Raw genomic sequence first — 57,671 nt, 5'->3', positions numbered from 1 at the left:
TAGCCAAATTCATTTTCGGGAAAAAGAAACTTCTCTTGTCTTTCAGGGTTTTTAAAGAACCAGTTAATCGCGAATGTGTATTTACCTGTATCGACACCAACTAGATTGGCTTCTTCCTCTCCAAAAAGATATTCGAATTTATATTCAGGAAGCTTTTTCTCGATTTCCTTCATATAATCCATGTCGTATCCAATTGGCTCATTGTTGTCATCTGTGTACAGGAATGGGGGATTGACTTCATCGCTTAAGGCAATCTTTACAACTATTTTTTCATCGTCTTTTTCTGATCCTGTGCTTTGGGAGCAGCCTGCGAGGCCGAGTATAAGCACGAATGCTAGAATTGCTATTTTCATTAAACCTTTCATCACAATGACCTCCTAAATTAAATACTCTGGTTCACGAACCAATCGTTTTAGAAACTGCTTCATCCGTTCGTGTTTTGGATGAATGAGTACATCCTGGGGATCCCCTTGTTCTACAATGACGCCTTCGTCCATAAAGACAACTCGATTTGCTACATCTCTGGCGAAATCGATTTCATGTGTCACAATCACCATGGTGATGCCTTCACTGGCTATTTGCTTAATAATGGACAACACTTCTCCAACCATTTCTGGGTCGAGAGCTGAAGTGGGCTCATCAAATAAAATAACCGATGGATTTAATGCAAGTGCCCTTGCTATGCCAACTCGCTGCTGCTGACCGCCGGAAAGCTGTGAAGGATAATCATTTACTTTTTCAGCTAGCCCTACCTTCTGAAGGAGGGATAGACTGATATCCTTTGCTTCGGATTTAGGCAGTTTTTTAGCCACTATTAGCCCTTCCATTACATTTTCCAGAACCGTTTTATTCTTGAACAGGTTATAGTGCTGAAAAACCATGGCAGTTTTTCTTCTTAATGTAAGGATATCCTGCTTGGAGGGATGCTTTCCTTGAACGGTAAACCCGTCAACGCTTATTAGTCCATCATCCGGGCGCTCCAAGTAGTTGATGCATCTGAGAAGTGTAGTTTTTCCTGATCCGCTTGGGCCAATAATGGCCACCACATCCCCTTTATTCACTTCAAGGTCAATCCCTTTTAATACATGATTTGATTTAAACTGCTTTTGGATGTTCTTTAACTCGATCATATTCCTCCTCCTTGTTAGAAAAGTGCAAGCGCCTTGGTCTCCCCCGACAAGCACAAGACGAGCCTCCCGGAAAGGTGTTCTTTGCCTTTCTGGGAGGATTGGCTTGTGACTCGAGGTCGACAAAAACGCAACGTCCTGTTGCATTGTCGACACTAGTACGTCCTGTACGTCGGGGGTAGGCGCTGAAGCTAGACATTGGGAAACAATGTAGTTAATACTATTTAGAATGTTCGAATATAATAATCCAAACAATACCATCATTAATCGCATCTGTAAAGTGGGATATAAAATATTTAAAAAATTTTTATTAATAGGCTAATCCAAAGGAATTATTAATAATAAGTTGATAAATCATAATAAAAATTCTTGACGATGTAATTGAATTTCGTTATTATCAAAGCCAACAAGAATAATCGGAATTATAAGAATAATGTATGCGTGAAATTCATTCTGGTTAAGGAAGTGTGAAGAAAATGTTAGATTTATTTATAAAAAATGACACTCAAAGAAATTGGCTGAAAAAGCTGCATGAAAAAGAAGCCGAATTTAAAAGGAAATCCGCTGAAACTGACGAACAATCAAAGTTTCCTAAAGAGAATATTCATAGATTAGTTGAAATGGGATATACAAAACAAACGTTACCAGCGGCTTATGGCGGTGGTGGTTTAAGTGCGTATGATATGGTTCTGCTCCAAGAAACCTTAGCCAGTTTCGATGGAGCAACAGCCCTATCGATTGGCTGGCATATGGGAGTCGTTGGCGAGGTTTATGAAAAGCAGCTTTGGGATGATGAGAGTCTAGAGCTATTCGCAAAAGAGGTTCAAAAAGGGGCATTAATTAATCGTTGTGTGAGTGAAGCACAAACAGGAAGCCCGACGAGAGGCGGCCGACCTGGCACGATTGCAGTAAAAAAAGATGACCATTGGGTGATTTCAGGCAGAAAAAACTTTACAACAATGTCTCCAGTCTTAACGCATTTCCTTGTTTCCGCTTGGTTGGAGGAGAAGCAAGCAATCGGGTTCTTTCTTCTGCATAAAGATTTAGAGGGGCTGAGCATTGAAGAAACTTGGGATGTGATATCGATGAGGGGGACAGAAAGCCATGATCTTGTCCTCAAGAATGTTGTCGCCCCAAACTCAAAGTTAGTTGAAATCAATCATGGCCCAAGAGGCGATCAATTAAATGCCTGGACGATTCATATTCCTGCCTGCTACATCGGGATTGCTCAAGCGGCGCGGGATTACGCCATTCAATTTGCTAATGAATACTCGCCAAACAGCCTGAATGGACCAATTAGTCAGCTGCCAAATGTTCAAAATTTAATTGGCCAAATCGAGCTAGAGCTTATGCAAGCTAGACATTTTTTATATAGTGCAGCTGCAGCATATGATGACGAAGAGCGTAGAAGCTATATAACGAATGAACTTGGCGCCGTGAAGCATACAGTGACAAATTCCGCCATTTCTATTGTTGATAAGGCGATGAGGGTCGTAGGAGCAAAAAGCCTGCAGCGTCAAAATCCGCTGCAAAGATATTATCGGGATGTAAGAGCAGGTTTGCATAATCCTCCAATGGACGATGTCACAATTAGGAAGCTTGCCTTAACGGCATTGAACAAATAGCCTATAAGAAAAAACGATAAAAGCAGTGTGATTTACTAATGAAATGCACTGCTTTTTAGTATGTCTATATAATAAATTGTTTTTTGAAAAAATCCCCCAAAAGAAGAGTAAGTAAATTCTGAAGAAATGAAACGAATCCTTTTGCTTTACAGTGTTAAAGGGTGTTATGATTTACCTAATTTATGAAAAGAAAGGGAGAAAAAGATGTCTTTAGAAAGTGTGAAAAATCATTTTAAAAAATGGAATCGAGAAGCCGATATTATGGAGTTTGACGTATCGAGTGCAACGGTTGAGATGGCAGCAGAAGCAATTGGTGTTATTCCAGCACGTATTGCTAAAACCTTATCGTTTCGCGGGGAAGGGGATCAAGCTATTCTAGTCGTTGCTGCAGGGGATGCCAAAATTGATAACAAGAAATTCCGTGAAACTTATGGCTTTAAAGCCCGAATGCTTTCTGCTGAAGAAGTAGTGGAGCAAACAGGGCATGTAATTGGCGGGGTTTGTCCCTTCGGCTTAGCGAATGAATTAGCAGTTTATTTAGATGTGTCCTTGAAGCGTTTTGAAACCGTTTTTCCTGCATGCGGGAGCACGAATTCGGCTATTGAGTTAACGTGTGATGAAATATTTGAATATGCCTCGGCAAAACAATGGGTTGATGTTTGTAAGGGCTGGGTCCCTGAGGACGCTCAAGTAATAGAAGCAGTCGGGGCTATTAACAAGCAAAATTGAACAAACAAGATTGTATTTTTTCCGAAGTGATAAAGAAATGATGGGGCTGTCCAGAATGGCGTTTCTACTGCCTTGCTGGGCAGCCTCATGCAATCTGTTTTCACAATTTTCTTTCTCAGCGGGTAATAAATAGAAGTTTACATTTATTCATTTTGCGCGCCATTTCCTTATCCGCCTTTACCAGATTTATCCAACCCCTCATGTTTTATAATGTGGAGCAGCAGCTTTTCACAGGCTCTTACTAGTAAGTTATAAGTTTCAATGTGTTTGCCTGTCACTGAAGGGTCAGGGACATTTTTATCTTTCATATCAGGAAGATAGTCGAGTAAAAATTGGACTTTCCTAGCTTGTCCAAAACGATTTAATAACACACTTAAATTTTCTTGATCCATCACAACAATATAATCAAAGGAATTTAAATCATTTTTAGTTACTTGGCGCGAACGGATCCACCCATAGGGAATATGCATTTTATCTAGGAACTGGCGTGTAGATGGGTAGGGCCGTTTTCCGACATGGAATTTATTAGTGGCTGCTGAATCTACCTTAAATTGATCACTTAATCCTTTCGATTTTAGTAATTGGCAAAATATAGCCTCTGCCATTGGGGACCGATTGATATTCGCTGCACAAATAAATAACACTTTAATCATTTCATACTCCTTTCTACTAAAACATTCATGAGTGTCTGCTCACAACCCAGTACGAAATAGACACATAATATCGTATGTCTGGATCTGAAATATGTTTATTAAAAAATAGACTAGTATCGCTTTTTTTGAATAAATTGGTTCTTATCCCTAAATCAATATTTTTCAAAAAACATACTATAAAAACAGAAGCCAGAAAGGAGTATGTATTGGTGCATAATTTTACCCTCGAAGAAATCTCAGAAGCATTTTGGTTTAAAATTGCAAGTTGGCAAACCAAGCAACCCATTAGAAGTTTTACGAATAATCATAGAAATCCTACTCCCTTCAGTCTAGTATTCTTATATACTCACGATCTAGATGAGGACGAGCTGATTCAAAGGTTGGTTAAGGGAAATGCCACTGGCATCGTCATTAGCAGAAAGCACAAATTCCACATCAATAAATTTGCTCAAGCGGGAATTGGTGTTCTTGAAGTAAATAATAGAAAAAAGGCATTTCGAAATATGGCTAGAATATACCGCAGGCAATTTTCTATTCCTATTACACAGGTAATTGGAAGCTCAGGTAAAACAACAACGAAGGAATTAATCGGCAGCGTTCTTAAACAGGAATATTCCACTTTAATAGGTGCAGGCAATTTTAATTCTCCTGACGGGGTCGCATTTTACCTATCGAAATTAGAACAAAAACATAGTGCGGCTGTTCTAGAAGTTGGGATGAGGGGGTCTGGTATCATGAGACTATCCAGCGGTATGATTCAACCCCAAATCGGAGTCGTTACATGCATTCACCGGGCACATTTAACTAAACTTGGTACGATTAAAAATATAATCAAAGCTAAAGCAGAAATGGTGGAGCAATTGTCTCCAAATGGTGCTCTAGTAATAAATGGAGATGACCCTAACTGCGCGGAATATATAAAAATAACAAGGTACCCTGGAAAAATTATTACTTTTGGTTTTTCTGAAGGGAATACGATTCGAGCAACAAATGTATATTACGAAAATTTCCAAAGTTTTTTTACTGTGAAGGGAAAGGGCTTTAAATTTGACTGTATGATGAATACATTTGGCAGTTATAATATTATGAATGCATTAGCGGCGATTGCCGTAGGGTTAGTGCATCAAGTGCCAATTAAGAAGATTCAACAAGGGATTGCTCAATTTTCTCCTATAAAGGGCCGGCTTCAGGTTCTTTCTTGCCAAAATGATATTACCGTCATCCACGATAATTTCAATGCTAATCCAGATTCCACTAACCTTTTATTAAGCCAAGTCCCTTATTTGCCTAAGCGACCTATTATTCTCGTTTTAGGAGATATGGAGAACCCTCATACGAATGAAGCATACGCCAAAGAGGTTCATTATCAAATAGGGGAAAAGATTGGCGACTTAAAGATTGAAAAATTGGTTGCAATCGGAAAATGGGCGAAGGAATATTGTCTTGGAGCTTACGCAAAGGGCATCTCCGCAGATAAAATATCTTACTATACACATGTTGATAAAGTGAAAGAGGACATACCTCAAATGGTCCCGCCGAATTCAATCGTTATCTTCAAAGCCTCAGTTGCTTATTGTGATTTAGAACCTCTAATACAATTGTTTAGACAAATATAGTAGTGCGAAAAGGCAGACCAATTGGTTTGCCTTTTTTGATTTGAAAAATGCGCCTTTTTGCGGAATTCTAATGTTACTTTGGTTGTAACCAAACTGTAAAAATCAAAGAAGATCCCTTTAAGGGCAGGGTCTGATCAGTTGTAATATTTGTTTTGGAAAGATTTAGCGTAAAGACCAATTTCGTATCCATGATAAAATCAGGACAAGCCAAAAAAACATCAGGAGGTCATTTATGAATAAGCGTTTAGTTACAGCAACACTTGCATTTGCACTTGGATTTAGTACATTAGGAGCAGTTCCTGGTTCAACAGAGGTCAAACTAAACCAGAAGGAACCTGAATCTAGTTTTCTAGGAGCAGTTCCTGCGCCAATCAAGGCATTAGAGGTTTCAGCAGCAACAGTTAATGTTTATAATAACCAAAAAGCTGTGGATGCCAAGGCTGATGAGATTATTCGTTTTGGTAAAAGTTTAATAGGGAAAGCGACATATGGATCAAACTATAGTTATACATATCCATACCAATTTAAATGTGCATCGTTTATTGATTTTATATTTCAATCTAAAGGTGTTCATCTTGGTAGTCGCGACGAAGATTATATGATTAAGCAAGGAACGTTTGTGCCTAAAGATCAACTGCAAAAAGGTGATTTAGTTTTCTTTAAAAGTTCACCTAAAGCAACAGTTCCAAGCCATGTAGGGATCTATATTGGTGATAATAAAATCCTTCATATGGCAAATTCAAAACTGAAAATTACGATTTCTGATTTAAACAGTACGTCCTTTTATAGAGACAATTATATGACTGCACGAAGAGTGCTGCCATCTTTAATGCCGTCTAATCCAGCTACGAAAGCGGACTACCTTGTAGAAGATGCCTATAATTTAATGAATAAGGCAAAAATGGGCAGTGTAAATGATGAAAGAAACATGAAGTTTACTGGTGGGGGCTATGTTAACTATATTTACAAGCTAAATGGCGTTAACTTAGGAAAAACTACAGTAAGGGATCTATCCAAATTAGGTAAAACAGTATCACGTTCAAACTTAAAAAAAGGTGATCTAATTTTCCTTAATAGCACAGTAGGCTCAAGCACACCATCTAGAGTAGCCATTTATGCGGGTGAACACCGTATTATTGTCCCTAGTTCAGATGGAATAAGTTCGAGGGTTCTGTTATCCGATTATTATAACAGCCATTATATGTATGCTAAACGCGTATTTTAATAGAAATAACTGAAATAATAGATTAGGCAAGAAGCATTCGTCAGTGAACGCACGGCGAATGCTTCTTTTTTATTTCCTTTTGAAAATCCAAAATCCACCTAAATGTCGATTTGGCTTTCTTTGTGCTTTTTCCGAATAGCTTTAATTCGTCTCCCCATTTTCCCATCTTCAATCTTGGAAAAAAGGCCGACAGCTGGGCTTGTATTTATTTCAAATATAATCGGATTCCCACTTTGACTGATACCGAAATCAACTCCAAATTCTATATCTGGAACTTCTGATGAGACCACTTCAGCTGCTAAAATGGAGAGTTTCTTTAGAATATAAATTATTTTATTCTTCTCTGTTTCATCCAACTTCAAATGTACTGATAATAATTCATCTACCGTCAAAACTTGGGCTCCGCGCATTCGATTAATGACCCCGTTTTTCATTGTATTTACCATTGCAATCATTCCGTACATTCCTCCAACAAGCCATTTTCCATTTAGAGTCTGAACATGAACGCGAATGGCTAGAGGATGCCCATCCTGAGTGAAGCTCTGAATACCCTCCTGAACAATATATCCACCAAATCTATCCAGTGGATGTAGTACAGGGTGGAAATCTTCAATATTGGCGACGCACCTTTTGATTTTTTTCCCGCTTATAGGGTAGCCGTTAAAACAATAAAGCCCTTCGTTACTTTTATTTACTTTATAAATTCCTTTCCCTCGACCACCTCTATCGTTTTTTAAATAGACAAATTCATAACGTTCAAGTAAATCAGATAGATTTTCGACAGAATAAAGCTTTGTTTCCGGAATGTACTTTGAAATTAAGGGATGTTGACCTAACAGTGTATATTGCTTCCATTTCCTTAGTCGCTCCGTCAATAAATACACCTCCTTTGTAACAACCTATGTCAATATATCAACCTTGCTTGTACTGATAACTAATGAAGTTGTTATTAAGTACCATAAAAAGATCCAACCCATACAATCGCTACTTTTTAACTAGCTTGATTTAGGATAGGTAACCATACAATAATAAAAAAACCTCATAAATATATATTGAGTTAATTTATATTGATGGGGATAATCTTTCCAATGCGAAAGAAGAAATTATTCTTATTACGCTTAAAGGGAGGGATTAGATGAAGTTTACCATCATAAATGATCGCACATCTAGAAATTCAATCTCACTTCACCCAACTGTTTTAAAAAAGCTATCAATCTCTAAACTTCAGGTGATTAATGTAACAATAGGGATTATAGAAAAAACTGGCGTAACCTTAAGAAAGCATCAGCAGGATAGAGCGGTTATTTATGTGTCAGCTGACCTATTATCTGGTTTTTCGCTTCCGGATTTTATTGACTATGAAGTAATCGTCAAGGAAGAGACATTATTAATCGGCCCTATTATTGGGCTTTTTATAAAAGGAAAAGTAAATGAAATGGCAAGAAGAAATATAGATTACTTTAAAAAATATTTGATTGATTACCAGCATATAAACGGTCTTATTTTATTGGTAACTTCTGATGGGATTGACGAACAGAAGAAGATTGTTAATGGCTTTGCCTATAATCCAATTGAAAATGAATTTACGAAAGGGACTTTCCCATTTCCTTCAGTTTTATTTTGCAGGAAGACATTAAAGGAAGCTGATAGGATGTTCATACAGAATTTAGTAGGAACTAAATATTTTAATTCCCACGTTGTTAATAAGTGGGATATATGGCAATGGCTTTCTATAAGTGATAAATTAAGCCGAAGCCTGCCGGAGACCGGTTTAGCGGCGAATCTTCAGGAATTAAGGAAGCTAATAGATAAGAGCGGATGTATCTACTTAAAGCCTGATTCAGGAAATCAGGGAAAGGGAATTTACCAGTTGGAGAAAAAAAGGAATGAATATAAAATAAATTACCGGTTAAATGGATCAAACATGACCAAGGTTTTAGATAACTGGTGTGCAGTGGAAAAATATTTGGCAGCAGAATTGGATTTAAACAAATATATCTTTCAAAAAAGGATTCCCTTACTAAAATCTAATGATCGGATAATAGACTTCCGGGTGATTGTTGTTAAAGACCAATACGGATCCTGGGTTGTCCCTGGTATGATAACGAGGTATGGGGTTAAAGAAAGTATCGTCAGCAACATATCAAGCGGAGGTTCAGCGGAGAAAACGTGGGATACTTTAGTTGGAATTTATAACAATGATTACAATGAGGCTTTTAAAAAGTATAAAGAAATGGAGCAAATCTCTATTTTGTGCTGTAGTATTTTGGAGAAGAAAGAGGTTCATTTAGGATATATAGGTGTTGATCTTGGTATGGATGAAGATAAAAACCTCTGGATTATTGAAATAAATAATCGGTATCCAGATATGAGCATCGCTCTTGATGCAAATGATACTCAGCTTTATTACCATACGCAAGCAGCCCCGTTACACTATTCGAAGTGGGTAGCAGGTTTCAGGGACCATTTGGAATGAGACGGGATGGGCTTTTCATTTTCAAACTGAATTTATCGCAGATTAACGGGCAATAAGAACATGGTGTCAGAAACCGAGGATGGAAATTTCCACTTGCGGTGTCTGACGCCTTTTGCTTTTTAATCTATTTTTTTATCAAAAAAATTGAAAAAAGGCAATTAATATTTGTCGTAACACTTGTAACGAAATTGTAAAGTTTCGCCATAACCCAATAATGTCTAGGTTTCGTGAGGGTCATGATGGGTAATGTTAAGTTTTACCACAGGGACCAATTCCCCTATATGATAAAATTGGTATTTGAGAATAATACTGCATCAGGAGGATAAAAAATGAACAAGCGTCTAGTTACAACTACATTAGCATTCACGATTGGATTAAGTACTTTTGCGACAGCCCCGATCATGATGGATCCAGTCACAGTCTCTGCCGCAACAACCACACAGCAAAGCCAAAAAGTGGTTGAGAAAAAGGCAGATGACATCATTAATCTCGCTAAGAGTTTAATAGGTAAAGCAACATATGCCTCAGAACACAACTATGAAAAACTCCAGTTTAGATGTGCTTCGTTCATCGCGTTTATTTTTGAAAATAATGGGATAGATTTAGGTAATCGTGACGAAGCTTATATGGTTCACCAAGGGACATACGTTCCGAAAAATGAATTGCAAAAAGGTGACTTAGTTTTCTTCAAAAATAACCCATCATCAGAAAAGCCAAATCATATAGGGTTGTATATTGGAGATAATAAAATTATACATATGGCAAACACAGAACTAGATGTTGTTATTTCTGATCTAGATAGCACCTCCTATTATCGAGATAATTATATGACAGCGAGAAGAGTAATCCCTGCTTTACTTCCTTCAAACCCAGCAACAATAGGAGATAACATAGCTGAACTCTCCTACGATTTAACGAATAAAGTAACAATGGGCAAGGTTGATAACGAGAGTGCTATGCAATTTACGAGTACTGGATTCGTAAAATACGTTTATGGAAAAAATGGCGTTAACTTAAAAGGAAGCTATGTCAAAGATTTGATGAACTTAGGTGAAAAGGTAGCACGGAAAGATTTACAAAAAGGTGATTTGATTTTCTTTAGCACTTCTGTAGGTTCGAACACACCGACAAGAGTAGCGATTTACACAGGAGAGCATCGCATGCTTGTCCTTAGTTCGGAAGGAATTAGTTCGAGAGTCCTTTTATCTGATTATTATGATCAGCGTTATATTACGGCAAAGCGCGTTTTTAAAGAAGAAAACAAAGTAGTTCAGACACCCGTAATATCTAAAAAAGAAGATAAGCTTGTAGACTATACATTAAGCATAATGAATAAAGTGAAACAACAGTTAAATGTTTACGATGAAAAATCTTTAACCTTCACAAATGCAGGGTTCACCTATTACATTTTTAAACAACATGGTGTTGATCTGAAAACAAAAGTAGCCAGTCAGCAATCAGAGTATGGTGTTCAAGTTCAAAAAGATAAATTGCAAAAGGGTGACCTAATTTTCCTAACGCAAACCGGGGGAAGCAAAATTAAGTATGCCGCCATTTATATTGGAAATAATGAATATGTGTATTTATCCAACTCAGGTTCAGTTGTGAAAGAAAGCTTAGAATCTAATTGGTCTAAAAGTAACTTTGTAACAGCTAAGCGTGTACTCTAATTGTTCATACCATTAAGGAAAAATCAAAAGAAGCATTCGTTCGCGAAATGGCTGCGAATGCTTCTTTTATATTGAAAGGTCTTAACTTCGATTTACATTAAAAATATATGTCTAACTGCCAGATTTTCCTTCTAGGTGCATTCTCCTGATCTCTTTAATGCGCTTTCCCATTTCCCCATCTCCAATTTTGGAATAATTCCCGACTCCAGGGCTTGTATTTATTTCAAATATAATAGGATCCTTGTAATTGCTAATACCAAAATCAATGCCATACTCAATTTGTGGAAATGCCGATGCAGCTATTTCGGCTGCAATAACAGAAGCTTCCTTAATACAATTAATCATTTCTTCCCTCTCTGTTTTATGCAGCATTAGGTGTTTTGATAATAATGAATCGATTGTCATAATTTGAGCTCCGCGGTTTGTATTGATGACTCCATTCTCATTGGTTTCTTCTGTCCCAATCTTTCCATACAACCCGCCAACAAGCCATTTTCTTTTAAGAATTTGAACATGTACCCGAATGGATAACGGGAACCCATCTTGGGTTAAGCTATGGACACCTTTTTGAACAATATATCCCCCGAATCTCTCAATCGGATGGAGTACAGGGAGGAAATCTTCAATCTTTTTAACTTTCATTTGTATTTTTTTGCCGCTAAGGGTATAGCCATTAAAGCTGTATAGTTCATCTTTCCTTTTATTAACTTTAAATATCCCTTTCCCTTGCCCGCCTCTATCATTCTTTAAATAGACATATTCATAAAGTTCCAGGAACTCAGTGAGGTTTTCAATTGTAAATTGCTTTGTTTCGGGAATGTATTTATTGAGTAATGGATGTTTACTTAATAGCGAATATTGCCTCCACTTTCCAAGACGATCTTTCAATACATACACCTCATTTATCTGTTATGGTTACACACTTATTGTATGGATATTACAGTCATCCCGATTGGGTAAGTGTATAGAAAAGATTATCTTTTAATTTTAGTCAGTAGGCTTTGTTTGACTCTTGATGATCTTCCTTATATACATATACATATCTTTATCCTCAAGTCCCATAAACATGGATAGATCCGGTTTAAAGTTTCCTTCAATAATCCAAATATCTCCTTTGTGGCTAATCCCAATGTCAAACCCAATTATATGAATATCAGGACGGCTTTCTTCAAACAGCTTGCTTGCAGAAATACAGATTTTGTCTATTTCATATTCTAATTGTTCACTATTTGTCATTGATAAGTTTGAACTTTGGAGTGCTTGATTAAGGTTTAATAGCTTCTGAGCAGCATTGGTAATAAAGAAGCCGTTACCAGCAACCTTTACAATTTTTGCGGTTACTTTCCAGGATGAATCCTCTTTCTGGGCAATGACCCTAATATCGATTGGACAACCATCTATCTCTGCTAACGGTATTCTTTCCTGAACAATGTAAGATTTCTTTAAGAGGTATTTCTCTTTAATATAATCATAGGCTTCATCCATGTTCGTCTTTGTTACTTTTCTGTTATTAAAGTGGATTTCATAATTAAAAGGATCTAACATAGTGATTTTTACAATTCCTTTTCCCTGTTGGCCAACACAAGGCTTAATGATAATACCTACATATTTATAAAGGTACTCCTTAAAGGTGACTTTTGTAAGTAAATCCGTTTTCGGCACGGATGGAGTGATTGAATGATTGGTTGAGAGTGTCTGGAACTGGCTCCATTTACTTTTTTGAAAATGCAGCATTATATCCTGAACCAAAATTTGTCCTTTTAGATCATACATAATATCAATGACAATGGTATGGCAATCAGGAAAGGATTCTCCTAATTTTTTGGCTGCAAGTATGGAAATCTTCCTCATTTTATTGAAAAAGAACATATAGAAGTACTTTTTGAAGAGAGTGCTATTTTTCTCCGTTGTAGACATATAGAGCCACTCTGCTGTAGGTGATTTTCGGTGAACGGTAACATAATAGTGAAAGGGGCTTTGGAAAAAACCAGAGTTTTGCTTTGATGGCTGTATAATATGATGTTTATGTTTTAATTCATTCCTAATGATATATTCATATAGTTCTTCTTTATTCACCCATGTAGCCTTATTCATCCCCGAGAGAACCTTAAAATTATTGTTTTCAAGGGAAACAAAGATTTCACCATAGCCAAATGAAGGTTTAATCACAATCCTTTTATACTTTTCCAAAAAAGCAAATAATGATGCTTCGGTAAATAGTTCAGTATCTAAAAGGTACTTAGAGAAGCTTTCATCTGCATTTAATATTCTATATTGACTTATTCGACTTTTGCTTAGCTTCAATGTTCCCATCTCCCTAAATAAGTTTACTCATTATTATATTCAGCGTAAGACTCTATTCTTGGATGTTTAGGTAATTTTAAGCAAGAAAAAACTCCCGGCATGATTGCCGGGAGTTTCAAGGCTATTATAATTCTTGACAGCCTTGAGCAACAATGGACCCTTGATCAATTGGAGCGGCGCCCGTTTGATTAAAGAAACCTGTAATGACAAAACTTTGAACATTGTCTTTTGCTGCTTGTCCAACTACATCTCTAAAGACTGCTTCAAAAGCAAATGTTCCTGTTTGACCACTGACTGTCCCAGTACCTGATACTGTGATGCTGCAGTTTTGGCCTTCAGGTTTACACACAACAGAAGTAATGTTGGTTGCAGTAAACGTGAAGTTGTTTGTTCCAGGAGGTGTAGGGTTTTCTTCGAATCTTAAAGATAGAGTAGAAGTTGCTAATTTAGTGACACAAACATCTGCCTTGTAAAACAAATCCCCTCTTACTGTTCCATTTTGTCCCTCGAACTTAACATTATTATTATTTGAAACAGCCTCATCTGTTGCGCTTTCAGGGTTGCGAACTAAAACTCCACAAGGACAAATTACACCCATTTATTTTCCCCCCTTTCTATTTGGAATAATGTAGTTTATTAATGTTTTAAGAGAAGTGGCACAGTATTTGTCCAAGTTTTAATGTCCATTTTACATGAACTGTTCCTTAGTATTTTGAGCGTTATCTCATATATCGGATATTCAATTGGATTCTAAGCTAAAGAAGCTTTTGCATAATATATTGCTTGTATAGTATAGATAACCATACAAATTTGAGTAAGTTTCATAAACATATATATCGAGATAGTTTGATTTAAAATTTTATAGGGAGTGGGCCTTTTGAAGACGATCCTTTTTATAGGCACTAATAAATCAGGTTCCAGCAGAGATGCCATAGCTGCAGCCAAGAGCCTAGGTTACTTTACCGTTGTTTTTACTAAAAACGAAAAGCAAATGCAGCAGAGGGAAGAGTACACGGATGTTCATAAAATGATCTTTATCGATACGGATAACCTTTCTGAAATGAAGGAGGAGATAAAGCGATTAAGATCAGAAGGGATGGAATTTAAATTAATTGTCAGTTTTATAGATTCATATGTTTATACTGCTTCCCTTCTTTGTGATGAATTTTGCAAGAACTATTTTTCGTCAACAGCTATTCAAAAGATGAATAGCAAGGAAGAAACAAGATCCCTTTTAACGAACCAGTCGTACACACCTAAATTTATCATCATTAAACCGGGGGAGGAGATCCCCTCCAAATTGATCCTATCATGGCTTAGCTTTCCAATCATGGTCAAATCGCCAAACTCTACTGGTTCAAAAGATGCACTGTTAGCCGAAAATGAGGAGAAATTAAAAAAGTATACACTCATGCTGAGAGAAAGAGAGCCGAATGAGTCCATTATTATAGAGGAATATATTGATGGGGATCAGTATTTGGTAGAGGCAGTCGTATACAAAAGTAAGGTGATGATAGCCGGCATTATTGGGCAGGAAGTTACGAAGGGGAAGAGATTTATTATTACGGGTTATGGGGTAATGGCGAAAATACCTGACGAAATTGAAAAGGGAATAGCCGGGGTTCTTCAGTCTATTGTTAATCATTTTGGAATCAAAAATGGGGCCTTACATCTGGAATTAAGACGTGGTAAGAATGGGTGGAAGCTCATTGAAATCAATCCGAGAATTTCCGGAGGCGCAATGAATAAAATGTTGCAAGCTGCTTTTGGCTATAGTTTAGTGAAAGAAACACTGTTATTACAATTAGGGGGCAGCCCTTCATTAGTTCCGAAACATAAGAAATTCGTGTACACCCAATATCTTATTGTTTCAGAAAAGGGAATTTTAGAAAGAGTGTCTGGGAAGGGCAGAGCTAGAAAATCCCCTGGAGTCGTGGATGTATATGTAAAACCGAGGAAAGGAACGCTGCTTCTTCCTCCTCTATCGATGGGGCATAGATATGCCTATGTTATTGCAGCTGGGGAGAGCATGGAGGAAGCAAAGAGCTATGCCAAAAATGCTGTAAACGAAATCAAGTTCCACTTAAAAAAAGAATAATTTAAAAAATGACCCCGGTATACTTAATCCGGGGTCATTTTTACTACTTTGATGTCTTTTTTAAGAATTTAATTGTTTCATACATGTTTGCTCGGCTAGCACCTTTAACTAAAATGGTGTCATTCTTTGTCATAATCTTCTTTAGAAATTCATGTAACTGATTTCTGTCGTCAAAGTGGAATACATTTTTGGCAGGAAAGCCCTTTATTTTAGCTTGATCGCCCATTGTTTCTGTTTGATCGCCATAAGTGATAAAAAGGTCAATTTTTTTATCGCAAACATATTCTCCTATTTTTCGATATTCTGCCTCTCTTAAATTTCCGAGTGCTCTTATTTCTCCAATTACTGCTATTTTGCGGTATTTGCCGACATTTGCAAGTACATCAATGGCAGCTCTTACTCCTTCAGGATGGGAATGAACAGTATCATCAATTAGAGTAATATTGTTTTTCTGATTGTAAACTGTTAATCTTCTTGGCGGCTTTCTAAATAATAATCCTGCACGGATTTCAATTGGAGTTAAACCTAAGTGGTCCGCAACTGCAATAGCATTTAGGGCATTATATACATGATGTTCACCGAAAATAGGGATAAAAAACTTCTCTTCACGTCCGTGCAACATCGTTTTGAAAGACATTCCACTTTCTGAATATTCCACATCGAAGGCTTTATAGTCAGCGTCTGACGTAATACCGATTTTCATGATTTTACCTCTAAATTTATCCGTTTCTAAAAGGAGAGAATTACGGTCATCTTTATTCAGAATGAGCAAGCCGTCTTGATCCATCCCGTGTATTAATTCAGATTTGGCCTTAGCTATTCCCCTAATATCGTTATTGAAATAGCCTACATGTGCTAGTCCGACATTTGTCACAATACTAATATTCGGTTTAATAATGCTGCAGTGTTTAGTGATCGTTCCAGGGGAGGCCATCCCATATTCAAGGACAGCGGCTTCGTGGGATTTATTGATTTCCGAAGCATGAATTTCAGTATGTTGGGCGGTGTTCCAATAGTCCTTTGACTCAAAGGTATTCCATTTTTTTGATAGGATTGAAGCTAGAAATGCTTTAGTTGTAGTTTTACCGGCGCTTCCCGTTACGGCTATAATGGGGATTTCGCCTTTTGCTGTATTTTTTCTTTTAACTTTTTGGATCTTTGCTTTTATTGCCTCTTGTTTTTTTGCCAGATACATCGCATATCTAATGGAATTTATGACAACATCCAATTCTAGGTAAAACGTAGGAGGACAGCCTGGCAGCCAGTTCACTTCATAGATCCATATTTTTTTATTCTCGTCTAATCCAATATCTATTCCCATTTCATCAATAACTTCACCATATAGCTGCATTTGGAGATCATCAAGATGCTGAGCTAAAGTCAATGAAAAGTGTTCAAGAGTCCCCTTAATATTCATTGCTTCTTCTTTAAATTCTTGTTTTAAAAATGGTTCTAAATAATTGGTGAATCCCCCATTATTTATATTAGGGATAATGGATCCTTTAGGGGCTATTCTTGGGTAAATAGCGGTGATGACCCATTCTCCTTCTCCATTTTTTTGAACATGAAGTCTGAAGTCGTAAACTTGTCCAGACTTGGTAATAGATGTTATATAGGGTTGCATAATATAGGTTCCCGTTGAAAGCTTTTCTTCTATTAGATCCTTTAATTGGTTCATTGAATAGGAACTTGAATTTGAATCTTGCATTACAAGAAATTCGTCTTTCTTTTTCACTGAAATAAAGTAGATCCCTTTTCCTTTTCTCCCATCATAAGGTTTAAAAACAATCTTTTCAAATGCGTGTAAAAATCGGAAAAATTCTCCAGAATCATTTGAAATCTTTTCGGAAGGAATTAAATAGTGGGAAAATTCCTTTCCTCTTGTAAGCCTTTCGTAAACACTCCACTTGTTCCCAATGGAATTTGTCGTAAAAGGAATGATTTTCTTTAATTTTTGAATAACCTTTTCAGACTTTGCCAATTTATTAGGATCACCAGCATTATAAATGACGTCCGGGAAGGGCATGTTTCGGTCAACCCATGAGCCATTTTCAAATACTTTCCCTTTTATTGACTTTTTGGAGAAATTTACTTTACTAGGAGAAAAGTAAAAAAAATCTGCGCCTTCTGCTTTAGCGACCGCAGCAAAAGCGTAAGTCTTTCTTACCTTTGATGGATCTTTTCGATGGTGCAACATTCCTATAAGTGTCATAGCATAAACTCCTTTTACTTATCTAACAACCTATTCATATTACATTCAAATAGCCAATCTTTTGAAACGGACAAACGTTTATTTTTAGATCAAATTTTAATAGTCGAACATTTAGGGATAAGTGAAGGATTAAACAGGGAGTAATTAAGGGGATATGGTTCTTTTAGGCAATACTAGTTTGATTGATCCTGCAATTAAACACAAAAAGACCGGGCTTATGCCCGGTTATCCTGATATTTACCATTTTGGCTCAATGACAATTTTTCTTTTCAATAATTCAGTATCTAGAACTTGTATAGCACAAATACAGGACAAGTCAACATGGATACAAGCCGATGTCTTCGTTAATTTCATTACATTACATATGGAGTTGCTATGATTCCCTTTAATATCAAAAGGTCGCAGAACTGAAATGGTCGCACAGCATTTTTCCTTATCGATAGACTCGATGCGAAAAAAGTTGGACTCAAAACATTCTTGCTTCCCATTTTTCTCATTTAAATCGATCAATTTATGTGAAAATAATCCATCCTTTTTTAATAATAGAAAAGGGATTGTATCGACTCCGGCAATTTTGGATAACAGCGGTCCAAAGTATTTGGTTGAGGAATTAGTTAAAATATCTTGTAAGGTTTTTAATTCAATGAGTGCTTCACATATACAATGACCATGTTCCAACCCCATGTCGTTCATTTTAGCTTTCCTCCCCCCGTCTGTCCTTTTGATACTATCTTATTAAGACGATATAAAGATTGTGCGGTTTGAAGGCGAATATAGACCTGTCCAAAGTACCCAATTATTTACTGAAATTCCCGAATTACGCTCAAAAAGGTTCTACATAAAATTTTATTTCCTGTGCAGCAGAAAGGGCCGTGGCTTTCGCGCCTTCAGGAGAATTAGCCGCTGCAATCACACAGGCGTAGCGATTACCCATTGAGTAAGGGGCTGTTACGATTTTTCCTACAATAGGTTTCACATACACATATTTGACCCCATCATGTTCCCAAGCAAGATCTTCACCTGTCACATGGAGCAATTTTCCACTTGTTTCAAACGTTAGGTACTTTGCATAGACGTGAAAGTCCCGAGACCTTATAAGTGATACTTCCTCCCCAACATTCAGTTTCAATATTTCTTTTACAAGGTTAATCCCTGTTCCTTCCTCAATGATGCGATTCATGGCTCCGCCTGACATTCTTGGATTGATCTCTACCAGCTTCCAGGCTCCATGAACATTTTTCATTTCTAAATGACAGGATCCGTTTTGTAGTCCGAGCTGTTGGATGATGTCTTGAACTGACTTCGTAAGACTCAGATATTCATCATCCTTTAATTGAGCTGGAAATTGATAGCCAACGACGATAAATATATCTGGGTACGTCGTTTCTTGCTCAATGACGCAGACGATTTCAATATGACCGTTCAGTACTAACACTTCAACTAAGTATTGCGGTCCTATTAAATATTCCTCAATTAATATAGGAAGATCGGGGGTTTGATTGTGTAAAGACTGAAGATTCACTTTAAATTCCTCAGCAGTTTCAGCTAAAAATACATCTTTTGAACCATTGGAGACTGGGGATTTTATAATCAACGGAATGGATAATTCATTCTTCTTTGTGAAGTCCTTAATAGAAGTATGGGAATCATATACGGCATAAAAAGGGGAGGTTGGAAGGTGTTTTAACTGATCCCTCACTTTTATTTTATTTTCCATTATCGCTAGAGCGTCAGCGGATAATCGAAATAATCCAAGCTCACTCGCTAACTTAGCTGTATAGGAAACAAAGGGATCGATAAAACTTACGCAGGCACATAGTTGTTTCCCGGACGTTTTAAGGGCTTCAAGTTCCTTTAAAACCTGTATTTCATCAAATAAATCATGAAAATAGACGATTTGATCAACATCCGGAAATTTATGATGTTGGAGGTGCTGCCGTTTATCAGTAAATAATATGACGCTGTATCCCATTTCCTTCGCTGCCCTCAAGGCTTCATGACTCGTTCCAAACTGATTACTTCCAATGAAGACAATTGTTTTCATGTTTCAATCAACCTGCCTTTAAAAGGTCTATTATCTTATGCCGAGAAATAAAAATAAGTTCTAAACCTAAACGGGTAGGGGGAACTAGACCATTAGTTATTGGGCTTAGAGGAAAGTGGTATAGATAACTCGGGACTCTTCACACTTTTATACTAGAACTGTATTTGATAATATAGAAAAGTAGATTTTGGCAAGGAGGTATGAATGTTTTATGTCTTTGGAATTTTCCTCATATGAAAACCTAAAGGCCATTGGTATATCCATCGGGATATTTCTGCTTTTTTTACTCTTTAGGAAAATTTTTGTTAAATATATTTTCGCCTTATTAGTGAAGCTAGGCAGAATAGCGCCAGGGGAATTTTTATCCCAGCTTCTTAAAGCCTATGAAAAACCTGCACAGTGGTTATTTATTATTATTGGAATTTACTTTTCAGTGAAGTTTTTTCCTTATTTTAATAATAAAGATCCATTTTTTCTAAAATTGATCAGAGCATCGATTATTATGCTCATTACGTGGGGCCTGCTAAATCTTTCTTCGGCTTCTTCTTTGCTTTTTAAAAAGATTAATGACTCCAAATACAATATTGAATTTGATGAAATTGTTATTCCGTTTTTGTCAAAAGTACTGAAATTTGTCATTGTAGCGATAAGTATAAGTGTGATCGCACAAGTATTTAGCTATGATGTAAATGGCTTCGTGGCTGGCTTAGGATTAGGGGGACTTGCTTTTGCTCTAGCCGCAAAGGACGCGCTCAGTAATTTATTTGGCGGAATTATTATTATTACAGAAAAGCCCTTTTCTATCGGTAATTGGATTAAGACATCCAGTGTAGAAGGAATTGTAGAGGACATTAGTTTTCGCAGTACAAAGGTGCGGACTTTCGACCAAGCACTCGTAACCGTTCCGAATGAAAAACTAGCGAATGAGGCGATTACAAATTGGAGCAAAGCGGGAAAACGGCAAATTTCCGTTCACTTAAATCTGCCCCAAGAAGCTTCACAAGATAAAGTGAAGTCGACGATTGAGGAAATAAAAGAGTATTTAAAAAATCGACCAGATGTCCATCAAAAAACGATTATGGTCACATTTGATCAATATAAAGATAAGTCAATCCTCATCTATTTCTATACAAAGACAACCGATTGGGGAGAGTATCTAAAAGTCAAGGAAGAGCTAAACTATAAACTTATAGATATTCTTGAAGACAAGGAGACAGAGGAACTGGTTCCTTGTCCAGAATAAAAAAAGTGGAAGGGCCCCCGGAGAATGATTGACTTGGGAGCCCTTCCTCATAAGTTAGTAATATTTAAAAATTTGATTGAGGTCTATCTCTAGTCCTCTTAAGGTCGGAACTTGAATCGCTTCCTCTCTCGTAAACACACCATAAACGACATACTTCTGGTCATCTAATACATACACTTCAATGGATTCATTCATCGCATCGACAATCCAATATTCCTTTACTCCGGCCCGTTCATATAACTGATATTTTTTCCACCGATCTAATTTCACAGATGTAGGGGAGAGAATCTCGACGATTAAATCTGGTGTTCCTCTGCACCCTTTTTCATCGAGTTTCTTGGAGTCAATAACAACTGTTAAGTCTGGCTGTACAAAGTTATACACTTCGTCATCCGCTTTTTTCTCTGATTGCAAACGAACCTCAAATGGAGCGAAATATGCTTCGCCTTCCTTTTCCCGGAGAAAAAGCGAAAATTCAATTGAAAGTTCCCGCAGAACTTGCTGGTGCTTGCGAAAATGAGCTGGAGGGATCCTGATCATATCACCATCAATTATTTCAATACGCTCCCCTTCACCCCATGAAAGGTAATCAGCATATGAAGACTTTCGCTCTCCCGAATTGAAGACCACATAAATCACTCCTTTCTTGAATATATTACGCTTCCTAATCGACTCTATTATTAATTCATTTATATGTTAATCTTGTCATGAACATACTAGTTGTCTTAATAACATTTGTAGTCTCTGGTTTCACTGTTAGTACTTGTTAGGATAAAGGAAAGGGGGCTCCAAAAAGTCAGTTATCCTAACTTTTTGGACAGCCCCTTTCCATGTTCTTATTTCCGATTTGCCGCTAAAAACACTTCTTGTGCTGCTTTTACACCAGCACCTGGTTCAAAGGAGTAAGCGAAGTCTTGTAATCCAGCTTCCATTAAGGAAACGGCTTGAAGAACATCACTTGGGAAGCAATAGCCCATATGACCGAACCTGAAAATTTTCCCTTGCAGATGACCGAGCCCGCCTGCAAAATCTAAATAGTATTTTTGCTTTAGGTGCTTCATAAATGGTGCTAGTTCAATGCCCTCTGGGGCGCGGATAGCAGTAATGGTAGGCGAGGCATATTCATCGGACGCTAGCAGCCCAATGTTAAGTGCGCTCATTGATTCACGAACCATATTTTTCATAAGTTCATGTCTCGCCACGGTTTGTGCAAATCCGCCTTCTTCTTCAATAAGGTCACAAACAGCGGCTAAACCGTATATGAGCGTAACTGCTGGGGTATTCGGTGTCATGCCCTTTGCAGCCCACTCACGGTAGCTTAACAGATTTAAGTAATATGCTGGAGTTTTATTATTCTCAATGACTTTCCAAGCTCTGTCGCTGACGCTTAAGAGAGCCAGCCCCGGCGGCAGCATCATTGCTTTTTGGGACCCTGTTACTAGAATATCAATGCCCCATTTATCCATTTCTGCAGGTGCTCCGCCAATACAGCTAACCCCATCAACGATAAACAGTGCATCGGAATATGTACGAACAACATTCGCCAGCTTTTCGATTGGGTTCAGAATACCAGTTGATGTTTCATTGTATGTAGCAAAGACAGCCTTTACATCTTTCAAGGGCTTCAGGAATTCCGCTAGATCTTCTTCTGTACAAGCCTGGCCCCATTCTTTTTCAAGCTTATGTACATTAAATCCGTATCTTTCACAGATGGAAACGAAGTAATCCCCAAATGCTCCAACTGTTATTACTACTACGTTTTCACCAGGCGAAACCGTATTGACAGCTGCAGCCTCTAAAGCTGCGGTGCCGCCGGATGGCAGCAGAAGAATCTCTTGTTCTGTACCGAAAATTGGCTTTACACGGTTTGTTGTTTGGCGGTAAAGCTGAATAAACTCCTCACTGCGGTGGCTAATGATATCTTCAGCCATGGCTAGTTGAACTTTTTTTGGAATTGGAGTAGGTCCTGGGTGTCTTAGGATGTTTCTATACATAATTTTCCCTCCAGTAAAGATTACTTATTGAGTATTTTAGCCTAAAGGCACGAGGTTAACCATTATGATGATTCCCTCTATTAAAACTTATATTATTACCATATTTCCAATTTTCTAATTATAATAGTACCATATTGGTAAATATTAGTTAAGGATAAGAAATTTTTTTAATAAACAGGAGGGGTCTACCGGAATTGGCTGACAAAGTGCTGGAATTGGCTGACAAAGTAACTAATTTGGCTGATAAACTAGTGAATCTGGCTGATAAGCTTTTTATTTGGCTGACAAATACTAAAATGCAGCCCAAACAAGTATCTTATAGCTAAATATGTAGTTAGCTTTTATATAAATTTTCCTAGAGGGGGTGATTACTTGACGGTAAAAGGTTTAAATCACTTTTTATTCTCGGTTTCAGACCTAGAGAAGTCTATTGAATTTTATCAGAACGTTTTTGATGCCAAGCTATTAGTGAAGGGGAGAAACACTGCCTACTTTGATTTTAATGGAATGTGGCTGGCGTTAAATGTGGAGAAGGGTATTCCTCGAAATGAAATAGCCCATTCCTATACGCATATTGCTTTTACTATAGAAGAGCGTGATTTCGAAGTTATGTATAAAAAATTAACAGAGCTAAACGTGAATATCCTGCCTAGTCGTCCAAGAGATAAAAAGGATAAGAAATCGATATATTTTACAGATCCAGACGGGCATAAATTTGAGCTACATACAGGTACCATCCAGGATAGGCTGGGGTACTACAGGAACGAAAAAGAGCATATGGAGTTTTTTGATAAATGATTACTTAAGCGGTCACAGCCCGTTATTTTTATAAAATGACCCCAATATAAAGGCTAAGCGGACATAGGGGACCTTAATTACGAAAAAACACAGTGAAATCACTGTGTTTAAGCAAAATAGGGGAACGTGTGTCCGCAAACATAAGGATTTCCCCGTTTTTTCGCATATAACGGAACTGGTGTCCGCTTAGGCTAAACAAAGCCTTCCAGCCCTTATCCATACTTAATCCCTATACAATTATAAAATCCCCATCCCGCAACCCGTAAAAATACAGCCGATGCAGGGGTCTTGTCATGGCTACATAAAGAAGCTTAATATCTAGTTCAGAGTCGCGGTTGAATGATTCCTCAAGTGAAATGATGATCACAACGTCAAACTCCAGCCCCTTTGCCAAAAAGGAAGGCACAATGACAATTTCATCTTTCGGGATCTTTGCTTGTTCTGCGAGCAGTGTGACAGGTTCATCTGAATGCTCCTCGAAAAGCGAATAAAGAAGCTCACAATCTTTCATGGTTTTACCGATGACCGCGAAAGTTTTAAAGTTTTCTTCTTTCAGATTTGATACTTGCTCTTTAATTTGCTGAACAAGTTCTTTTCCATTTTCTCTTATTATAAATCTTGGCTGTTCTCCATGCCGGACAACGGGTTCAACTTTTGGAAAAGAATAGGGAAGGAGCTGTAACAGCGCATTTGCTTTCTCCATAATTTCAACGGTTGTCCGGTAGCTTTTTTGCAATTCTGTGTAGGTAGCCCGCGGGAAAATATTCTCTAAAACTCCATTCCACGATGTTAAGCCTCTATAGGAATGGATACCTTGTGCAAGGTCACCCACTAGCGTAAACATATCAGTATCAAGTGCTTTCTTAAGGGATAGCAGCTCCATAAAGCTGTAATCCTGTGCTTCATCAATGACAATATTTTTTGCTTTAAATTCTTTTGGAATGCCAAAAAGGTTTACTTGCAAATAAAGCAAAAGAGCAAGGTCTTCTCTTTCATATTTCTTTTTCGAGAAAAGGGTCTGGCTATAATCGCATAACAATTCTGCTTCCTGTTCGGAGAGACTGCCCTCGGCCCATTGGCGAAGCTTATCAGGATCACTAAAGAGCCCATGATAATACTGCAGGAGCGTTCTTCTCGGGAATTGTCTCATATAGGCAGGAACAGCATTACGAATGGCTTTTTTGATATCCTCAAGCCTTTGCGCTTTTTTATCTAGTGCATAAGAAACATACTGACTCCGTTTTTCCGGGTCCTTTCCATGATAAATGGCCCTTTCTATTCGTTCATCATAAAAGGTTTCGATTTTGCTAATTAAAGTTTTCTTCTTTTTCGCCACGTCATTTTGCAAAACGGCCTTGAGTTTATCAAGTCTTTTAAAAAGAGGAAGATAGTTATAGTCTGTCTTAAAGAGATGAATGAACTTCTTGTAGCTGAATAGGCGAAATTTATCGACCATGAAATCCTCTGTTGGAAAAAAGGTTTGATAAATGCTTGTTAGGTAGTTGGATAGAATGACATGAAAAATGGGAGATCCCTTTACTGATGAAATCCATGCTGACATTTGGCATTCTTTGCTTTCGGGCTCTTCCAGCAGCTGAACCAATTTATCATTATGGACAATATGAAGCTTTTGACCAAGGCATACTTGCACATACTCCTGATAAGTCGTTTGCCGGACTCTTTCAACACCTAGCTCAGGCAGCGCCTCTGATATGTAATCAATAAACAAGCGGCTTGGCGCCAAGATCATCAGCTGCTCTGGCTCAAAGTTTTCCTTGTACTGATAAATAAAATAACTGATCCGATGAAGGGCAATCGTTGTTTTTCCGCTGCCGGCAGCCCCTTGAACAATAATGGGCTTGTTTAAGTCTGCCCGGATGATTCGATTTTGCTCTTCCTGTATTGTTGAGATAATTTCTGTGAGGCGGTTGCTTGAGCTTTTGGAAAGCGACTCTTGAAGCAATTCATCTGTTGTCGTTAAGTCAATATCCCGAATTTCTTCGAGCTCTCCTTCTTCAATCATAAATTGCCGCTTTAAAGATAGATAGCCGTTAAAGCTTTCTTCATAGGAATCGTAATGAACCTCTCCAAGTCTGCCTTCATAATACAGATTGGCAATAGGAGACCGCCAATCTACAATGATTTGCTCCTGATTTTCCCTGGAATATAAGGAGGTCTTCCCAATATAGAGAATTTCCTCGTCTTTAAGATCCTGTCTTTGAAAATCAATTCTGGCAAAATAAGGTTTGTTTCGGGCCTTTTTTAAGCTTTTCAATTCATCGCGGGACATTTCAAAAAATCTGGCATTCGTTAATAGCGAAGAATAGCTTAAGCTCGATTCTAGCCAATCTACATCTTGGAAAGCATCCTTCATGTTTTCTTGAAACTGGTCTTTACTTGTTTCAGCTGTCTTGATAACGACATCCATATACTTTTTCGTAAAATCTAATCGTTGAATTTCTGCTAGAAAATCGGGGTGTTGTTCAGATGACATTCAATCTTCCTCCCATTTCTTATTCAGCCGCAATGGGGAAGTTCTTTGGAGCATGAGCGATAAGAAATTTATATTATCAGAAAAATCCACAGGAAGCAATATTTTTCCATAGGGGAGGCTAAAACCACACTTGATTTATTTTCCAATCGAGTATATAGTACATTACAACAGTAATGCACTACTTATAAGGAGGCTGGCGACGATTCTTAATACTGACGGAACAAAGCCTATTTATATACAAATTGCGGAATGGATAGAAACAGAGATTATGAATGGACATTTTAAAAGTGATGATAAAGTCTATTCCCAATACCAATTAGCGGAAATGTATACGATCAATCCGGCCACTGCTGCAAAGGGGCTTAATCTTTTAGTTGATGAAGCCATCCTCTACAAAAAAAGGGGGCTAGGCATGTTTGTCACGTTGAATGCCAAAGAGAAGATCATGAATAAACGAAAAAATCAAACATTGAAACGGTTAGTGCATGAAATTGTGTTAGAGGCAAATCGCCTGCATATTAGTGAAGCAGAATTAATTGAAATGATTAAGGATGCACAATCTGGGGAGGGTGGGCAATGAAGGTAATAGAGTGCAAGGATTTGACGAAGACCTATTTTCGGAGAAAGGTTTTAAATAATCTCTCTTTTACAATCGAAGAAAATACAATCACTGGGCTAATTGGCCGAAATGGAGTCGGCAAAACGACTTTACTTAAAATCATTGCTGGTTTCGTTAAAGAAACATCGGGAGACATTGAGGTTTTTTCGGAACGCCCTTTTGACAGTATAAATGTCTCATTGAATTCTATATTTGTAGATGACCAGATGAGCTTTCCTCCAGCCCTTCAGCTCTATGAATTATTAGGGGAGGCAAACAGATTTTATCCAAATTGGGATATGGAGTTGGCCAAACGCCTGATTAATTATTTTTCCTTTGACCTAAAGCATTACCACAATCGCCTTTCAAAAGGGAAGACTAGTACGTTTAATGCCATCGTTGGTTTAGCTGCTCGTCCATCACTAACGATTTTTGACGAACCTACAACAGGAATGGATGCAGCAGTCAGGAAGGATTTCTATCGAGCCTTGCTTAAGGACTATATTGCCCATCCAAGGACGATTATCATTTCTAGCCATCATTTGGATGAGATTGAGGATTTGTTGGAGGATGTTCTTTTGATTAAGGATGGAAGAAATCATTTGCATATGCCGATGGAAGAACTTAAGGAATGGGGCATCGGTTTAAAAGGGGAAACAACCGGTATTCAAGAGTTGATTAAGGACCGTGAGATTGTTTATGAAAAGCTGATTGGAGGAAACACACTTTACGTAGTTGTGAGAAATGATTTCTCGGAAGCCGATTTGCAGAAAGCAAAATTTGCAGGTGTGGAGATGACTGCAGTTTCTCCTAGTGATTTATGTGTCTATTTAACGAACGAAACGAAGGGGGGAATTGATGATGTCTTTAAGGGCCGCTAACTTAACCGATATTGTGAAAAGGCAATATTTATTCAAGCTTAAGGCGAATATCGACTCATTAAGTGCACTTGTAGGAATTCAGCTGCTAGCTATGCTGTTTTCAATGGGTGGGGCTAATTCATTTCATTCCTCGGGAAACTACATGGTTTTAAACGTCAGTTATTTATCAGCAGATGTTATCATTGCTTTCACAATGATCTGGGCCTTAGTTACCGGTATTACGATTACAACGAAGCCCCATCGTCACTTTGATTTTACATTTGTGACTAATCGTCTCAGCAGCAGCTTAGCCAATATCATTTTTCTGTTTTCAGCAAGCATCCTCGGTGGGATTACGGCGATGTTAGCTAGAAGCTTACCTTTAGTTGTCAAAAATATGTTCTTTGGTGAACAGTTTTATAACCTTCCAATAACAACTGCAGAATTTCTTCTTGGTGTTGCAGCAACGGTTTTATACTTGTTCGGCATCAGCGCAATTGGCTACTTTATTGGGTCGCTCGTACAAATAAGCAAGCTGTTTGTTGTTTTCATTCCTGTCCTGATTATCGGGCTGATGTTCCTTGATGGGGTCATGAATAGGGAGCCATTTTTAGTGAATGTTTTCCAATTCTACCTAATGGAATCATCCATCGGATTGTTCATTATAAAAATGGTTGTGACGTCTGCCTTATTTTTCATTGGATCCATTGGCATCCTAAATCGGATGGAGGTTAGACGATGAATATTATGTTACCCTTGTTGCTGATTGCTGCATTTATTATCTTGGTTATGATTGTAACTAGTTTAAATGCAAAAAGAAAAATCATAACAGTAAAGGTTACCCATTGGTTGCTAATAATTTATGTTGGCGTGCTCCTGCTCTCTGCCTTTTATCTGACGTTATGGCCGCAAGACCGTGAAGCTAGTCGGGAGACAAAGGAAAATTGGAATGAAGACTTGGTAAGGGACCATTTCTACAATTCTTTATTTGAAGGGAAAGTTGATCAACTAGAGGGCAGGCAATTAATTAATGCAAAGAATTATGATTATGCTAACAACACAATTAATATCGAAATAACGGGTTATGATTACCGTATTTTTGTGGAGCGAAAAGACGATGATGATGGTGTCATCGAAGCTCGAGTTTATACGGATGGTTTGATTGTGGGTGGATTTGATTTTACAAATAAAATAACTCCTGTTAATTTCAGGTTAAACGATGATACACTAAAAATAAACTATCCTAGCCATCAAATGATAAATATCTCAGTGGCCAGAAAGGAATTTACAATTAATCAATTTACAGGCCAACATCCAATAAATGATGTCATTGGAGATGGAGCATTAGCTGTATATTTAATTATTCCTAAATCACTTCAATTGCAAAGCCAAGTGGCAAACATTCAATATGTAAATGAGTAAGGGGCCTAGCAAAGGTGCCAGGCACCACGAATCTTGAGGATGTTTATCGTGGAGCCAGGCACCTTATAGGAAAGCCCCAAGGAGGATGATCATTTTGGAACAGGATAAGCAGCCTTATATGTCAAAGGAACTTGATGAGGAGACTCTTTTTATTGTTTCTCAAACCTTTAAAGCCTTATCAGATCCGACTCGGATCCGGATCCTGCATTTATTATTCGAAGGGGAGCATTCGGTAAATGAGATTGCTGAAAGCCTATCATTGCTCCAATCAACCGTATCACACCAGCTTCGTTTCTTGAAAAATTTACGCTTAGTCAAATTTAGACGAGAAGGTACGTCCCTTTTTTATTCTTGTGATGATGATCATGTGATGGATATATTAAAACAAACAATTGAACATGCGAACCATCATTAATTACAGCTTCCATGATGATTCGGACAGCCGAATTCACCTTTTTCAACTTGAATGGTGCTATGGTCAATGCCGAAATCATCATGGAGGATGGACTGGGCATGATGTAGAACGACATCGTGAACTCCGGTATCTTCAATGACAATATGGCAGCTTAATAAAGGCATACCAGATGTAATGGACCAAATATGAATATCATGGACCTCATTAACGAATGGAATTTTATGAAGAGCTGCTTTAACCTTCTCAATCTCAATATGGGCGGGGGAGCCTTCCATCAAAATGTGCAAGGATTCCTTCGTTACTCTCCAGCCGCTTACAATGATGAGACCGGCCACAATACTACTTGCAATCGGGTCAGCGATTCCCCATCCAAAAAACATCATGAGCAGTGCGGCAATGATCGCTCCTACAGATCCAAGCATGTCGCCGATTACATGAAGAAAAGCACTTCGGACATTTAAATTTTCCTCTTTATCCCCCCTCATTAATATCCAGGCTGCAAGAATATTGACTACTAATCCAATGGAAGAAACAATCAGCATTCCAACGCTTTGAACCTCCGGAGGATTGAAAAAACGATGGTAGGCTTCGTAAAATATATAAAGCGAAATAAGAATTAGTGTGATTCCATTTAAAGCTGCAGCGATAATTTCAAACCTCTTATAGCCAAAAGTTTTTGATTCTGAAGCTTTTTTCTCTCCAAGTTTAATAGCAAATAGACTCAAGCCCAATGCTACTGCATCACTAAGCATATGACCTGCATCGGAAAGAAGCGCTAAACTATTTGTCATAATCCCGCCAATTACTTCAATAACCATGAAGGAAGCTATTAAGAGAAAGGCAATAAACAACGCTTTCTTATTTTCAATGTTTCCATGTGAGTGGTTATGTCCATGAGCATGACCATGGCCATGGTGGTGACCCATAGTAAAACCTCCTATTTTCATATATGAATACATAATCATATATATAGTATGACAAAAGCCGCAAAATGTTTCAACTGTTTGTTGGAAAAAAGAAAATAAGCTGCCTCCTATAAGAAATAAAAGGGAGGCAGCTTGATATTTTTGGAGGTTAAATAAAAATTAGTTATTACAATACCTTACTTAAAAATGCCTTTGTACGTTCATGCTGAGGGTTTCCGAACAACTCATTTGGTTCATTTTCTTCCACAATATAACCGCCGTCCATGAAGATCACTCGGTCACCAACTTCACGGGCAAATCCCATTTCATGCGTGACAACGACCATAGTCATTCCCTCTTTAGCCAACTGCTTCATTACCTCCAGCACATCACCGACCATTTCAGGGTCAAGTGCGGATGTCGGCTCATCAAACAGCATGATTTTTGGATTCATAGCTAGAGCTCTAGCTATGGCAACACGCTGCTTCTGACCGCCAGATAATTCCCCTGGGAAGCTATTGGCCTTATCTTTAAGCCCAACCTTATCTAGAAGATCGAGTGCTAATTTCTGAGCAGCCTCTTTCGCTGTTCCGTGAATTTTTATGGGGCCAAGTGTAATGTTCTCCATGACCGTTTTGTGAGGGAAAAGATTAAATTGCTGGAAAACCATTCCAACATCTTGTCTGACTTTGTTTATATTTATTTTTGTATCTGTAATGTCATGTCCGTTAATGATGACCTGACCGCCAGTAATATCTTCAAGACGATTCATACACCGTAAAAAGGTGCTTTTTCCAGAGCCGGAAGGTCCAATTACACAAACTACTTCTTTTTCCTTAATTTCAGCGTTTATATCTTTTAGTACTTCTAATTGGCCAAATGACTTTTTTAGGTTTTTTACTTGAATAATACTCATCGTAATTCAAATCTCCTTTCCAGGAAGCTAGCAAGCAAGGAAATTAAATAAATAACAATAAAATAAATGACGCCAACGGCAAGCCAAATATTAAATGCCTCAAAAGTAGCGGCGGATTGAATATTGCCTTGCTGTGTTAAATCTGCAATTCCAATGATGGAAAGTAGGGAGGTATCCTTTAAGCTAATAATTGATTGATTCGTAATGGTGGGCAGCATTCTTCTAAAAGCCTGAGGAAGTACAATATAACGCATAGCCTGAGAGCCTGTTAAACCAATAGACCTTGCCGCTTCGGTCTGACCCTTATCAATAGATTGTATACCTGCACGGATGATTTCTGAAAAATAAGCACCAGCATTAATAGCAACCGTAATAATACCTGCTGTTGTATTGTTCAGTGAAATAAATCCAAATGTATTTAATCCAAAGTAAATGAAGAATAACTGAACAATAAACGGTGTTCCACGGATCGCATCGACAAAAACCTTTGCAATTATTTTAAGAATCTTAAACGGGGAAAGTCTAAATAAAGCTATAACGAGACCAATTAAAAAGCCTAGAATGATGGCAATGATAAAAATATAGGCGGTTACTTGCAGCCCCTTTAATAAATAAGGAAGGACAGATAAAATTGTCTCCATCTTGAAGTCATCTCCTTTCAAAGAAAGCGCGCTTGTGGGCGCGCTTTAATGTTGTTTCTCAGAATATTACTCACCAAGGTAAGTTTTTAGAATTTCATCATATTTTCCATTTTCCTTTAGTTCAGCAAGACCTTTATTGATCTTTTCCAGCACGTCTTGATTTTTGCCTTTTAATACGGCAATACCGTATTTGTCATCATTTAAGCGTTCACCAGTAATTTTTAATCCAAGGTCTTTTTGTGCGATTGCATAAGCGATAACTGGATAATCTTCAATAAGAGCATCAGCATTTCCGTTTGCTACTTCTTGGAACATTGATGGGCTATCTTTAAATTGAACGACTTTAAAGCCTTTGCTATCAGCATTTTGTTGTGCAAAAAGTGCACCTGAAGTTCCGTTTTTCACAGCTACCGTTTTGCCTTTTAGGTCATCAATAGTTGTAATATCGCTATTGTCCTTTTTCACTACTAATGTAATACCCGCATCAAAATACGGCTCAGCGAAATCAACAATTTTCTTTCTCTCTTCTGTAATACTCATTCCTGCAATCGCAATATCAAGCTGGTTCGCTTGCATAGCTGGAATGATTCCACCGAAATCCATTGGGTTTAACTCAATTTTAAATCCTTGGCTTTCAGCAATTGCATTGATTAATTCGATATCAATTCCTTTATATTCTCCATTCTCTTCAAACTCAAACGGAGGATAAGTTGTATCTACTCCAACTTTATATACTTTAGAATCTTCAGCAGATGAACCTTCGCCTGACTTTCCTTCATTTTTACTTGTTCCGCAAGCAGCTAGCAGAAGGCTGAGAATAAGAAATAAACTCAATAAACTAAATTTTTTCATTTTCCAATCACTCCCCATATTCTGATAATTTTTGTTTTATGAATATTTACAAATATATCATAAAACGCTAAAAACGCAACTTAATTCGACAAAAATTAGTATTTGAACTAATAAAATTCTTATTCCAAAATAGTTTAATTTTGCTGGCAGTAAAAAAAATCAGGACCAAATCGTAATTGATTTGACCCTGGATGTATTAGTTTATTCTATTGGCTCTTTTCTTATATAGTCCGAATATTGCAGAATGTGCAATGTGTTATTGCTCTTTTTTTGCAATCCCTTAGTGTTCTTGGATTTCTTCATCGTTTTTCGATTATATAACGAAGCGGGTTGCTTTGCACTTGGTGCAGTGTACAGAATATTATCGCTGATAAACGATCCGCCGGGCATATAGTAACGCATCCCGAGAAGGTTATTTTCGTATTGAAAAAGATTATGGCCGATCATTTGCTTATCATGCTCAACTCCAAGAAGATTAAGAAGGGTTGGCATGAGGTCTATTTGACCGCCAAGTCTAGAGTAAGTTTCCCCCATAAAAATATCCGGCACGGTGAAAAGAACAGGTACTGTAAAGCGATCATGGAGATTATAGCGATGACCGAGCGTTTTCTTTAACAGCTCCTGATCCGTTTCTGTTACGGGTGCTCCGTGTAATCCAGAATGATCCCCGTATATTAACAAAATCGAATCGTTATAAATCCCAAGATCCTTCAGTTTTTGAACAAACCAGCCGATTTGTTCATCCGTATAGCGTACCGATTGTAAATAATTTCCGACATATGTCCCGTTAAACTCTTCAGGCAAATCCAGATATTCCATTTCGGCTGGCATTTCGAAAGGGGTATGACTTGTTAGGGTAATGATATTCGAATACATTTTCTCATGTGTTTCAAGCTGGTCTGATAATTGGGAAACGACATAGTTAAATAATATTTCATCGGCTGGGCCGAAGCCAATTAGTTTTTTGTTCGGGATTTCGCTGCTTGTAAATACATAATCAAAACCAAGTGCAGGATATAATTTATCGCGGCTCCAATAAGTGATATCATCCGCATGATAGGTAGCCGTACCATAACCATGTTTTTTCAATGTGCGGACCAGTGAAGGAATCTTACTGCCATCAATGACATTTACAGTTGGATCCATGCCCTCTGGATAAAGGGATGTATGCATGAGCCACTCCGCATCTGATGTGTTGCCAGCGCCAATTTGCTGATAGACATTATTGAAATAAGCACTATCCTTTAGAAGGTCATTCAAATGCGGCGTTATTTCCTGTCCCTCTATCGTTTGATTAATAGTGAATTCCTGCAAGGATTCTACTTGAATCACAAATACATGACGATCCTTTGCGATGCCATAGGTCCGCTGCTCAGCAAAAGGGACATACACATTGCCTTTTAACTTCGCTAACTCCTCATCTGATAAATGTTCATTTTGAGCAAAGGCTGTGCCAAATCCGCGTTCATACATTTGCACAAATTGAGATTGAATATATCCATGCTTCTTGGCGAAATAGGATACATCCACTAAAGGATAGAAAAAGGCAAGAACGGTAGTAGCGAATCCTAAATAGGTTAATCCGATCGTCCATCTTTTGGCATGTAAGAAATTTTGTCTATCTGATTTTGTAAAATACCAAAGTAGCGGAAGAATCAATGCTACATCTAAGAAAAATAAGAAATCATAAGGAGTCCCAAGCAAAGCAACTGTCCCTTTGACAGAGTTTGATTGATAGATTTGCTTTACATCATAATAGGAAGGGACTGTTGAAAAATATCTAGTGTAGAAAACAACAACGATAAAAAGGACGGACAATCCAAAATTATAAAGCCAGATTGTTAGCCATTTTCGTTTTTTACTTATAAGAATGAAAATGGTCAAGCCAAGTGCCCACATCGGAAACTCTATTAACAGAATGTGGGGAAAAGATTTGTTATCAAAAATAACAATTTGGAAAGCAGTAATTTTTATCAAAAGAATAAGCATGATCAAGGTAAATGGCTTGAATATGACACTTTTTACTTCTTTTGGCCAGAACTTATTCATAGGCAAAGGCACCTCTTGACATAATAATCATTCTAAACTTTATCAAATAAACCTCAATTCGCGCAAACCATATATATGAGATGAAATAATTTTTATGTATGGGTCAAGGATTCGTTTGCTTTAGGTGTATTTAAAAGAAAATAGAGAAAAGATATAGGTAAATAATTTTTATTGAAGAAGCACTTGTTTTTTTTGCAGAATCCTACTATAGTAATCTGGTGATGACAACTGTCAAGACAGGAGGAGAACAACATAGCAGAGAAAACTATTTCGCAGAGAAAGCTGCTAGGCATTGCGGGGCTAGGATGGATGTTCGACGCAATGGATGTCGGCATGCTTTCATTTATTATTGTAGCACTTAAAAATGATTGGGGCTTGACACCAGCTCAAATGGGATGGATTGGAAGTGTTAATTCAATAGGGATGGCTGTAGGTGCGCTCGTCTTTGGCTTGTGGGCAGATCGTATCGGCAGAAAGAATATTTTTATTATTACTTTGCTCATGTTTTCACTTGCAAGCGGATTTTCAGCATTCACAACAACACTCGCAGCATTTCTAATTTTACGCTTTTTCGTTGGAATGGGTCTTGGAGGGGAATTGCCTGTTGCCTCAACACTCGTTTCGGAAAGTGTACCAGCTAAAGAACGTGGGAAGGTTGTCGTGCTGCTTGAAAGCTTTTGGGCGTTTGGCTGGTTGCTTGCTGCACTTATTTCATATTTTGTTATTCCATCATATGGTTGGAAAATCGCACTTATTCTAGGTGCACTTCCTGCCTTTTATGCCATTTACTTGCGTTTGAATCTGCCGGATTCTCCAGCATTTTCACCAAAAAAAGTGGAAAAACGGACGGTTAGACAAAACATCCGCGAAGTCTGGTCGAAAAAGTATGCCCGCTCCACCTTGGTGTTATGGACTGTCTGGTTTACAGTCGTTTTTTCATACTATGGCATGTTCCTATGGCTTCCTAGTGTTATGGTCATGAAAGGTTTTAGCATGATTCAAAGCTTTGAATATGTTTTGATCATGACACTCGCTCAACTGCCTGGTTACTTTACCGCTGCATGGCTGATTGAGCGTGTAGGAAGGAAATTTGTGCTGGCTACCTATTTACTTGGCACAGCCGGTTCAGCTCTTGTTTTCGGAAACGCGGAAACGACAGCCGTGCTGATCACAGCAGGAATTTTATTGTCATTCTTCAACCTAGGAGCATGGGGTGCACTGTATGCCTATACTCCGGAACAATATCCGTCTGTCATTCGCGGCACTGGCTCCGGAATGGCCGCATCTATCGGACGGGTGGGAGGAATACTCGGACCGCTGCTAGTAGGCTCACTAGTTGCGGCAGGCTACTCAATTGGCATCATCTTCGGCATATTTTGCGTGAGCATTATTATAGGTGTTATTACCCTTGTTTTCCTTGGCAGGGAAACACGCCAAATTGAATTAACATAAATTAAACAATTTAAGAAAAAAGCTCAGGAGACGGTATTTGTCCGCTACCTGGGCTTTTTTTCTATTTTTTCCAAAAAGGTATAAAAGTAAATGATATAAAAGCAAGTAGGTATTATGGCATGTCTAGGGGGATGAATTTACAAAAAATAATATACTAAACAGTCCTACTTTTACTTCTAGGAAATATACATAGGGAGAAGGCTTGTATAAAAAAAGAAAGTAGGAGGGTCAATATGAAGCTTAAAAAGTCTTTAGCACTATTTTTGACAGGAGGATTAATAGCAGGGATTCTAGCCGGCTGTGGTCCAAAATCAGAACCAGGAAGCTCAGGTTCAGGTGAGCAAAAAGATTCGACCGTTATAAAAATTGCTACACAGACTCCGCTCTCAGGTGGAAGTGCAACGATAGGTGAAGCCATTAAGCTAGGTGCACAGCTTAAATTAGACGAAGAAAAGGCCAAATTTAAAGATTTGGGCTTTGAACTGCAGCTTGTTCCTTATGATGACCAAGCGGATCCAAAAAAAGGCGTGGCCAATGCACAATTAATAGGGTCGGATAAATCAATCCTTGCTGTTGTCGGTCACTTTAATTCAGGTGTGGCGATTCCTTCATCAGAAGTATATGAAAAATATGCGATTCCAATGGTTTCTCCTGCTAACTCAGCAACAGATGTTACGGATAGAAAATTAAAAACTGTCAACCGTATTGTTGCCCGTGATGACTTTCAAGGTCCTGCAGGTGCTGAATTCGCCGTGAACACATTAAATGCAAAGAAAATCTTTGTCGTTCAAGATAAAACAGCATATGGTACTGGTCTAGCAGAGGCTTTTATTAAAGCTGCGGAAGAAAAGGGTGCTGAAATTCTTGGATTTGAAGGGATTACGGTCGGAGAAAAAGACTTCAATGGTGTTGTTAACCAAATTCTTTCCAAGAAGCCAGATTTAGTATTCTTCGGAGGAATCTATTCAGAAGCAGGTCTGTTAATTAAACAATCACGCGAAAAAGGCATCGATGTTCCGTTTTTAGGGGGAGATGGACTGGACTCTTCTACTCTTGTTGAAATTGCTGGAGATGCCGTTAAAAATACGTACATTACTGCTTTAGCAGGGGATTCTACTAAAACAGAAGAAGGTAAGAAATTTGTAGAAAAATACAAGAGCACATTTAACAAAAATACGGAATCCTACTCCGTATACGGTTATGACACGATGGGGCTAGTTTTAAAAGCGATTGAAGATTCGATTAAAGCAAATGACAATAAAATGCCATCACGTGAACAAGTAAGAGATGCCGTTCGCGCCACGAAGGACTACCAAGGTGTTCTGACAAAAGTTAGCTTTGACGATATAGGAGACAATGATTTTGCAAAAGTATTCATTTATCAGTTCACGGAAGTTAGCTATCCGCCAGAAGCTGTAGGTGAAATTAATAAATAGGCTTCTTTGGCCGAAAGGGGTATGACCCATTTTATTGGGGAAATACCCTTCTTTTTCTACTATTGAAAGAGGAGGTAACGTATGCTGAATGAATTATTGCAAACAATCCCTCAAGTCTTGATTGACGGTCTAACCTTAGGAGCTGTGTATGCAGTAATTGCTCTAGGGTACACGATGGTTTATGGGATATTAGAATTAATCAACTTTGCACACGGTGAGATCTTTATGACAGGTGCTTTTATCGGTACAGCGATTCTCATCGTTTTGACGGGAATCGGGTGGGTTTCGGCGGTGCCTGCCATTGTTATGCTGATTACGGTACTTTTATTAACAGCGATCCTAACTGGCTTTATAGGAATGGGGATTGAACGGGTAGCGTACCGGCCGTTACGAAAAGCACCAAGATTAATCCCCCTAATCACTGCAATTGGGATTTCATTTTTATTGCAGGATATTGTGAGATTTATTGCTGAATTAAAAAAAGGAAACTTTATCGTAACAGGTCCAAGTCTTTTTACTAATTCAATTTCAATTAAAGCTTCCTCCATTAGCTCCATTTTCAACGATGCATCTATTAAAACATCATTTGTTATTGTGCTTGTAACGGCGGTTATTATGATGATTGGTCTAGACTTCTTTGTTAATCGAACAAAATGGGGAATGGCTATGAGGGCTGTAGCTCAAGATCGCGAAACAGCTTCCTTAATGTCAGTCAATGTGAATAAGGTTATTTCAATCACTTTTTTTGTTGGATCTGCCCTAGGTGGAGCAACAGGAGTCCTATTTGCCGTACAATACGGAACAATCGATCCTTATATTGGATTTATTCTAGGATTAAAGGCATTTACAGCAGCCGTGTTAGGCGGCATCGGAAATATTCGCGGGGCTATGCTTGGGGGCTTGTTGCTCGGAGTAATGGAAATGTTTGCATCTGCTAATTTAACATTATTAACGGGCGGGTTATTCGGCGCCGAATACAAGGATGTTTTTGCTTTTGCCATCTTAATCATCGTGTTGCTTTTTAAACCGGAGGGTCTGCTTGGCAAACCGGTCGCAGAGAAAGTGTAGGTGAGAAGAATGAAAACTCTATGGAATAAATATAAACGAAACAAAATGGCAAATGGAATCTTCCTTTTAATTTACATCGGAGTTTCATCATTGAGTTTATTTATGGCACAAAGGTCAGTTACTGCATTCCTGCTCTTATTATCCTCCTTGTTACTGCTATATTTTACAAATTTCAAAAATCTGACGAAATGGCTGATTGCTGGAGTTGTTCTTGTTTTTTTACTGCCATTTACAGCAAGTCAAGGAGATGCGTATCAATCCTATATGGAAGTTGCTACACTCGTCGGAATCTATATTGCGATGGCTCTTGGACTAAATATAGTCGTTGGAATGGCAGGTCTGCTTGACTTAGGATTTGTCGCCTTCTTTGCTGTTGGAGCATACACATATGGGATTTTTGCTACAGCACAGGCCTCGAATTTTATGCCGTTTGGATCGTTTCCTCTTTCAGGAGAAAGCTTTTGGATTTTTATTATTTTGGGTTGTTTAGTTGCAGCTTTGTTTGGAATTTTACTCGGAATACCGGTCCTTCGGGTAAAAGGGGATTATTTAGCAATCGTTACTTTAGGGTTTGGCGAGATTATTAGAATTATATTTAATAACCTTGACCGCCCGCTGAATATTACAAACGGTGCAATGGGTATTCCTTCTGTTACTCCGCCACGATTGTTTGGAATAGATTTCCTTTTCCCAAGTCAATTTTATTACATTGTACTCGTCCTCCTGTTATTTACAATATTTACTGTCCGTCGTTTCGAGCATTCAAAAATTGGCCGCTCATGGAAAGCGGTCAGAGAAAATGAAATTGCTGCGCAAGCAATGGGTGTTCCATTAGTGCGGACAAAACTAATGGCTTTTGCCATCGGTGCATCCTTCTCAGGAATGATGGGTGTCGTCTTTGCTGCAAAACAAGCCTTTGTCGATCCTACGAGCTTTACCCTTCTCGAGTCCATTACGATTTTAGTTATGGTGCTTTTAGGCGGGATGGGCAGTGTACCGGGAGTTATTCTAGGTGCGGCTGTGATGACGATTCTGAACCTTCAAGTATTAACTGAAATCACAAATTGGCTGAATCAGCTAAGTTTGTCAGGGGCTATTTCGATTCCAGATGCCCTTTCTCCAGCTAAAATGCAAAGATTAATCTTTGGCTTGCTATTAATCTTGTTTGCTTTATATAGGCCTAAGGGACTTTTACCAGCCAAAAATCATGTTTATGATGAGAAGGTTTTACAAGAAGGAAGCAGTCAAGCAACTTTAGGGAATGTACATGAGCAATCACAAAATGAAAAGCTCAATGTTAAGGAGGTGTAAATGCATGTCTATTTTAGAGGTCCAGAATTTAACAAAGAAATTTGGCGGCCTTACAGCTAATCAAGATGTTTCGATGCAAGTGGAAAAAAGCTCCATTACAGCAGTGATTGGGCCGAACGGGGCAGGAAAAACAACCTTTTTTAATATGATCACAGGTGTGTATCAGCCAACATCTGGCAGTATTTTGCTTGAAAATGAAAAAATAAACGGTTTAAAGCCAGATGAGGTATCAAAAAAAGGGATATCACGAACCTTTCAAAATATCCGTCTGTTTAATGAAATGTCAGTTCTTGAAAATGTTCTTGTAGGCATGCATACCCATTTAAAAGCAGGTCTTATGGGGATTTTATTCAATCTTCCAGCCATTCGCAAAGAAGAAAGAGCATCGGAAATAAAAGCGTATCAATTATTGGAATATGTAGGACTTGCTCCCCTTTTAAATGAGAAAGCAAGCAATTTAAGCTATGGTGCTCAAAGAAGGCTTGAAATCGCAAGGGCTCTTGCTGCGGAACCAAAGGTCTTGTTATTAGATGAGCCTGCTGCAGGGATGAATCCGAAAGAAACAAACGAACTGACTCAGCTTATCAAAAGAATGAGAGAAGAATTTAATTTGACCATTATTTTAATTGAGCATGATATGAAGCTGGTTATGAAGATTTCTGAACATATCGTTGTACTGGATCATGGCGAAAAAATTGCAGAAGGAAAGCCTGAAGACATTCGAAACAATCCTAAGGTGATCGAAGCATACTTAGGGTCTGGGGCTGTTCAAGTTGGATAGGGGGATAAAGTATGCTTCAAATAAATAATGTTGAAACCCATTACGGCGGGATACAGGCCTTAAAAGGGATAGATGTTGCCGTGGATAAAGGTGAAATCGTTACCCTTATCGGCAGTAATGGAGCAGGAAAATCAACCACCTTAAAATCCATTAGTGGCCTAGCGAAAGTAACGAATGGAAGTATTGTCTATAAAGGATCAGAAATATCGAATAAGCCTGCACATGAAACGACGCTTCTAGGGATTGCACATGTGCCAGAGGGCCGAAGGATTTTTCCAAAGCTGTCGGTCAAGGAAAACTTATTAATGGGAGCCTTTTCTGTAAAAAACAAAAGTGTAATTGATCAAAGAATGGAAAGGGTTTTTCAGTATTTTCCGAAGCTGAAAGATCGCTTCGAGCAAAAGGGCGGTACGATGAGCGGTGGGGAACAGCAAATGCTTGCCATCGGACGAGCCCTTATGATGGAGCCTGATTTATTAATGTTAGACGAGCCTTCAATGGGACTGGCGCCGATCATTGTGGAACAAATATTTGAAATCATCAAAGATCTAAATGAAGAAGGCATAACCATCTTACTTGTTGAACAAAATGCTTATCAAGCTCTGCAAATTGCACATAGAGGGTATGTAATTCAAACAGGAGAAATTAAACTTCAAGGAAACGGCAATGACTTGCTTAAGAATGAGGAAGTCCGTGAAGCATATTTAGCATAAAATAGTCTAAATCTCATATTAATCAGACGCTCAGATGCCTTCTTCCGAGCGTTTATTTTGTTGTCCGAAATCTATTGAGTGGTGTAATCCCTTATTGGTTTTTATTTTAGAGAAAAAATGATACGATCACTAAGTATGAAATGAAAGAACGAAGCTAGCTAAATGGAGGATCGTATGGAATCCTGGATTCAAGATTTAATCGAGCAATTTGGGTATTGGGGAGTTTTTTTACTAATTGCTATTGAAAATATTTTTCCTCCCATTCCTTCTGAAGTGATTCTGACGTTTGGGGGATATATGACAAATAGCATGAATCTAAGTGTCACAGGTGTGATTATTTCAGCAACATTGGGCTCTGTCATAGGAGCTGTTATATTGTATTGTCTTGGTTTATTAATGGATGTAGAGAAATTGGAAAGTGTGATTGATCGGTATGGGCGAGTGCTGCGTTTGACAAAAGACGATATTTACCGTGCAGATGCTTGGTTTGATAAGTACGGAATTTGGACTGTCTTGTTTTGCCGATTAATTCCTCTTATTCGAAGTTTAATTTCTATTCCAGCGGGAATGTCCAATATGAACTTTTGGTTATTTTTACTTTTCACTACAATGGGAACTCTCATTTGGAATACTATTTTGGTTAATTTAGGTGCTGCAGTTGGGTCGAATTGGGAGTCTATTGTAGAGATTATGGATAAGTTTTCTACAGTCGTTTACATACTGATCGTTATATTATTGTTGTTGGTTATTGTTTGGTATATGAAAAAACGAAAAGAGAGAAAATGAAAAAACTAATTTTCAAAAAGCGGAGTAACTGCCTGGAGTTTGATTAGGAGGGCGGTTGCTCTTTTTCATTTGGATGGAAGCTTCAAATGAGTATTTTCTTATTGTTATTTGAAACAGAGGATACAATGTATTAGGATAGAAAATAATACCACAAAATACTACAATAAAATATACAGTTAAAAGTTTTTCTGAGAGGACAGATTTTCATTGGAAACTAAAAAAGCATTGCCTATTTTATTCTTAGTCATGTTTCTAGTCATGGTGGGCTTCGGAATTATAATCCCTGTCATTCCTTTTTATGCAGAAGAAATTGGGGCAAGTCCGGCCCAGCTAGGCTGGTTAATGGCTGTGTACTCCTTAATGCAGCTGCTTTTTGCGCCGGTGTGGGGAAGAATATCAGATCGAATTGGGCGGAAGCCTGTTATTGCAATCGGGATCGCCGGATTGTCGCTATCGTTTTTTTTAACGGCATTTTCCAGTCAGCTTTGGATGCTGTTTGCTGCAAGAATTATCGGGGGAATGTTATCTTCCGCTAATATGCCAACCGTTATGGCATATGTTGCTGATATAACGTCAGAGGAGAATCGCGGGAAGGGCATGGGGATTATAGGCGCCGCTACAGGTCTAGGTTTCATTTTTGGACCGGCGATCGGCGGCATGTTCTCAAAAATAAGCTTAACGATGCCCTTCTACATAGCAGGGACTACATCGGCATTAACGCTTATTCTCGTTTTGTTCATATTAAAAGAGTCATTAACCGAGGAATCCAAACGTAATCAAACGGAGAAAAAGACTTCGATATGGAGTGCGTTCAAGGGCTCCGTATCCATTTTATTTATGCTGCAGCTGTTTATGTCCTTATCGCTCTCTGGCTTGGAAGCAACTTTTGCTTATTTTGCGGCAAAAAGAGCAGGCTTAGGAACGGTTCAATTAGGCTATATATTTATGATTATGGGGCTTGCTAGTGCCTTTGTGCAAGGTGGCCTTATTGGGAGGCTGACGAAGAAGTTTGGAGAGGGCACAGTCATTCAGGGAGGAATTATCGTTTCAGCCATTGGGTTCGCCTGTATTTTGCTCGTTGATAGCTTTGCGACTGCTGCTTTGTTCTTAACGGTTTTTGGGGTTGGCAATGGTGTTATTCGTCCAAGTGTATCAGCTTTAATTACGAAAAAATCGATGGCTGGTCATGGAAGCTCAACAGGGCTGCTGTCTTCCTTTGATTCGCTTGGCAGAATTATTGGACCGCCTTTAGGAGGCTGGCTATTCTCAATCCAAGCAGGACTTCCATACATATCTGGAGCAGTTTTATCACTTATAGCCTTTGTTTTATATAGAATATATGCGATAAAATCCAGTAAGACGATTTTTTATAAGCCTGAAATAAATAGAAAATAGGACAAATGAAAAATCCCGAATCAATAAAGACTCGGGATTTTTGCTTTGCTTTATTATTTAGCGACGCCTTCAACGTTTGGTCGGTTGTTTTCGTCAATGAACATTACAGCAATCGTACCAACAAGAAGCAAGGCACCTGCGAAATAGAATCCAGTGTTTAGGCTTCCTGTTACGTCTGTGAGGAATCCTGTAATGTAAGGTGCTAAAATGGATCCGCACATTCCGATAAAATTATAAACACCGAATGATGTACTATAAGCATTTTTTGGTGCATTATCAGCGATAACAGCAACTAGTACTGGATTTGTACTAATTTTCCCGAAGATACCATAGCCAATTAAAGCTGCATATAACACTGCCATACTATCGAAGAAAACAATGGATACTAGGGCAATGATGGATAATGGCATCATGACTAAAAGTACTGGCTTACGTTTACCCATCTTATCTGCGATCCAGCTGAATAGAATGGAACCTGGAATCGCTGCCCAAGGAACAAGAGATGATACAAAAGCAACACTTCCGCCAGTAATTCCACGTTCATGCTCTAAGTAGTAAGGAATCCAAGAGATAACTACGAAGAATGCATAGATGGCACTGAAAATTGTAATGTAAGCGGCAATTAAGTTCTTATTTTTAAATAAAACGGATAGTTTAAGCTTTTCACCATTATTTTCTACTGCCTTTTGCTCTTTTGTTTTTGGCTTATCTTTAATGACCCACCACATAGCTAATCCAATTAGGACGACAATAACAGCCATAATGAAGAATGGAGTTTTCCAGCTCATATTATATTCATGGACGGTATAACTAGAGATGTAGTAACCAAGAGAAGTACCAAATGCCATCCCACTATTGATAATCGCACTACCTACTGTTATGTTCTTAGGAGGTATTGCTTCAGATGATAGTCCATAGGATGGACCATAGAAGAAACCTTGGAAAATACCTACCATTAACCAAGATGTCATAAATAGGAAGAATGTTGGCATCATACCAGTTATAGCGGCAAAAACACCGAATAGAATAACCCCTGGTACAAGCACTTTTTTCTTACCGATTTTATCTCCTAAAATTCCTGATGGGATATTAAGTCCTGCATAGCCTAAGAAGAAGATACTCATAATTAAACCAAGCTGTGAATTACTTAAACCAAATTCAACTTGAAGATCGCCCATAATCGGATTAAGTATTGTACGGGTAGCGTATAATGCAACCCAGCCTAAAAAGAACACGGTTACAATTTTGACCCAATACGGAATTCCGCCTTTTGGAGCCGGTTCTTGTTGATTCAAAACCTTTGCCATTTTGTTTTCCTCCCAATAGATTATTTTTATATGCCTGCAGTAAGGAAAGGTATTAATAACTTCAATCTCACTATAAGCCATCTTGTGTTGCAGACGAATAAAAAAGGGAAGGTTAACATTACAAAAAGATTAAATTCCAAAAAAAGAAGCTATCCTATAAGGTACCATTCCCCACAAAAACACCAATGTCTAGAGTCCTTCATCTAGACATAGAGTCGTGGCGCCTGACACCTTTTTAGTATAGCCCCAATTAAACACTAAATTCGCGGTACACTTCTGAGCATATATCCAAGACCGGGATACGTGACAATATATTCCTCCTTATTCGGCAAAAGGTCTTTGATCTTTCGGCGAATTCTTGCAATACTGACACGCAAATATTCTACATCATCCCGGTATTGCGGTCCCCAAACTTCTGACAATAAAGTTTCATGCTGGACAACTTTATCTAAATTAAGTGCTAATATTTCCATAACTGAATACTCAGTTTGCGTAAGCTTAAATTCTTCGTTATTAATCCAGCAGCGCTTACTGCCAAGATCGAGTGCTAAATCGCCCGTTCGAATAATCGGTGTTTTCGATACCCCAGGCTCAGTGCTGGATTGACTTCTTCTTAAAACGGCATTAACCCTGGCAAAAAGCTCATCTAATGAAAAAGGCTTTGTTAAGTAGTCATCAGCACCCACATTTAAACCGTGCACTTTATCATGTGGATTGCTTCTGGCCGTGAGCATTATGACAGGAACATCCGAGAACTTGCGTAGTTTTTCAAGCACATGGAAGCCATCCTGTCCAGGCATCATAATATCCAGCAGTATTAAATCAGGTAGAATGAGGTCGAATTTATCAAATAGCTCTTCACCTGAATTGACCGTAGTTACTTCATAGCCAATGGATTTTAAGTTGGCAGAAACAAAGCGCAAAATTTTTGGTTCATCATCTACAATACAAATCTTTTGGCTTTTCAATTCATTCTCCTCCTTCCATGATTGGGAAATATAGAATAAAGGTACTTCCTTTATCAAGCTCACTCTTCACTTCAATTTTTCCTTCATGAGCTTCCATAATCCCGATACAGATGGAAAGGCCTAAGCCTGTACCGCCTGTTCTTCGTGTTGCTGTAACATCTACTTGATAGAAGCGATTGAAAATCTTTGTTAAATGATCCTCTGAAATACCGATCCCATTATCAGAAACCGTTATTTTAATATAATTATTTTCAATATCTAACGTAATATCGATTTTCTTTTCAATGGAATCATTGTAGCGAAGGGCATTCGTAAATAAATTAACTAGTACTTGCTGAACGCGTATTTTATCTGCGTAAAAAGTGGTTCCGCTGGGAAGTTTGTTATGAAACTGCAAGCTGGCTCCTTCTTTAAGTGATAAAGGGATCTGTTCCATCGATTGTTCAATCACATGGTCCGCACGAATCATGTTTCGTTCTACATACAAAGTTCCGGATTCAATTTTGGAGATATCCATCCAATCATTAACTAAATGTAAGATTCGTTCAATATCCTCGTGAACACCTTCCAAAAGCTCCTGCTGGAATTCAGGCTCCCACTCAACCTCGGAACGAAGAAGCGTTTCAACACTGCCTTTAATATTTGTTATTGGTGTTTTAAATTCATGAGAGGTCAGAGAGATTAAATTGTTTTTTAATGTATCAATTTCCTCTTCCTCTGTAATATCCCGTAAAACTAAACCTTCACCAATAATTTTTTCATCTAACATAACTGAAAACTTATGAAGTAAAAAGTACTTTGACTTCTTTGATTTATTCTTTTCCTCTAGTTTAATTTCTCCTTTTGCGTTCTCGAAGAATGCGGACAAATCATTCTTATCAACATCGAATAGGGTAATAATGCGTCTATATACATCGTCTAAGCTTATTAATTTGTTACGGTACTCATATTCGTATTCTTCTTCATCGTCTTCATCTTCATCAATTTCGACTACGTTAAGGAAAAATTCATTGACATACTCAACTTCTTTTTGATTATTCAATAGCATTAATCCTTCTGACATACTTCCCAATACAGCATGAAGTACAGCATGCTTATTACGGATTTCTTCAAATAAAAACTTGTTTTGCAGCATAACTGATAATGAACTGGCAAATGTGTGAAGAAATTCTTGATCACTGGATTTAATTGTTTTATCGTTCGTCATATCAACAATTAAATAACCTTTATTTTTTTGCTCGATTTGTATTGGTTCCATATACTGCTGATCCCCAATCATATTTTCACTGAGATACTGCAGTAAAGTTTGGTTTGTATGAATGGATTTATTCGTAACAGCAAAATCTAGAAAGTATATATGAATAGAGTAGTTCATAAACAGTTCAATTTCTTTCAAACAGTGCTGAATAAAATGGGCCAAGTCCTTATTGGAAGAAACGGAAGTGATTAATTTATTTACTGCTTTTAATTCTGAGTTTTTATGCTCTAAGACGGCTGTCCTGTCCTGAACTCTCTCTTCAAGCTCTTTATTTAGCTCCATTAAGCTTTTTTTATTTCTTTCGACCTCTTGAATCATGTTATTAAAATAATAAAATAGCTCTTCCATTTCTTTCGGGCCCTGAATCTTCTTTGTTATCTCACGCTTCTTCTTGATGCCGATCGTGTAATCTTTAATGTAATTCAGCAATTGATGAATCGTTCGTTCCAGCCTATTTGTTAAAAACATGCTGACACCGATCATCAAAATGACAGTAATAAGCAGAAAGACTACGATCATCATAATGGCATTCTTATACGTTTTCATGATCAAATCAGTCGGTTTTTCTACCCAAACAGTCCAATTTAGAGGGGGGATCTTCACATACGTAATATAGAATTCTCCATGCTGTTTTTCAATATCAAAAAAATTGCTGCCCTCATTATTGCTCTCTTCTTCGATATACTGTGTGACCACTGACTCTGAAAGGCTGACGAGCTCTCTTCTCGTATCAATTGTTGGATGAACAATCACATTTTTATCTTGGTCAATCACAACAGCTTGGCCGCCTTCATCAACGGTGCGTTTTTTAATGTGTTCGCCTAATTCGTTCAAATCTAAAGCTCCAAGCACATAGCCGACCATGTCTCCGCTGTCATTCATGATTGGAGAAACGATCGTCACCAATAGAATATTTGTGCCGCCCCGGCCGTGAAAGACTGGAGAGATGACAGTGTCCTTCGTTCTAAGTAATTCCGTATAGTAGGATCGGTCACTGAAGTTAAGATTTTCTCTCTCTACCCCATCAGTGAATACCTCAGGATAGAAAACGATGGATTGTCCCATTGTATTTCCAACATACATATTGACGAAGCCTGGATAGTTTTCCTTTATGTTTTTGAGCTGAGTTTTAATCCCTTCCACGTCTTGATCCATAAACTTTTCTCGGATCGTAAGTGATTCTGTTTGAATGGCCTTTTTATGTTCTAATACATAATTTTGAATATAGTCTGATAAATATTTAGTCGTCTGTGCCTGACTTTTTTGATTTTCATTAATTAATGAATACAATTGGTAAATTTGAAATACTCCAAGTATCGCAATAGAGAAAAAGGTAATAGTTAAGAAGGAAAAAATGAGTTCTTTTTTAAAGGAACGGGCTTTTTTCATGGTTTCCTCCCTTTCGAAAGAGGTTAGTAAAATTATCTGACTATACTTTATCATAATCATGGTCAGACATCATATTTATAAACTTTGAACAGCCTTGAAGTTAATAGGTTTTGTCGTATCTCTAATTTAGACAAAATATACTAGATATCTTACAGCCTTATCGTAGCTTAACAAGCATTACATTCAAATAAAATAGTAAGTGTTTACATTAAAAAAACATAAAGATATAATTTTTAAAAAACAGTAAGCCGCTTCGAGATTTTTCTAAGGAGCGGCTTAGAACATTTCAGCCAAAAACTACCTGTGCTATTTGGCCGAAATTATTCATTATCTATTGCACGGTTACTCACTTCTATGTCAATATCTATATATTGAAGAATATCGCATTCAGGTATTCAAGGAGATGAGAGTTTGAATAATAAAGCTGTAATTTTAGGATGTAATTATTATATAGGTTTAAGTACAATTCGCTGCCTGGGAGTACATGGCATTCATACAGTTGCCGTTGATTATTCAGAAGAGGACCGATATGGCTCTGAATCTAAATACTGTTCTGAAAGGCTAATTGCCCCTTATTATAAAAAAGACCCAAAAGGGTTTATACGTTTTTTAATAGATTATGCGAAAAAGCAGAGTGTAAAGCCTGTGTTAATTCCTTGTCATGATTCCTATGTAGAGGTCGTGGATGAGCATTTAGATGAGATAAGAGAATATTATCTCATTCCTCAAACGGAAAAGGGCCTTTATACGAAAGTGATGAATAAGGAAACATTGCATGCATTAGCGGTTGAAAAGGGGATGGCTGTCCCTGAAACGGTTAGAATAGATGAAGAAAATTTTATTGAAAAAGTAGAAACAACACTTAAATATCCGTGTATCGTAAAGCCTTCAGATTCCCCGGCCTTTGTTGCGCATTTTAGAAAAAAGCTGTTTAAAGTTTTTAATCGAGAAGAATTATTGGCAGCCATCGAAAAGTCGAAGAATGCCAATTTAGAAGTGATCGTGCAGAGAATTATCCCTGGATTTGACGATCATATGTATACATTTGATGCTTATTTAAATCAGGATGCAAAGGTCACTCATTGGGTGACATGCCAAAAGCACCGCCAATATCCAATTAACTTCGGAGCTTCTGTTTATACGGAGCAGAAATATGTTCAAGAACTGTACGATATTGGAGCTCCATTTTTGGAAGCGATCGGATTTAAAGGATTTGCGGAAATTGAGTTTAAAAAAGACGCAGAGACAGGAAAGTTCTATTTAATTGAAATCAATGCCCGGATTACTAATTTAAACAATCTTCTCTATAAGGTAGGGGTTAACTTCCCCTATATTACTTACCGTGAGCTAACAGGGTCTCCTCTTGAGCCTTATGCAGTAAAAGAGGATAAGCACCGTGTATTTTGGTATGCCTATGAGGATATATTGGCAATAAAGGGCTATATAAAGACCGGTCAGCTAACTAAAGGACAAGTAATTAAATCATTAATGAAGCAAAAAGCTTATGCTATTTGGGATTGGTCGGATCCGAAGCCTGGCATTGTTTATTTTAAGAAAATTGCAGGAAAGATGCGGAAGAAATAATGAACATACCTAAACAAAGCGGTTAGGAAATGACGCAGAAAAGAGGTAGAAACGAATGAAGCTAGAAACACTCCTTCAATCACTTGACGTAAAAAAAGTGCTGAATGATCAGGATTTAACGATTAACGGGATTTCCTACCATTCCCAAAAGGTTTCGAATGGACACCTTTTTGTTTGTGTGCGAGGATATAAAACGGACGGGCATAAATATTTGAAACAAGCAGCAGAAAATGGAGCAGTAGCTGCTGTCGTTGAAGAGTTCAACGAGGATGTTAATATTCCACAATATTTAGTTAAAGATTGCCGGATTTCATTAGCTAGATTGGGTGCTCACTTCTATGACAATCCATCTAAAAAGCTTAATATGATCGGAATCACTGCTACAAATGGAAAAACCACAACTTCCTATATGACAAATGCTATTTTAGAAAATGAAGGCCTCAAAACGGGGCTGATCGGAACTGTCACGATTAAAATCGATGATACATCCATTCCTTCAGAGCTGACCACGCCTGAATCTTTAGATTTACAATACTATTTAAATGAAATGGTAGAACGTGATGTCACCCATGTAAGCATGGAGGTGTCATCCCAAGCCCTGGAAATGAACCGGGTTGAGCAAGTGGATTACGATATTGTTACCCTAAATAATGTAAGCCGTGAGCACATTGATTCCCATGGGTCTTTTGAAAAATATTTTGAAGTAAAATCTAGCCTAATTCGCAATGCCAGTGAAAATAGCTTTGCCGTTCTTAATCTGGATTGTCCTTACTCGGCTTCTTTAGTTAACGCTACAAAGGCTCAGGTCATCACATTTGGCGTGAAGAGCAATGAAGGGCATATTCATTGTAAAAATATGGATTTATCAACTGGACGAGCTAAATTCACAGTGGAAATTTTGAAGTCATTTAGGGTAAATGATACAGAATATATCCCAGGTGAGTTTGATATTGAACTAGCTGTACCAGGTCTTCACTCTGTTTATAATGCGATGGTGGCTATTACGGTAGCATTGCTTTCGAATGTTTCTGTATCAACGATTCAAAAAACATTGAAGACGTTTGGCGGAGTAGAACGCCGCTTTGAGTTCATTTTTGAAGATGATTTCAAGATTATTGATGATCACTTTGCCAACGCTGGAAATATAAACGTAACGCTAGAAACGCTGAAATTTATGGATTATCAAAAGCTTCATCTCGTTTACGCCATTAGGGGAGAAAGAGGTCCTACTGTAAACCGCGAAAATGCTGAGACTATTGCTGAATGGGCGTCAAAGCTAGGCTTTAATGAAGTGATTGCCACAAAGAGCATGTCTCATGTTACTTCTAAGGACAAGGTGACAGATGAGGAGCAGCAGGTATTTGAAGAAGTGATGAAGGATGCTGACATTAAGGTTCAGTTATATGATGAGCTTCCAGATGCGATCGAAAATGCTTTATCTAAAGCAGAAGCGGGAGATTTAATTTTGCTTGCTGGCTGTCAAGGAATGGATCACGGAGCTGAAATTGCTTTACATCAAATTGAAAAGATAAAGAAGGATTTTTCCAAGGAAAAATTATTCCTGCCATTGCGCAATCGTGTATCAGCTCAATGAAAAATGTTGTAAAATAACAGGGGACAATCAAGTCCCCTTCTTAAATTTATAATAAAGGTGATAGAAAATGTGCGGTTTTGTTGGTTTTGCTCATGCTAACCCAGAAATAGATAAGAAACAAACAATCAATGACATGATGGACACGATTATTCATAGAGGACCTGACAGCGGAGAATCTTATACAGATAAAGATATTGCCTTTGGCTTTAGACGCCTAAGCATTATTGATTTATCTGAAGAAGCCGGTCAGCCGATGTTTAATGAAGATAAAAGCTGTGTGTTAATTTTTAACGGGGAAATTTACAACTATCAAGAATTGAAAAAGGACCTTTTAGAAAAAGGCCATATTTTCAAAACAGATACAGATAGTGAAGTATTAATCCACGGTTATGAAGAGTACGGCGTAGACTTATTGCAGAAGCTAAGAGGAATGTTTGCTTTCGCAATTTGGGATACGAAAAAAGAAACGATGCTTCTTGCACGTGATTTCTTTGGAATTAAGCCTCTTTATTATACACAAAACACTACAGATAACTCCTTTATCTTTGGTTCCGAAATTAAATCATTCTTAAAGAACTCAAGCTTCAAAAAAGAATTAAATAAGGATGCACTGATGCCTTATTTAACCTTCCAATATTCAGTTCTAGATGAAACCTTCTTTAAAGGTGTGTACAAGCTCAAACCAGGTCATTATATGATCTATAAACAAGGTAAAATGGAAATTAAGCAGTACTGGAATGTAAATTTCGATGAAAAAGAGAATAGCTTAGATTATTATATCGAACAAATCAATAGCACGATGAGAGAATCAGTTGACTATCACAAAATCAGTGATGTTAAGGTAGGGTCCTTCCTTTCAGGCGGAATTGATTCCAGCTATATTACGGCTCTGCTTAAGCCTAATAAAACGTTCTCAATTGGGTTTAAGGATTACGAAGGGATCTTTAATGAAACGAATTTGTCTAAAGAGTTATCAGACAAACTTCATATTGAAAACTATAGTAAGCTAATGAATGCAGATGAATGCTTTGAAACATTGCCTACCATTCAATATCATATGGATGAGCCGCAGTCGAATCTTTCTTCTGTTCCTCTTTATTTCTTATCCAAATTAGCGAGAGAACATGTAACTGTTGTTTTGTCCGGCGAAGGTGCAGACGAAATTTTTGGCGGATATGTATGGTATCAGAAATCAGCTAAGCAAGAAAAATATGAAAAGGTTCCATACGCCATCAGACGTGCGCTATCTAAGGTCGGCAGTGCCCTTCCGCAAAATAAAATTACAACCTTCTTAGTAAAAGGCGGCCAAAAGATCGAAGAGAAGTTTATTGGGCAGGCTAAAGTCTTTGAGGAAGAAGATGCTTTCAAAGTGTTAAAGGATGAGTATAAAAACGGTCCGACAGTACAAAGTATTACAAAACTAGTATTTGATCAAGTGAAGGGGAAAGATGATGTAACGAAAATGCAGTATCTTGACCTAAAGCTTTGGCTGCCTGGAGATATTCTTTTAAAAGCGGATAAAATGAGCATGGCTCATTCCATTGAATTAAGGGTTCCATTCCTAGATAAAGAAGTCATGTCAATGGCATCCAAATTGCCTAGCTCACTTCGCGTGAATCGTAAAGATACAAAATATGCATTGCGTGCTGCTTCAAGTGAGGTTCTTCCAGATGAATGGGCAAACCGTCCAAAGGTTGGCTTCCCTGTGCCGATTCGTTTTTGGCTTCAAGAAGAGAAATATTACAAGATTGTGAAAGAAATGTTCCAATCAGATATGGCGAAAGAGTTCTTCGACACGGATGAGCTTTTGAGATATTTAGAAGAGCATTATACAAAGAAACATAATTATGCCCGCTACATTTGGACAGTTTATGTGTTCCTTGTTTGGTATAAGAAGTTTTTTAAAGAAATGTAATACGCTGTTGCTAGACAGTTGTTATAGGGGATGAATATGAGTGAGGAAAATAGTAGTCAGCACTATTTTTATAGTCCTTGTATTTGTCGTTTATTTGACAATAGACACGATAAATAGCCATTTGAAGGTAAACAGCAGTGCGAATTCAGAAGTGGATTTTACAGGAATTGAGGCCATTACAAAGCTCAATGTCCCGACATATGTGAAAAGATATGACTGGACAAAAGAAGGGCAGATGAAAATAACAGAGGTCTTTATCCCAGTTAAAACTGTCAAGCAACTGCCGGAACTTCCGCATGGCTGTGAAATTACTTCATTAACGTCTATTCTGAACACGTATGGTTATGAGGTTTCAAAAACGGAAATGGCTGATCAATATTTGCCTAAACAGTCATTTTCCACGAAGAACAAACGCCGATATGGAGCCAATCCTTATAAGGCGTATGCCGGAAACCCTAGAAGTGAGACTGGCGGCTTTTTCAGCTATGCACCTCCAATTATAAATGCGGCAAAGAAGTATTCTGATGCTGCCGGCGGTGATATTCAGACCCTCGATTTAAGCGGAAGCAAGAAAGAAGACATTATTAAACAGCTTAATAAAGGAACTCCCGTATTAGTTTGGGTAACCTTGGACCTTGGGAAGCCGAAATTAAATTATTCTTGGTATTTTCATGATACAGGGGAGAAATTTACTGCTCCAACTAATTTACATGCGGTCGTTTTAAATGGCTATGACGAGAAAAAAGTACATGTGATGAACCCGTTAGTCGGCCAAATGACTTATGATAAAAACGCATTTTTCAAAAGCTACCAAGAGCTTGGCAGTCATGCGATGACTGTAGCAGTCAAAAGTGGAAACTAAAAAAGTGAGAGCAAAAGGAATTCCCCGCATCATCCAGATACAGGCGGACATTTCTTTTGCTTTTCATTTTTGTGATAGAATACGTATATAAACATGTCAATACATTAAGAAGGATGAAATATGCATAAGAAAAGCTTAGGTGTTATTGGTGGGATGGGGCCAATGGCCACATCTGTCTATTTTGAAAAGGTTATTGAAAATACGGTGGCGAATTCTGACCAGGAACACATAAATATGGTTATCCTAAACCATGCAGCATTACCTGACCGCACAACAGTGATTTTGGAAAATAAAGAAGAACTGTTTTTAAATGCGGTAGCTAAGGATATGAAAATTCTCGAAGCGGCAGGTGTAGACCACATTGCCATACCGTGTAACACATCCCATTTTTTCTACAATCAAATGCAGGAAATGACTAATATAAAGATTATTAACATGGTAGATGAGACGTGCAAAGAAATTCATAGAAAGCATGGAGATCATACCAAGGTTGCAATACTAGCGACAAATGGGACAGTGAGCACCGGCATCTATAGACAGGGATGTTTAAACTATAATATGAAATTACATATCCCTGATGAGGTCTCTCAAGAGCAAGTGATGAATACAATATATAATATAAAAAGTGATTTGAAGGTAGATACTGCTGTAATTGAACAAATCATTATGGATCTTATTCATAGAGAGAATTGCAGCTGTGTTATACTCGCTTGCACGGAGCTATCGTGCATGAACTTAAGCGATGAAGTCATGAAATATTGCATCGATGCCATGGATGTCCTTGTTGAAAAGTCAATTGAATATTCCGGTGGCGTTGTTAAGAATTCAATGAAATGGGGCAAGCCTTAATCTTTAGGAACGGTCAATCTTTAAAGGGAGGGATCAATTTTGAAAATGAATGAAGCGGAGAAGTTTAGAAAGTTTTTGAAAGAATCTTTTGGTGATGGAGTCAACATTAGAGAATTGCGGTTATCTGATGAGGAAACTGAATACATTAAAAGAATTTATCCAAAGGCTAGTTTAAATAAAAGCATCCCAACTGAAGCCCCTGACGGAAAGAGATGGTATAAAGTATCCCTTCAGCCTCCTAAGAACGGAAGAGAATTATTTGTAAATGATCATCTGGCAGCCATACAACAAGAGAATCTGCAGCTGAAGCAGGAACTTGAAAGGTTAAAGAGAGATAAGAGCCGCGCAGAATAATGACTATTTAGATATATAATAGATTCAAATATGCCGCCGCCAAGTTTTGCTTGGCGTTTTTTTATGTTTGGTGCCCGGCTTTATTCGACAAAAAACGCATTCTCTTGAAATATATTTGTAATAATTTTCGGGATTAACTTTTGAATGGACAATGTTATAATATAAAATGTACAATTATGGGACAAAAAATGACCAATATTGCGAAATTCTTCCATCATTCTCATTTCTGAAATTCTACAAACATTTCCATTTTTCAACATTATTATTTTTACATACATAATTTTGTATTATTGCAGATTGGAAGAGAAAAAGATTGTATACATACATGCTTGCAAGAAAAAATGAATTAGTTAAATAGAAGGGAGAAACGGAACAAAATGAAACGGAAATTTCTCATTCTAGGAATTGGAATCATCGTTGGGCTCGGCAGCTTATTTTCTCCGGTTTCTAATACAGCTCATGCAGTCCAAGTGAATAAGCAGTTGGAAAATAAAAAGAAAGATATACAAAACCAACGATCAACCATTCAATCTGAAATTAATCAAACTCAAGATAAAGTAAATGAAATCAATGCTGAACAGGCAGCTACTACAGCCGAAATTAAAAAATTAGATTTTGCCGTTGCGGATACAAACAATCAAATTCGAGAAAAGGAAGCACAAATTGAAGAAGCGCAACTAGAAATTGATAGGCTCCAAGGGGAAATAGCTATCCTAAAGGAGCAGATTAAGAAACGGGACGAGCTTCTGAAGGAACGTGTTCGCTCCATTCAGGAAAATGGCGGGGTTATCAATTATATGGATGTTCTTCTCGGTGCACAAAGCTTTGGCGACTTTATTAATCGTGTAAGTGCCGTGACAACCTTTATGCAGGCAGATAGGGATATGCTGAAGGCTCATCAGGACGACAAGGCAGCCCTTGATCTGAAGGAAGCTGAAGTGAAACAGCAGCTTGAAGAATTAAGCCAAAAGAAGGCACAGCTTGAGGAAATGAAGAAAAAGTTAGAAGGTCAAGTGGCAGAGAAGAATAAGCTTCTTGCCCATTTAAATGAACAGGAAGAAAAAATGCATGAAGAGCTTCATGAGCTTGAAGATCAAGCTGGGCTTCTTGCAGCACAAGAAAAGGCCATTAAAAAAGAAATAGAAGCTTGGAATAAGAGACAGCGTGAACTTGAAGAACAGAGGAAAAAGGCAGCGGCAAACGCGGCAAGCGGGTCATCTGTCGGGCCAATGCCAACTATTTCAAATGGAGCATTCATGAACCCAACAACAGGCAGACTCACATCCCACTTTGGCCAACGCTGGGGAACGTTCCATTCAGGGATTGATATTGGAAAAGGCGGCCGTGGGGGATCGATACCAATCGTTGCAGCAGCAGCAGGTTCAGTTATTCGTGCGAATTACGATGGAAGCTATGGAAATGTCGTGATGATCACACACGTTATCGACGGACAAGTAATGACGACTGTATATGGACACATGGAAAGTCTTAGTGTTTCAAATGGTCAACGTGTTGAAAAGGGACAAATGTTAGGCTATATGGGTAGTACGGGTCATTCTACCGGACCACACCTTCATTTCGAAATCCATCATGGCCCATGGAACGGAAGCAGAACGAACGCAGTAAATCCACTTAAATATGTATCTTATTGATAGAGAATTAAAGATTGAGAGAATGCAAGAA

At 38.0% G+C, this 57,671-nt stretch carries 51 protein-coding genes (1 of these 51 running past the window's edge); 30 read left to right on the top strand and 21 right to left on the bottom strand.

Features of this window, described 5'->3' with window-relative positions; all coding sequences use genetic code 11:
- Window positions 1-365: the 5' portion of a transporter substrate-binding domain-containing protein gene (locus AR328_RS11880; protein WP_066295215.1), read on the bottom strand. It extends 481 nt beyond the left edge of the window; the window shows 365 of its 846 coding nt (coding positions 1-365); it begins with the start codon at window positions 363-365; its stop codon lies off the left edge, out of view.
- 12 nt (window positions 366-377) lie between these two features.
- Entirely contained in the window at window positions 378-1,130 is a 753-nt protein-coding gene (locus AR328_RS11875; protein ID WP_066295214.1) for an amino acid ABC transporter ATP-binding protein, read from the bottom strand.
- Between the two features lie 473 nt (window positions 1,131-1,603).
- On the opposite strand from AR328_RS11875, the gene AR328_RS11870 reads away from it, so the two are divergent.
- Both AR328_RS11870 and AR328_RS11865 read left to right on the top strand, forming a co-directional pair.
- Window positions 1,604-2,752 carry an acyl-CoA dehydrogenase family protein gene (locus AR328_RS11870; RefSeq protein WP_066295213.1) on the top strand — a complete coding sequence of 383 codons (1,149 nt, stop codon included), beginning with the start codon at window positions 1,604-1,606 and terminating at the stop codon, window positions 2,750-2,752.
- A gap of 204 nt (window positions 2,753-2,956) precedes the next feature.
- On the top strand, window positions 2,957-3,481 hold the full coding sequence (locus AR328_RS11865; protein ID WP_066295212.1) for a YbaK/EbsC family protein: 525 nt from the start codon (window positions 2,957-2,959) through the stop codon (window positions 3,479-3,481).
- A gap of 167 nt (window positions 3,482-3,648) precedes the next feature.
- Here the strand turns inward: AR328_RS11865 and AR328_RS11860 are convergent, their stop codons facing one another.
- Window positions 3,649-4,134 carry a low molecular weight protein-tyrosine-phosphatase gene (locus AR328_RS11860; RefSeq protein WP_066295211.1) on the bottom strand — a complete coding sequence of 162 codons (486 nt, stop codon included), beginning with the start codon at window positions 4,132-4,134 and terminating at the stop codon, window positions 3,649-3,651.
- A gap of 209 nt (window positions 4,135-4,343) precedes the next feature.
- Between AR328_RS11860 and AR328_RS11855 the strand changes: the two genes are divergently transcribed.
- Entirely contained in the window at window positions 4,344-5,750 is a 1,407-nt protein-coding gene (locus AR328_RS11855) for a UDP-N-acetylmuramoyl-tripeptide--D-alanyl-D-alanine ligase (protein WP_066295210.1), read from the top strand.
- Between the two features lie 232 nt (window positions 5,751-5,982).
- On the top strand, window positions 5,983-6,975 hold the full coding sequence (locus tag AR328_RS11850) for a C40 family peptidase (protein ID WP_066295209.1): 993 nt from the start codon (window positions 5,983-5,985) through the stop codon (window positions 6,973-6,975).
- Between the two features lie 98 nt (window positions 6,976-7,073).
- On the opposite strand, the gene AR328_RS11845 is transcribed toward AR328_RS11850, so the two are convergent.
- Window positions 7,074-7,850, bottom strand: a complete 777-nt coding sequence (locus AR328_RS11845; protein WP_066295208.1) for a YheC/YheD family protein — start codon at window positions 7,848-7,850, stop codon at window positions 7,074-7,076.
- Between the two features lie 260 nt (window positions 7,851-8,110).
- Between AR328_RS11845 and AR328_RS11840 the strand changes: the two genes are divergently transcribed.
- A complete protein-coding gene (locus tag AR328_RS11840) occupies window positions 8,111-9,451 on the top strand; it encodes a YheC/YheD family endospore coat-associated protein (protein ID WP_066295207.1) in 1,341 nt (446 codons plus the stop codon).
- Between the two features lie 329 nt (window positions 9,452-9,780).
- Window positions 9,781-11,121, top strand: coding sequence for a C40 family peptidase (locus AR328_RS11835; RefSeq protein ID WP_066295206.1), 1,341 nt, complete (start codon window positions 9,781-9,783; stop codon window positions 11,119-11,121).
- Window positions 11,122-11,232: 111 nt separating this feature from the next.
- Here the strand turns inward: AR328_RS11835 and AR328_RS11830 are convergent, their stop codons facing one another.
- The 3 genes from AR328_RS11830 to AR328_RS11820 form a co-directional block, all read right to left on the bottom strand.
- Window positions 11,233-12,009, bottom strand: a complete 777-nt coding sequence (locus tag AR328_RS11830; protein WP_066295205.1) for a YheC/YheD family protein — start codon at window positions 12,007-12,009, stop codon at window positions 11,233-11,235.
- Between the two features lie 99 nt (window positions 12,010-12,108).
- Window positions 12,109-13,425, bottom strand: a complete 1,317-nt coding sequence (locus tag AR328_RS11825; RefSeq protein WP_066295204.1) for a YheC/YheD family protein — start codon at window positions 13,423-13,425, stop codon at window positions 12,109-12,111.
- 124 nt (window positions 13,426-13,549) lie between these two features.
- On the bottom strand, window positions 13,550-14,023 hold the full coding sequence (locus tag AR328_RS11820) for a hypothetical protein (protein ID WP_066295203.1): 474 nt from the start codon (window positions 14,021-14,023) through the stop codon (window positions 13,550-13,552).
- Between the two features lie 279 nt (window positions 14,024-14,302).
- On the opposite strand from AR328_RS11820, the gene AR328_RS11815 reads away from it, so the two are divergent.
- Window positions 14,303-15,523 (top strand): ATP-grasp domain-containing protein, encoded by a 1,221-nt coding sequence (locus AR328_RS11815; RefSeq protein ID WP_066295202.1) that lies wholly within the window; start codon window positions 14,303-14,305, stop codon window positions 15,521-15,523.
- Window positions 15,524-15,566: 43 nt separating this feature from the next.
- Here AR328_RS11815 and AR328_RS22235 read toward each other — a convergent pair whose 3' ends face one another.
- The 3 genes from AR328_RS22235 to AR328_RS11800 form a co-directional block, all read right to left on the bottom strand.
- A complete protein-coding gene (locus AR328_RS22235; RefSeq protein ID WP_082677202.1) occupies window positions 15,567-17,735 on the bottom strand; it encodes a YheC/YheD family protein in 2,169 nt (722 codons plus the stop codon).
- Window positions 17,736-17,972: 237 nt separating this feature from the next.
- Window positions 17,973-18,428: a CotY/CotZ family spore coat protein gene (locus AR328_RS11805; protein ID WP_066295201.1), complete on the bottom strand. Its 456-nt coding sequence runs from the start codon at window positions 18,426-18,428 to the stop codon at window positions 17,973-17,975.
- Window positions 18,429-18,558: 130 nt separating this feature from the next.
- The gene (locus tag AR328_RS11800; RefSeq protein ID WP_066295200.1) at window positions 18,559-19,779 is read right to left on the bottom strand and encodes an ATP-grasp domain-containing protein; all 1,221 of its coding nucleotides are present in this window, start codon (window positions 19,777-19,779) and stop codon (window positions 18,559-18,561) included.
- A 211-nt stretch (window positions 19,780-19,990) separates the two neighbouring features.
- Here AR328_RS11800 and AR328_RS11795 point away from each other — a divergent pair, with 211 nt between their 5' ends.
- Window positions 19,991-21,022: a mechanosensitive ion channel family protein gene (locus tag AR328_RS11795; RefSeq protein ID WP_066295199.1), complete on the top strand. Its 1,032-nt coding sequence runs from the start codon at window positions 19,991-19,993 to the stop codon at window positions 21,020-21,022.
- A gap of 54 nt (window positions 21,023-21,076) precedes the next feature.
- On the opposite strand, the gene AR328_RS11790 is transcribed toward AR328_RS11795, so the two are convergent.
- A complete protein-coding gene (locus AR328_RS11790) occupies window positions 21,077-21,652 on the bottom strand; it encodes a Uma2 family endonuclease (RefSeq protein WP_066295198.1) in 576 nt (191 codons plus the stop codon).
- Window positions 21,653-21,858: 206 nt separating this feature from the next.
- Window positions 21,859-23,016 (bottom strand): pyridoxal-phosphate-dependent aminotransferase family protein, encoded by a 1,158-nt coding sequence (locus tag AR328_RS11785; RefSeq protein ID WP_066295197.1) that lies wholly within the window; start codon window positions 23,014-23,016, stop codon window positions 21,859-21,861.
- Window positions 23,017-23,210: 194 nt separating this feature from the next.
- Between AR328_RS11785 and AR328_RS23310 the strand changes: the two genes are divergently transcribed.
- Both AR328_RS23310 and fosM read left to right on the top strand, forming a co-directional pair.
- Window positions 23,211-23,342, top strand: coding sequence for a hypothetical protein (locus AR328_RS23310; protein WP_269433516.1), 132 nt, complete (start codon window positions 23,211-23,213; stop codon window positions 23,340-23,342).
- A gap of 46 nt (window positions 23,343-23,388) precedes the next feature.
- The gene (gene fosM, locus AR328_RS11780) at window positions 23,389-23,814 is read left to right on the top strand and encodes a FosM family fosfomycin resistance protein (RefSeq protein ID WP_066295196.1); all 426 of its coding nucleotides are present in this window, start codon (window positions 23,389-23,391) and stop codon (window positions 23,812-23,814) included.
- 229 nt (window positions 23,815-24,043) lie between these two features.
- Here the strand turns inward: fosM and helD are convergent, their stop codons facing one another.
- Window positions 24,044-26,308 carry an RNA polymerase recycling motor HelD gene (helD, locus tag AR328_RS11775; RefSeq protein ID WP_066295195.1) on the bottom strand — a complete coding sequence of 755 codons (2,265 nt, stop codon included), beginning with the start codon at window positions 26,306-26,308 and terminating at the stop codon, window positions 24,044-24,046.
- Between the two features lie 202 nt (window positions 26,309-26,510).
- On the opposite strand from helD, the gene AR328_RS11770 reads away from it, so the two are divergent.
- The 5 genes from AR328_RS11770 to AR328_RS11750 all read left to right on the top strand — a co-directional run bounded on the left by AR328_RS11770 (window position 26,511) and on the right by AR328_RS11750 (window position 29,603).
- Complete coding sequence (locus AR328_RS11770; protein ID WP_066295254.1) at window positions 26,511-26,888, top strand: GntR family transcriptional regulator; 378 nt, start codon at window positions 26,511-26,513, stop codon at window positions 26,886-26,888.
- Window positions 26,885-27,787 carry an ATP-binding cassette domain-containing protein gene (locus tag AR328_RS11765; protein WP_066295194.1) on the top strand — a complete coding sequence of 301 codons (903 nt, stop codon included), beginning with the start codon at window positions 26,885-26,887 and terminating at the stop codon, window positions 27,785-27,787. Before AR328_RS11770 ends, AR328_RS11765 begins: the two co-directional genes overlap by 4 nt.
- Entirely contained in the window at window positions 27,765-28,508 is a 744-nt protein-coding gene (locus tag AR328_RS11760) for a hypothetical protein (protein WP_156422682.1), read from the top strand. The genes AR328_RS11765 and AR328_RS11760 overlap by 23 nt, the downstream gene beginning before the upstream one ends.
- Window positions 28,505-29,188 (top strand): hypothetical protein, encoded by a 684-nt coding sequence (locus tag AR328_RS11755; protein WP_066295192.1) that lies wholly within the window; start codon window positions 28,505-28,507, stop codon window positions 29,186-29,188. Before AR328_RS11760 ends, AR328_RS11755 begins: the two co-directional genes overlap by 4 nt.
- Window positions 29,189-29,306: 118 nt before the next feature.
- Complete coding sequence (locus AR328_RS11750; RefSeq protein ID WP_191969124.1) at window positions 29,307-29,603, top strand: ArsR/SmtB family transcription factor; 297 nt, start codon at window positions 29,307-29,309, stop codon at window positions 29,601-29,603.
- Here the strand turns inward: AR328_RS11750 and AR328_RS11745 are convergent.
- From AR328_RS11745 to AR328_RS11725, 5 genes are all read right to left on the bottom strand, one after another.
- Entirely contained in the window at window positions 29,600-30,529 is a 930-nt protein-coding gene (locus AR328_RS11745) for a cation diffusion facilitator family transporter (RefSeq protein ID WP_066295190.1), read from the bottom strand. The genes AR328_RS11750 and AR328_RS11745 overlap by 4 nt on opposite strands.
- Window positions 30,530-30,695: 166 nt before the next feature.
- Window positions 30,696-31,424, bottom strand: coding sequence for an amino acid ABC transporter ATP-binding protein (locus tag AR328_RS11740; RefSeq protein WP_066295189.1), 729 nt, complete (start codon window positions 31,422-31,424; stop codon window positions 30,696-30,698).
- Window positions 31,421-32,065 (bottom strand): amino acid ABC transporter permease, encoded by a 645-nt coding sequence (locus tag AR328_RS11735; protein WP_066295188.1) that lies wholly within the window; start codon window positions 32,063-32,065, stop codon window positions 31,421-31,423. The genes AR328_RS11740 and AR328_RS11735 overlap by 4 nt, the downstream gene beginning before the upstream one ends.
- Window positions 32,066-32,131: 66 nt before the next feature.
- On the bottom strand, window positions 32,132-32,917 hold the full coding sequence (locus AR328_RS11730; RefSeq protein WP_066295187.1) for a transporter substrate-binding domain-containing protein: 786 nt from the start codon (window positions 32,915-32,917) through the stop codon (window positions 32,132-32,134).
- Between the two features lie 201 nt (window positions 32,918-33,118).
- On the bottom strand, window positions 33,119-34,966 hold the full coding sequence (locus AR328_RS11725; protein ID WP_066295186.1) for an LTA synthase family protein: 1,848 nt from the start codon (window positions 34,964-34,966) through the stop codon (window positions 33,119-33,121).
- Between the two features lie 309 nt (window positions 34,967-35,275).
- Between AR328_RS11725 and AR328_RS11720 the strand changes: the two genes are divergently transcribed.
- From AR328_RS11720 to AR328_RS11685, 8 genes are all read left to right on the top strand, one after another.
- Window positions 35,276-36,418: an MFS transporter gene (locus tag AR328_RS11720; RefSeq protein WP_156422681.1), complete on the top strand. Its 1,143-nt coding sequence runs from the start codon at window positions 35,276-35,278 to the stop codon at window positions 36,416-36,418.
- Window positions 36,419-36,651: 233 nt separating this feature from the next.
- Window positions 36,652-37,854 (top strand): branched-chain amino acid ABC transporter substrate-binding protein, encoded by a 1,203-nt coding sequence (locus AR328_RS11715; RefSeq protein WP_066295184.1) that lies wholly within the window; start codon window positions 36,652-36,654, stop codon window positions 37,852-37,854.
- Window positions 37,855-37,935: 81 nt separating this feature from the next.
- On the top strand, window positions 37,936-38,922 hold the full coding sequence (locus AR328_RS11710; RefSeq protein ID WP_066295183.1) for a branched-chain amino acid ABC transporter permease: 987 nt from the start codon (window positions 37,936-37,938) through the stop codon (window positions 38,920-38,922).
- A gap of 45 nt (window positions 38,923-38,967) precedes the next feature.
- Complete coding sequence (locus AR328_RS11705; RefSeq protein ID WP_442854446.1) at window positions 38,968-40,233, top strand: branched-chain amino acid ABC transporter permease; 1,266 nt, start codon at window positions 38,968-38,970, stop codon at window positions 40,231-40,233.
- Window positions 40,234-40,237: 4 nt separating this feature from the next.
- A complete protein-coding gene (locus AR328_RS11700; protein WP_066295181.1) occupies window positions 40,238-41,014 on the top strand; it encodes an ABC transporter ATP-binding protein in 777 nt (258 codons plus the stop codon).
- A gap of 11 nt (window positions 41,015-41,025) precedes the next feature.
- Complete coding sequence (locus AR328_RS11695) at window positions 41,026-41,727, top strand: ABC transporter ATP-binding protein (protein ID WP_066295180.1); 702 nt, start codon at window positions 41,026-41,028, stop codon at window positions 41,725-41,727.
- A gap of 174 nt (window positions 41,728-41,901) precedes the next feature.
- Entirely contained in the window at window positions 41,902-42,513 is a 612-nt protein-coding gene (locus AR328_RS11690; protein ID WP_066295179.1) for a DedA family protein, read from the top strand.
- Window positions 42,514-42,720: 207 nt separating this feature from the next.
- Window positions 42,721-43,908 carry an MFS transporter gene (locus AR328_RS11685; protein WP_066295178.1) on the top strand — a complete coding sequence of 396 codons (1,188 nt, stop codon included), beginning with the start codon at window positions 42,721-42,723 and terminating at the stop codon, window positions 43,906-43,908.
- 53 nt (window positions 43,909-43,961) lie between these two features.
- On the opposite strand, the gene AR328_RS11680 is transcribed toward AR328_RS11685, so the two are convergent.
- The 3 genes from AR328_RS11680 to AR328_RS11670 form a co-directional block, all read right to left on the bottom strand.
- Complete coding sequence (locus AR328_RS11680; protein WP_066295177.1) at window positions 43,962-45,215, bottom strand: MFS transporter; 1,254 nt, start codon at window positions 45,213-45,215, stop codon at window positions 43,962-43,964.
- Window positions 45,216-45,472: 257 nt separating this feature from the next.
- Window positions 45,473-46,183 (bottom strand): response regulator transcription factor, encoded by a 711-nt coding sequence (locus AR328_RS11675; RefSeq protein WP_066295176.1) that lies wholly within the window; start codon window positions 46,181-46,183, stop codon window positions 45,473-45,475.
- Between the two features lies 1 nt (window position 46,184).
- Complete coding sequence (locus AR328_RS11670; protein WP_066295175.1) at window positions 46,185-48,830, bottom strand: sensor histidine kinase; 2,646 nt, start codon at window positions 48,828-48,830, stop codon at window positions 46,185-46,187.
- Window positions 48,831-49,241: 411 nt separating this feature from the next.
- On the opposite strand from AR328_RS11670, the gene AR328_RS11665 reads away from it, so the two are divergent.
- From AR328_RS11665 to AR328_RS11635, 7 genes are all read left to right on the top strand, one after another.
- Window positions 49,242-50,414: a carboxylate--amine ligase gene (locus AR328_RS11665; protein ID WP_066295174.1), complete on the top strand. Its 1,173-nt coding sequence runs from the start codon at window positions 49,242-49,244 to the stop codon at window positions 50,412-50,414.
- A gap of 55 nt (window positions 50,415-50,469) precedes the next feature.
- The gene (locus AR328_RS11660; protein ID WP_066295173.1) at window positions 50,470-52,008 is read left to right on the top strand and encodes a Mur ligase family protein; all 1,539 of its coding nucleotides are present in this window, start codon (window positions 50,470-50,472) and stop codon (window positions 52,006-52,008) included.
- Window positions 52,009-52,075: 67 nt separating this feature from the next.
- Window positions 52,076-53,923 carry an asparagine synthase (glutamine-hydrolyzing) gene (asnB, locus tag AR328_RS11655; RefSeq protein WP_066295172.1) on the top strand — a complete coding sequence of 616 codons (1,848 nt, stop codon included), beginning with the start codon at window positions 52,076-52,078 and terminating at the stop codon, window positions 53,921-53,923.
- Between the two features lie 40 nt (window positions 53,924-53,963).
- Complete coding sequence (locus tag AR328_RS11650; protein ID WP_066295171.1) at window positions 53,964-54,785, top strand: C39 family peptidase; 822 nt, start codon at window positions 53,964-53,966, stop codon at window positions 54,783-54,785.
- 120 nt (window positions 54,786-54,905) lie between these two features.
- Window positions 54,906-55,634: an aspartate/glutamate racemase family protein gene (locus tag AR328_RS11645; protein ID WP_066295170.1), complete on the top strand. Its 729-nt coding sequence runs from the start codon at window positions 54,906-54,908 to the stop codon at window positions 55,632-55,634.
- A gap of 39 nt (window positions 55,635-55,673) precedes the next feature.
- On the top strand, window positions 55,674-55,988 hold the full coding sequence (locus AR328_RS11640) for a hypothetical protein (protein ID WP_066295169.1): 315 nt from the start codon (window positions 55,674-55,676) through the stop codon (window positions 55,986-55,988).
- A gap of 377 nt (window positions 55,989-56,365) precedes the next feature.
- Complete coding sequence (locus tag AR328_RS11635) at window positions 56,366-57,640, top strand: murein hydrolase activator EnvC family protein (protein ID WP_066295168.1); 1,275 nt, start codon at window positions 56,366-56,368, stop codon at window positions 57,638-57,640.
- Window positions 57,641-57,671 lie beyond the last annotated feature (31 nt).

Source organism: Bacillus sp. FJAT-29937, from assembly GCF_001509555.1.
Lineage (GTDB): Bacteria > Bacillota > Bacilli > Bacillales > Cytobacillaceae > Cytobacillus.
This window is presented reverse-complemented; position numbering and strand designations above follow the sequence as displayed.

Coding starts and splice junctions, on each gene's coding strand:
- AR328_RS11645 (WP_066295170.1), top strand. CDS start 54,906: ATGCATAAGAAAAGCTTAGGTGTTATTGGTGGGATGGGGCCAATGGCC.
- AR328_RS11840 (WP_066295207.1), top strand. CDS start 8,111: ATGAAGTTTACCATCATAAATGATCGCACATCTAGAAATTCAATCTCA.
- AR328_RS11850 (WP_066295209.1), top strand. CDS start 5,983: ATGAATAAGCGTTTAGTTACAGCAACACTTGCATTTGCACTTGGATTT.
- AR328_RS11805 (WP_066295201.1), bottom strand. CDS start 18,428: ATGAACGACATGGGGTTGGAACATGGTCATTGTATATGTGAAGCACTC.
- AR328_RS11690 (WP_066295179.1), top strand. CDS start 41,902: ATGGAATCCTGGATTCAAGATTTAATCGAGCAATTTGGGTATTGGGGA.
- AR328_RS11670 (WP_066295175.1), bottom strand. CDS start 48,830: ATGAAAAAAGCCCGTTCCTTTAAAAAAGAACTCATTTTTTCCTTCTTA.
- AR328_RS11710 (WP_066295183.1), top strand. CDS start 37,936: ATGCTGAATGAATTATTGCAAACAATCCCTCAAGTCTTGATTGACGGT.
- AR328_RS11695 (WP_066295180.1), top strand. CDS start 41,026: ATGCTTCAAATAAATAATGTTGAAACCCATTACGGCGGGATACAGGCC.
- AR328_RS11785 (WP_066295197.1), bottom strand. CDS start 23,016: ATGTATAGAAACATCCTAAGACACCCAGGACCTACTCCAATTCCAAAA.
- AR328_RS11795 (WP_066295199.1), top strand. CDS start 19,991: ATGTCTTTGGAATTTTCCTCATATGAAAACCTAAAGGCCATTGGTATA.
- AR328_RS11745 (WP_066295190.1), bottom strand. CDS start 30,529: ATGGGTCACCACCATGGCCATGGTCATGCTCATGGACATAACCACTCA.
- AR328_RS11735 (WP_066295188.1), bottom strand. CDS start 32,065: ATGGAGACAATTTTATCTGTCCTTCCTTATTTATTAAAGGGGCTGCAA.
- AR328_RS11740 (WP_066295189.1), bottom strand. CDS start 31,424: ATGAGTATTATTCAAGTAAAAAACCTAAAAAAGTCATTTGGCCAATTA.
- AR328_RS11800 (WP_066295200.1), bottom strand. CDS start 19,779: ATGAAAACAATTGTCTTCATTGGAAGTAATCAGTTTGGAACGAGTCAT.
- AR328_RS11680 (WP_066295177.1), bottom strand. CDS start 45,215: ATGGCAAAGGTTTTGAATCAACAAGAACCGGCTCCAAAAGGCGGAATT.
- AR328_RS11760 (WP_156422682.1), top strand. CDS start 27,765: ATGATGTCTTTAAGGGCCGCTAACTTAACCGATATTGTGAAAAGGCAA.
- AR328_RS11750 (WP_191969124.1), top strand. CDS start 29,307: ATGTCAAAGGAACTTGATGAGGAGACTCTTTTTATTGTTTCTCAAACC.
- AR328_RS11820 (WP_066295203.1), bottom strand. CDS start 14,023: ATGGGTGTAATTTGTCCTTGTGGAGTTTTAGTTCGCAACCCTGAAAGC.
- AR328_RS11720 (WP_156422681.1), top strand. CDS start 35,276: ATGTTCGACGCAATGGATGTCGGCATGCTTTCATTTATTATTGTAGCA.
- AR328_RS11755 (WP_066295192.1), top strand. CDS start 28,505: ATGAATATTATGTTACCCTTGTTGCTGATTGCTGCATTTATTATCTTG.
- AR328_RS11835 (WP_066295206.1), top strand. CDS start 9,781: ATGAACAAGCGTCTAGTTACAACTACATTAGCATTCACGATTGGATTA.
- AR328_RS11725 (WP_066295186.1), bottom strand. CDS start 34,966: ATGAATAAGTTCTGGCCAAAAGAAGTAAAAAGTGTCATATTCAAGCCA.
- helD (WP_066295195.1), bottom strand. CDS start 26,308: ATGTCATCTGAACAACACCCCGATTTTCTAGCAGAAATTCAACGATTA.
- AR328_RS11765 (WP_066295194.1), top strand. CDS start 26,885: ATGAAGGTAATAGAGTGCAAGGATTTGACGAAGACCTATTTTCGGAGA.
- AR328_RS11660 (WP_066295173.1), top strand. CDS start 50,470: ATGAAGCTAGAAACACTCCTTCAATCACTTGACGTAAAAAAAGTGCTG.
- AR328_RS11700 (WP_066295181.1), top strand. CDS start 40,238: ATGTCTATTTTAGAGGTCCAGAATTTAACAAAGAAATTTGGCGGCCTT.
- AR328_RS11705 (WP_442854446.1), top strand. CDS start 38,968: ATGGCAAATGGAATCTTCCTTTTAATTTACATCGGAGTTTCATCATTG.
- AR328_RS11635 (WP_066295168.1), top strand. CDS start 56,366: ATGAAACGGAAATTTCTCATTCTAGGAATTGGAATCATCGTTGGGCTC.
- AR328_RS22235 (WP_082677202.1), bottom strand. CDS start 17,735: ATGACACTTATAGGAATGTTGCACCATCGAAAAGATCCATCAAAGGTA.
- AR328_RS11865 (WP_066295212.1), top strand. CDS start 2,957: ATGTCTTTAGAAAGTGTGAAAAATCATTTTAAAAAATGGAATCGAGAA.
- AR328_RS11715 (WP_066295184.1), top strand. CDS start 36,652: ATGAAGCTTAAAAAGTCTTTAGCACTATTTTTGACAGGAGGATTAATA.
- AR328_RS11730 (WP_066295187.1), bottom strand. CDS start 32,917: ATGAAAAAATTTAGTTTATTGAGTTTATTTCTTATTCTCAGCCTTCTG.
- asnB (WP_066295172.1), top strand. CDS start 52,076: ATGTGCGGTTTTGTTGGTTTTGCTCATGCTAACCCAGAAATAGATAAG.
- AR328_RS11875 (WP_066295214.1), bottom strand. CDS start 1,130: ATGATCGAGTTAAAGAACATCCAAAAGCAGTTTAAATCAAATCATGTA.
- AR328_RS11870 (WP_066295213.1), top strand. CDS start 1,604: ATGTTAGATTTATTTATAAAAAATGACACTCAAAGAAATTGGCTGAAA.
- AR328_RS11860 (WP_066295211.1), bottom strand. CDS start 4,134: ATGATTAAAGTGTTATTTATTTGTGCAGCGAATATCAATCGGTCCCCA.